The 57,671-nt window shown below is 71.6% G+C and carries 53 protein-coding genes (1 of these 53 running past the window's edge); 37 read left to right on the top strand and 16 right to left on the bottom strand.

The annotated features are described in order from the left end of the window. Both D0D15_RS04390 and cofC read right to left on the bottom strand, forming a co-directional pair. Positions 1-1,957, bottom strand: the 5' portion of a protein-coding gene (locus tag D0D15_RS04390) for an RNA degradosome polyphosphate kinase (RefSeq protein ID WP_094007374.1). The gene continues 230 nt to the left of window position 1, outside the view; only the first 1,957 of its 2,187 coding nucleotides appear in the window; the start codon lies at positions 1,955-1,957; the stop codon falls past the left edge of the window. A gap of 116 nt (positions 1,958-2,073) precedes the next feature. Beyond that, entirely contained in the window at positions 2,074-2,712 is a 639-nt protein-coding gene (cofC, locus tag D0D15_RS04385; RefSeq protein ID WP_094007373.1) for a 2-phospho-L-lactate guanylyltransferase, read from the bottom strand. Positions 2,713-2,781: 69 nt separating this feature from the next. Between cofC and D0D15_RS04380 the strand changes: the two genes are divergently transcribed. The 4 genes from D0D15_RS04380 to D0D15_RS36885 all read left to right on the top strand — a co-directional run bounded on the left by D0D15_RS04380 (position 2,782) and on the right by D0D15_RS36885 (position 5,705). Beyond that, positions 2,782-3,483: a lysophospholipid acyltransferase family protein gene (locus tag D0D15_RS04380; protein ID WP_094007372.1), complete on the top strand. Its 702-nt coding sequence runs from the start codon at positions 2,782-2,784 to the stop codon at positions 3,481-3,483. Between the two features lie 2 nt (positions 3,484-3,485). Beyond that, positions 3,486-4,493, top strand: a complete 1,008-nt coding sequence (locus tag D0D15_RS04375) for an NAD(P)H-dependent glycerol-3-phosphate dehydrogenase (protein ID WP_094007371.1) — start codon at positions 3,486-3,488, stop codon at positions 4,491-4,493. 176 nt (positions 4,494-4,669) lie between these two features. Beyond that, positions 4,670-5,134 (top strand): cysteine dioxygenase, encoded by a 465-nt coding sequence (locus D0D15_RS04370; RefSeq protein ID WP_094007370.1) that lies wholly within the window; start codon positions 4,670-4,672, stop codon positions 5,132-5,134. 88 nt (positions 5,135-5,222) lie between these two features. After that, entirely contained in the window at positions 5,223-5,705 is a 483-nt protein-coding gene (locus D0D15_RS36885; RefSeq protein ID WP_233157406.1) for a hypothetical protein, read from the top strand. Here the strand turns inward: D0D15_RS36885 and D0D15_RS35815 are convergent. Next, positions 5,695-5,859, bottom strand: coding sequence for a hypothetical protein (locus D0D15_RS35815; protein WP_158224465.1), 165 nt, complete (start codon positions 5,857-5,859; stop codon positions 5,695-5,697). The two genes, D0D15_RS36885 and D0D15_RS35815, sit on opposite strands and share 11 nt — an antisense overlap. Before the next feature lie 119 nt (positions 5,860-5,978). Between D0D15_RS35815 and D0D15_RS04355 the strand changes: the two genes are divergently transcribed. After that, positions 5,979-6,710, top strand: a complete 732-nt coding sequence (locus D0D15_RS04355) for a hypothetical protein (protein ID WP_143266227.1) — start codon at positions 5,979-5,981, stop codon at positions 6,708-6,710. 42 nt (positions 6,711-6,752) lie between these two features. Here D0D15_RS04355 and D0D15_RS04350 read toward each other — a convergent pair whose 3' ends face one another. Beyond that, positions 6,753-7,403 carry a pyridoxamine 5'-phosphate oxidase family protein gene (locus D0D15_RS04350; RefSeq protein ID WP_094007368.1) on the bottom strand — a complete coding sequence of 217 codons (651 nt, stop codon included), beginning with the start codon at positions 7,401-7,403 and terminating at the stop codon, positions 6,753-6,755. 71 nt (positions 7,404-7,474) lie between these two features. Between D0D15_RS04350 and pdxR the strand changes: the two genes are divergently transcribed. Both pdxR and D0D15_RS04340 read left to right on the top strand, forming a co-directional pair. Next, on the top strand, positions 7,475-8,845 hold the full coding sequence (gene pdxR, locus D0D15_RS04345; RefSeq protein WP_115944254.1) for a MocR-like pyridoxine biosynthesis transcription factor PdxR: 1,371 nt from the start codon (positions 7,475-7,477) through the stop codon (positions 8,843-8,845). A gap of 36 nt (positions 8,846-8,881) precedes the next feature. After that, positions 8,882-9,967, top strand: a complete 1,086-nt coding sequence (locus D0D15_RS04340; protein ID WP_094007366.1) for a D-alanine--D-alanine ligase family protein — start codon at positions 8,882-8,884, stop codon at positions 9,965-9,967. 18 nt (positions 9,968-9,985) lie between these two features. Here the strand turns inward: D0D15_RS04340 and D0D15_RS04335 are convergent, their stop codons facing one another. Together D0D15_RS04335 and D0D15_RS04330 are read right to left on the bottom strand one after the other, a co-directional pair. Continuing rightward, positions 9,986-10,519 (bottom strand): DUF3515 domain-containing protein, encoded by a 534-nt coding sequence (locus D0D15_RS04335; protein WP_094007365.1) that lies wholly within the window; start codon positions 10,517-10,519, stop codon positions 9,986-9,988. 3 nt (positions 10,520-10,522) lie between these two features. After that, the gene (locus D0D15_RS04330; RefSeq protein WP_017987495.1) at positions 10,523-10,756 is read right to left on the bottom strand and encodes an Lrp/AsnC ligand binding domain-containing protein; all 234 of its coding nucleotides are present in this window, start codon (positions 10,754-10,756) and stop codon (positions 10,523-10,525) included. 109 nt (positions 10,757-10,865) lie between these two features. Here D0D15_RS04330 and D0D15_RS04325 point away from each other — a divergent pair, with 109 nt between their 5' ends. Genes D0D15_RS04325 through D0D15_RS04315 form a run of 3 tightly spaced genes read left to right on the top strand, consistent with a single transcriptional unit; the run spans position 10,866 to position 12,833 of the window. Next, positions 10,866-11,834 carry a thiamine-phosphate kinase gene (locus tag D0D15_RS04325; RefSeq protein WP_115944253.1) on the top strand — a complete coding sequence of 323 codons (969 nt, stop codon included), beginning with the start codon at positions 10,866-10,868 and terminating at the stop codon, positions 11,832-11,834. A gap of 20 nt (positions 11,835-11,854) precedes the next feature. Further along, positions 11,855-12,334, top strand: coding sequence for a GNAT family N-acetyltransferase (locus D0D15_RS04320; RefSeq protein ID WP_094007363.1), 480 nt, complete (start codon positions 11,855-11,857; stop codon positions 12,332-12,334). Beyond that, complete coding sequence (locus tag D0D15_RS04315) at positions 12,312-12,833, top strand: gamma carbonic anhydrase family protein (protein WP_094007362.1); 522 nt, start codon at positions 12,312-12,314, stop codon at positions 12,831-12,833. Before D0D15_RS04320 ends, D0D15_RS04315 begins: the two co-directional genes overlap by 23 nt. A gap of 515 nt (positions 12,834-13,348) precedes the next feature. Here D0D15_RS04315 and D0D15_RS04310 read toward each other — a convergent pair. Together D0D15_RS04310 and rpmB are read right to left on the bottom strand one after the other, a co-directional pair. Further along, positions 13,349-14,026, bottom strand: a complete 678-nt coding sequence (locus D0D15_RS04310; protein WP_094007385.1) for a uracil-DNA glycosylase — start codon at positions 14,024-14,026, stop codon at positions 13,349-13,351. Positions 14,027-14,111: 85 nt separating this feature from the next. Further along, a complete protein-coding gene (gene rpmB, locus D0D15_RS04305) occupies positions 14,112-14,303 on the bottom strand; it encodes a 50S ribosomal protein L28 (protein WP_017987500.1) in 192 nt (63 codons plus the stop codon). A 135-nt stretch (positions 14,304-14,438) separates the two neighbouring features. Here rpmB and D0D15_RS04300 point away from each other — a divergent pair, with 135 nt between their 5' ends. Genes D0D15_RS04300 through D0D15_RS04290 form a run of 3 tightly spaced genes read left to right on the top strand, consistent with a single transcriptional unit; the run spans position 14,439 to position 19,177 of the window. Further along, a complete protein-coding gene (locus tag D0D15_RS04300; protein WP_094007361.1) occupies positions 14,439-16,025 on the top strand; it encodes a DAK2 domain-containing protein in 1,587 nt (528 codons plus the stop codon). Between the two features lie 4 nt (positions 16,026-16,029). Beyond that, positions 16,030-18,183 carry an ATP-dependent DNA helicase RecG gene (recG, locus tag D0D15_RS04295; RefSeq protein WP_094007360.1) on the top strand — a complete coding sequence of 718 codons (2,154 nt, stop codon included), beginning with the start codon at positions 16,030-16,032 and terminating at the stop codon, positions 18,181-18,183. 58 nt (positions 18,184-18,241) lie between these two features. Further along, positions 18,242-19,177, top strand: coding sequence for a S8 family peptidase (locus tag D0D15_RS04290; protein WP_094007359.1), 936 nt, complete (start codon positions 18,242-18,244; stop codon positions 19,175-19,177). Between the two features lie 353 nt (positions 19,178-19,530). On the opposite strand, the gene D0D15_RS36530 is transcribed toward D0D15_RS04290, so the two are convergent. Together D0D15_RS36530 and D0D15_RS04285 are read right to left on the bottom strand one after the other, a co-directional pair. Then, positions 19,531-19,857 (bottom strand): hypothetical protein, encoded by a 327-nt coding sequence (locus tag D0D15_RS36530; RefSeq protein ID WP_198958320.1) that lies wholly within the window; start codon positions 19,855-19,857, stop codon positions 19,531-19,533. Next, the gene (locus tag D0D15_RS04285) at positions 19,839-20,609 is read right to left on the bottom strand and encodes a helix-turn-helix domain-containing protein (protein ID WP_198958319.1); all 771 of its coding nucleotides are present in this window, start codon (positions 20,607-20,609) and stop codon (positions 19,839-19,841) included. Before D0D15_RS04285 ends, D0D15_RS36530 begins: the two co-directional genes overlap by 19 nt. A gap of 204 nt (positions 20,610-20,813) precedes the next feature. Between D0D15_RS04285 and D0D15_RS04280 the strand changes: the two genes are divergently transcribed. From D0D15_RS04280 to D0D15_RS04270, 3 genes are all read left to right on the top strand, one after another. Then, on the top strand, positions 20,814-24,188 hold the full coding sequence (locus D0D15_RS04280) for a pyruvate carboxylase (protein WP_094007358.1): 3,375 nt from the start codon (positions 20,814-20,816) through the stop codon (positions 24,186-24,188). A 205-nt stretch (positions 24,189-24,393) separates the two neighbouring features. Next, on the top strand, positions 24,394-25,197 hold the full coding sequence (locus D0D15_RS04275) for an arginase family protein (protein ID WP_094007357.1): 804 nt from the start codon (positions 24,394-24,396) through the stop codon (positions 25,195-25,197). Between the two features lie 39 nt (positions 25,198-25,236). Next, on the top strand, positions 25,237-26,520 hold the full coding sequence (locus tag D0D15_RS04270) for a class I SAM-dependent methyltransferase (RefSeq protein WP_094007384.1): 1,284 nt from the start codon (positions 25,237-25,239) through the stop codon (positions 26,518-26,520). 429 nt (positions 26,521-26,949) lie between these two features. On the opposite strand, the gene D0D15_RS04265 is transcribed toward D0D15_RS04270, so the two are convergent. From D0D15_RS04265 to D0D15_RS04250, 3 genes are all read right to left on the bottom strand, one after another. Continuing rightward, complete coding sequence (locus tag D0D15_RS04265) at positions 26,950-27,939, bottom strand: LLM class flavin-dependent oxidoreductase (protein WP_094007356.1); 990 nt, start codon at positions 27,937-27,939, stop codon at positions 26,950-26,952. Positions 27,940-28,424: 485 nt separating this feature from the next. After that, entirely contained in the window at positions 28,425-29,360 is a 936-nt protein-coding gene (locus D0D15_RS04255) for a glutamate ABC transporter substrate-binding protein (RefSeq protein WP_094007355.1), read from the bottom strand. A 112-nt stretch (positions 29,361-29,472) separates the two neighbouring features. Further along, positions 29,473-31,602, bottom strand: a complete 2,130-nt coding sequence (locus tag D0D15_RS04250; protein WP_115944252.1) for a HelD family protein — start codon at positions 31,600-31,602, stop codon at positions 29,473-29,475. Between the two features lie 118 nt (positions 31,603-31,720). Between D0D15_RS04250 and rsmD the strand changes: the two genes are divergently transcribed. The 10 genes from rsmD (at position 31,721) to D0D15_RS04195 (ending at position 38,014) form a co-directional block, all read left to right on the top strand. Next, complete coding sequence (gene rsmD / locus D0D15_RS04245) at positions 31,721-32,296, top strand: 16S rRNA (guanine(966)-N(2))-methyltransferase RsmD (RefSeq protein WP_198958318.1); 576 nt, start codon at positions 31,721-31,723, stop codon at positions 32,294-32,296. A 20-nt stretch (positions 32,297-32,316) separates the two neighbouring features. Next, positions 32,317-32,799: a pantetheine-phosphate adenylyltransferase gene (gene coaD / locus D0D15_RS04240; protein ID WP_094007353.1), complete on the top strand. Its 483-nt coding sequence runs from the start codon at positions 32,317-32,319 to the stop codon at positions 32,797-32,799. A gap of 83 nt (positions 32,800-32,882) precedes the next feature. Beyond that, a complete protein-coding gene (locus D0D15_RS04235; RefSeq protein WP_094007352.1) occupies positions 32,883-33,305 on the top strand; it encodes a guanyl-specific ribonuclease in 423 nt (140 codons plus the stop codon). Between the two features lie 214 nt (positions 33,306-33,519). Then, the gene (locus D0D15_RS04225) at positions 33,520-34,242 is read left to right on the top strand and encodes an SPFH domain-containing protein (protein ID WP_094007350.1); all 723 of its coding nucleotides are present in this window, start codon (positions 33,520-33,522) and stop codon (positions 34,240-34,242) included. 55 nt (positions 34,243-34,297) lie between these two features. After that, complete coding sequence (locus D0D15_RS04220; RefSeq protein ID WP_094007349.1) at positions 34,298-34,885, top strand: YceD family protein; 588 nt, start codon at positions 34,298-34,300, stop codon at positions 34,883-34,885. Positions 34,886-34,960: 75 nt separating this feature from the next. Beyond that, a complete protein-coding gene (rpmF, locus tag D0D15_RS04215; RefSeq protein WP_017987516.1) occupies positions 34,961-35,143 on the top strand; it encodes a 50S ribosomal protein L32 in 183 nt (60 codons plus the stop codon). 14 nt (positions 35,144-35,157) lie between these two features. Then, positions 35,158-35,898 carry a ribonuclease III gene (gene rnc, locus D0D15_RS04210; RefSeq protein WP_094007348.1) on the top strand — a complete coding sequence of 247 codons (741 nt, stop codon included), beginning with the start codon at positions 35,158-35,160 and terminating at the stop codon, positions 35,896-35,898. 146 nt (positions 35,899-36,044) lie between these two features. Next, positions 36,045-36,908, top strand: coding sequence for a bifunctional DNA-formamidopyrimidine glycosylase/DNA-(apurinic or apyrimidinic site) lyase (mutM, locus tag D0D15_RS04205; protein WP_094007347.1), 864 nt, complete (start codon positions 36,045-36,047; stop codon positions 36,906-36,908). A gap of 17 nt (positions 36,909-36,925) precedes the next feature. Then, positions 36,926-37,468 (top strand): isopentenyl-diphosphate Delta-isomerase, encoded by a 543-nt coding sequence (gene idi / locus D0D15_RS04200; protein ID WP_094007346.1) that lies wholly within the window; start codon positions 36,926-36,928, stop codon positions 37,466-37,468. A 63-nt stretch (positions 37,469-37,531) separates the two neighbouring features. Then, a complete protein-coding gene (locus tag D0D15_RS04195) occupies positions 37,532-38,014 on the top strand; it encodes a hypothetical protein (RefSeq protein WP_094007345.1) in 483 nt (160 codons plus the stop codon). 44 nt (positions 38,015-38,058) lie between these two features. Here the strand turns inward: D0D15_RS04195 and D0D15_RS04190 are convergent, their stop codons facing one another. Further along, positions 38,059-38,580, bottom strand: a complete 522-nt coding sequence (locus D0D15_RS04190; RefSeq protein ID WP_094007344.1) for a YflT domain-containing protein — start codon at positions 38,578-38,580, stop codon at positions 38,059-38,061. Between the two features lie 309 nt (positions 38,581-38,889). Next, positions 38,890-40,725, bottom strand: a complete 1,836-nt coding sequence (asnB, locus tag D0D15_RS04185) for an asparagine synthase (glutamine-hydrolyzing) (protein ID WP_094007343.1) — start codon at positions 40,723-40,725, stop codon at positions 38,890-38,892. A 347-nt stretch (positions 40,726-41,072) separates the two neighbouring features. Here asnB and kdpF point away from each other — a divergent pair, with 347 nt between their 5' ends. The 7 genes from kdpF (at position 41,073) to D0D15_RS04150 (ending at position 49,471) form a co-directional block, all read left to right on the top strand. Further along, positions 41,073-41,174 (top strand): K(+)-transporting ATPase subunit F, encoded by a 102-nt coding sequence (gene kdpF, locus D0D15_RS04180; protein WP_094007342.1) that lies wholly within the window; start codon positions 41,073-41,075, stop codon positions 41,172-41,174. After that, positions 41,174-42,835, top strand: a complete 1,662-nt coding sequence (gene kdpA / locus D0D15_RS04175; RefSeq protein ID WP_094007341.1) for a potassium-transporting ATPase subunit KdpA — start codon at positions 41,174-41,176, stop codon at positions 42,833-42,835. Before kdpF ends, kdpA begins: the two co-directional genes overlap by 1 nt. After that, positions 42,832-44,886: a potassium-transporting ATPase subunit KdpB gene (gene kdpB / locus D0D15_RS04170; protein WP_115944251.1), complete on the top strand. Its 2,055-nt coding sequence runs from the start codon at positions 42,832-42,834 to the stop codon at positions 44,884-44,886. Before kdpA ends, kdpB begins: the two co-directional genes overlap by 4 nt. Before the next feature lie 2 nt (positions 44,887-44,888). Continuing rightward, the gene (locus D0D15_RS04165) at positions 44,889-45,476 is read left to right on the top strand and encodes a potassium-transporting ATPase subunit C (RefSeq protein ID WP_094007382.1); all 588 of its coding nucleotides are present in this window, start codon (positions 44,889-44,891) and stop codon (positions 45,474-45,476) included. 4 nt (positions 45,477-45,480) lie between these two features. Continuing rightward, positions 45,481-48,027 carry a sensor histidine kinase gene (locus tag D0D15_RS04160; protein ID WP_094007339.1) on the top strand — a complete coding sequence of 849 codons (2,547 nt, stop codon included), beginning with the start codon at positions 45,481-45,483 and terminating at the stop codon, positions 48,025-48,027. Then, positions 48,024-48,716 (top strand): response regulator, encoded by a 693-nt coding sequence (locus tag D0D15_RS04155; RefSeq protein WP_094007338.1) that lies wholly within the window; start codon positions 48,024-48,026, stop codon positions 48,714-48,716. The genes D0D15_RS04160 and D0D15_RS04155 overlap by 4 nt, the downstream gene beginning before the upstream one ends. 107 nt (positions 48,717-48,823) lie before the next feature. Further along, on the top strand, positions 48,824-49,471 hold the full coding sequence (locus tag D0D15_RS04150; RefSeq protein WP_094007381.1) for a hypothetical protein: 648 nt from the start codon (positions 48,824-48,826) through the stop codon (positions 49,469-49,471). On the opposite strand, the gene D0D15_RS37545 is transcribed toward D0D15_RS04150, so the two are convergent. Continuing rightward, positions 49,436-50,065 carry a hypothetical protein gene (locus D0D15_RS37545; RefSeq protein WP_094007337.1) on the bottom strand — a complete coding sequence of 210 codons (630 nt, stop codon included), beginning with the start codon at positions 50,063-50,065 and terminating at the stop codon, positions 49,436-49,438. The genes D0D15_RS04150 and D0D15_RS37545 overlap by 36 nt on opposite strands. A gap of 159 nt (positions 50,066-50,224) precedes the next feature. On the opposite strand from D0D15_RS37545, the gene D0D15_RS04140 reads away from it, so the two are divergent. From D0D15_RS04140 to D0D15_RS04125, 4 genes are all read left to right on the top strand, one after another. Continuing rightward, positions 50,225-50,521: an acylphosphatase gene (locus tag D0D15_RS04140; protein WP_167481454.1), complete on the top strand. Its 297-nt coding sequence runs from the start codon at positions 50,225-50,227 to the stop codon at positions 50,519-50,521. Between the two features lie 121 nt (positions 50,522-50,642). After that, positions 50,643-54,224: a chromosome segregation protein SMC gene (gene smc, locus D0D15_RS04135; RefSeq protein ID WP_115944250.1), complete on the top strand. Its 3,582-nt coding sequence runs from the start codon at positions 50,643-50,645 to the stop codon at positions 54,222-54,224. 583 nt (positions 54,225-54,807) lie between these two features. Continuing rightward, positions 54,808-57,306, top strand: a complete 2,499-nt coding sequence (locus tag D0D15_RS04130; protein ID WP_094007334.1) for a glycoside hydrolase family 172 protein — start codon at positions 54,808-54,810, stop codon at positions 57,304-57,306. Positions 57,307-57,435: 129 nt separating this feature from the next. Next, a partial coding sequence (locus D0D15_RS04125) for a helix-turn-helix domain-containing protein (protein WP_205414049.1) occupies positions 57,436-57,671 on the top strand: 236 nt, incomplete at its 3' end.

The following is a 57,671-nucleotide window of genomic DNA, read 5'->3' as shown; positions in this document are numbered from 1 at the left end:
TGCCGATCCAGTAGGTGCGCCCGCCGAGGAAATGGAAGATGCGGGAATGCTCCAGGAACCGCCCGAGAATGGACCGGACGGAAATGTTCTCGGACAGTCCGGGCACGCCGGGTTTCAGGGCGCAAATACCCCGCACCACGATCTCCACCGGAACCCCTTCCGCGGAGGCCCGGTAGAGCGCGTCGATGATTTGCTCGTCGACCAGCGAGTTGCACTTGATGCGGATACCGGCTTCCGCGCCGGCGTGCTTGTGCTCGATCTCCTCGTCGACGAGCCGCAGGATGCCGCGCCGGATCCCGGCCGGCGAGGTGAGGATGTTGCGGTAGGTGTCCTGCCGCGAGTACCCGGTCAGCACGTTGAACAGGTCGGTGATGTCCGCGCCGATGTCCGGGTCCGCGGTCAGCAGGCCGACGTCCTCGTACAACCGCGCCGTCTTCGGGTTGTAGTTGCCGGTGCCGATGTGGCAGTAGCGGCGGATCGTCGAACCCTCCTGGCGCACCACCATCGCGACCTTGCAGTGGGTCTTGAGCCCGACGAGCCCGTACACCACGTGCACCCCGGCCCGCTCCAGCGCGCGGGCCCAGGTGATGTTGGCCTCCTCGTCGAACCGGGCCTTGATCTCCACCAGCGCCACCACCTGCTTGCCGGCCTCGGCGGCGTCGATGAGCGCGTTCACGATGGGGGAGTCACCGGAGGTGCGGTACAGCGTCTGCTTGATGGCCAGCACCTTGTCGTCCCTGGCGGCCTGCTCGATGAACCGCTGCACGCTCGTGGAGAACGAGTCGTACGGGTGGTGCACGAGCACGTCGCCCTCGCGCAGGGTGGCGAAGACGCTCTTGGGCGTCTCGTGCTCACCGAACGCCGGGTGCGTGGCCGGGACGAAAGGGCGGTCCTTCAGTTCCTTGCGGTCCAAACTGGAAAGCTGCATCAGGCACGTCAGGTCCAGCAGGCCCGGCACCTCGACCACGTCGTGCGGGTCGACCTCCAGCTCCCGCAGCAGCAGGTCGAGCACGTGCTCGCTCATGTCGTTGGCGACCTCGAGCCGCACCGGCGGGCCGAACCGGCGCTGCGCCAGCTCCCGCTCCAGCGCCTGCAGCAGGTCCTCGTCGCGGTCCTCGTCCACGTCCACGTCGGCGTTGCGGGTCACCCGGAAAACGTGGTGCTCGGTGACCTCCATGCCGGTGAACAGCTCACCGAGGTGCGCGGCGATCAGTTCCTCCAGCGGCAGGAACGTCGCGACGCGGCTCTCCCGCTGCTGCTCGACGCGGATCAGGCGCGGCACGTTGTTCGGCACCTTGACCCGGGCGAACCGCTCGGTGCCCAGGTCCGGGTCCCGCACGGTGACGGCCAGGTTCAGCGACAGCCCGGAGATGTAGGGGAACGGGTGCGCCGGGTCGACCGCCAGCGGCGTGAGCACCGGGAAGATCTGCTCGGAGAAGTAGTCCGACAGGCGTGCCTGGTCGTCCGGCTCCAGATCGGCCCAGCACACGATCTGGATGTCGTGCTTGGCCAGCTCCGGGCGGACGTGCTCCTCGAACGCGGCGGTGTGCCGCTCGACCAGGTCCTGGTTGCGCTTGGCGATGTAGGCCAGCTGCTCGCGCGGGGTGAGCCCGTCGGCGCTGCGCACCGGCAGCCCGGTCTCGTCGCGGCGCTTCAGCCCGGCCACCCGGACCATGTAGAACTCGTCCAGATTGGACGCGAAGATGGCGAGGAACTTGGCCCGCTCCAGCAGCGGCTGGGAGGCGTCCTCGGCCAGCGCCAGCACCCGGGCGTTGAAGTCCTGCCACGACAGCTCGCGGTTGAAGTACCGGTCGTCGGGCAGGGACGCCGGCGGCAGGTCCGACGACGGGGTCACCGCCGGGGGCGCGGACGGGATGGCGCGGAATCTCGTGGGCGCGGCGGTCTCGCCGGACGCCGGTGGGGTCGTTGCCGGGGGAAGGGTCTCGTCGCTGCTCACACTGGCATTGTTCCTTACTTCGGGCCTGCCTGCCGATACGCCGAGTGAGAGATTGAGCAGTTCACCTGTGCTCTTGAGGACCACCCGGAGCAGTTCGCCCAGCGGCCGGGTGATGTTCACGCCACCTCCTGTGCGCAGAGCAACGCCCGGGTGCGGGCGCCCACGCCCAGCTCGCACGCCTCGTCCAGATCCGCCGGGGTGTCCACGTCCCGGCGCAGCGACGGCACGTCCAGCTCCAGCGGCACCGCACCGGACCTGGCGTGCGCCGCGGCCGAACCCGGGCCGAACCGCGGATCCAGCGGCGCGCCGGGTGCCGACAGCAGCAGTGTCGTGCCGGTGCCCTCGGCGTCCGCGGTGAACGCCCGCCGCCCGCCCGCCGCGTCGAGCGCGGCGGCCAGGTCCGCGGGACGCAAAGCGGGCAGATCGGCTTGAATCGCTCCGACGACGCCGTCCGGGTCCCGCTCGCGCAGCAGCGCCTCGCCCTGCCGCAGCGCCGCGTTGAGGTCGGCCGGACCGTGCTCGCGGACGATCTCCACACCGGGGCGGCGCAGGCCGGACACCGCGGCCGGATCGGCGGCGACCACCAGCACGCGGCGCACCCCCGCCGCGGTGGCCGCGGCCAGGGTGTCCCAGGCCAGGGCCAGCACGAGCGCCGGGTGGTCGCGCTCGCCGACGGCTCCGCGCAGGCGGGACTTGCCCGCGCGGGGCGGCTTCAGCGGGACGATCAGGCCGGAGATTTCGACGGGTACGGGCACGCCCCCATCTTTCCGCAATCGTGCACCTAGGATCAGCTACCGGCAGCACACACCACAGCAGGAGGAGTCTTGGCCGGTCGTGAGAAGGGCGGGTTCTGGGTCGGAGCCGCCGCGGTGCTGTTCTACCCGGTGAGCTGGATCGGCAGGCGGGTCTACACCGGCGCCGAGCGCATCCCGCGGGAGGGTCCGGCGCTGGTGGTCATGAACCACGTCTCGCACATGGACCCCGCCGTCGACGCGGTGTTCATCCACCGCCAGAAGCGCGTCCCGCGGTTCCTGGCCAAGGACAGCCTCGCCCGGACGCCGATCTTCGGCAAGATCCTGGTGGGCGCGGGCAGCATCCCGGTCTACCGCGGATCGGCGCAGGCCGGGGACAGCCTCCGCGCCGCGCACCAGGCGCTGCGGGAGGGCAAGGTCGTCGTCATCTACCCCGAGGGCACCATCACCAAGGACCCGCAGGGCTGGCCGAAGCGGTCCCACACCGGGGTCGCGCGGCTGGCGCTGGACAACGACGTCCCGGTGATCCCGGTCGCGCGCTGGGGCACCCAGCAGATCCTGGACTTCTACCACAAGAAGGTGCGGCTCATCCCGCGCACGACCGTGACGCACAAGGTCGGCGACCCGGTCGACCTGTCCGCCTACCGCGGCAAGCCGCAGACCGGGCCGCTGCTGCGGGAGGTGACGGAACTGCTCATGGAGCGGGTCACCGAGCTGCTGGCCGAGGTCCGCGGCGAACAGCCACCGGCGCGCAAGCCCGAGGTGGCGGACTGACGATGGTGCAGCGCATCACCGTGCTCGGCGCGGGTTCGTGGGGCACCGCGTTCGCCAAGGTGCTCGCCGACGCGGGCCGGGACGTGACGATGTGGGCCCGGCGAGCCGAGGTGGCCGGGGAGATCCGCGACAAGCACAGCAACAGCGGATACCTCCCGGACATCGAGCTGCCCGCGAACCTGACGGCCACGCACGATCCGGCCGAGGCGCTGGCCGGTACGGAGGCGGTCGTGCTGGCCGTGCCGAGCCAGAGCCTGCGCGCGAACCTCACCGGCTGGCGGGAGCTCCTGCCCTCCGGCGCGATCCTGGTCAGCCTCGCCAAGGGTGTCGAACTCGGCACGCTCAAGCGGATGAGCGAGGTGATCGCCGAGATCAGCGGGGTGTCCGGGAACGAGATCGTGGTGGTGTCCGGCCCGAACCTGGCGCGCGAGATCGCGCAGGGGCAGCCGGCCGCCGCGGTGCTCGCGTGCACCGACCACGACCGGGCGGTCGCGATCCAGCAGGCCAGCTTCAACTCCTACTTCCGGCCCTACACCAACACCGACGTGGTGGGCTGCGAGGTCGGTGGCGCGGCGAAGAACGTCATCGCGCTGAGCTGCGGCATGGCGGTCGGCATGGGCCTGGGCGCCAACACCACGGCCACGCTCATCACGCGCGGGCTGGCGGAGATGGCGCGGCTGGGCACGAAGCTGGGCGCCGACCCGCTGACCTTCGCCGGGCTCGCCGGGGTCGGCGACCTCGTGGCGACGTGTTCGTCCCCGCTGTCGCGCAACCGCACGTTCGGCGAGCGGCTGGGGCGGGGCGAGACGCTGGAGCAGGCGCAGGCCGCGGCCGGCGGCCAGGTCGCCGAGGGTGTGATGTCGTGCACGTCCATCCGGGAGCTGGCGCGCAAACACGGCGTCGACATGCCGATCACGGACGCGATGCACCGCGTGTGCCACGAGGGCGCCGACCCGCGGCAGGTGGGCGCCGAGCTGCTCGGGCGCAGGCAGAAACACGAGTGGTCCTAGTAGGTGGAACGGAGTTGACGCCCGCCCGGCCCGCTGGTTGGGTGGGCGCCATGACGACGCGTGGCCAGATGACCCGGCGGGATCTCCGCCGTGCGGCCGCGCTGTGTCCTTGTTGTTGTCGCTGACCCAGCCCAGCCTGCCGACAACCCCTTTTACTTCCGAGGACACCTGTTTTCATGTTCGCCGTTCCGGACAACACCATTGCCCTGACCGAAAAGCCCGTCCTGCGCCACCCGGTGCGCGTCGCGCTCGAGTTCGCCGCCGACCGCGACCGCTGGCGGCACCTGCTGCGCTACGACCCGGACACGCGGTTCTCCGCGCTCGTCGAAGCGCGTGCGGACGAGGAGATCTGGCTGATGGGCTGGCTGCCCGGCCAGCACACCGACCTGCACGACCACGGGCATTCGACGGGCGCGTTCACCGTCGTCAGCGGTCGGCTCACCGAAACCGTCGAGCGGCGCGGCGTGACCGAGGTGCACCCGTTGTCGGCGGGGCAGTCGCGGGTCTTCGGGCCCGGGTACGTGCACCAGGTGCGCAACGACGGCCCCGACCCGGCGATCAGCGTGCACGTCTACCGCAGCGGCGGCCGGGTCATGCGGCCGTACCACCTGGATCCGGTCGCCGGACCGGTGCGCGACTGACGTTTCGCCCCTTCGGGAAAGCTCGGCGAAGTGTCGCCGACGGTGCGGTCCCCGGACGGGTCGGTGACCGTCACGATCGCGCCGAACGGTGCGCTGCAACGCCTCGAACCCGGGCACCGCGCGTGCGACCTCGGCCCGGCTCACCGCGGCGATCATGCAGGCCGTGCGGGAGGGGCAGCGGCGGGCCGCGCGGACGGTTGCCGATTCGTTCGTGGTGATCGCCGGTGAGGGCGAATCCGCCGACGTGATCCGGAGTTTCCTGCCGCCGGTCGAGGACGAGCCGGAGGACTTCGCCCAGCCCGAGGCGGAAGCGACACCGCCGGTTCCGCGACGGCCGCGCCCGGGGACGGCCGGGGTGGTCGGCGGGTGCGTCGGCGACATCGGCATCTTCGGGATGGTGGGGCAGATCTTCGGCGCCGGTGTGACGTTGTGGTGCGGCAAGGCCGAGGATCAGCTGAACACGTACTCGGGCACGATCACCGAGTTCGCGGACAACGTGCGCGAAGCCGCGAAGGCCCACGACGCGCGCGACTCCGGGACCGCCGCCGGGTTGCTGGGATTCACGGCGTGAGCGAGTACCAGCCCGGGGACGTCGGCCTGCACACGGCCGGGATGGCGCTGGAGACGCTGGGGCTCGTGCTCGACCCGATCGGCAGCCTGCTGACGGCGGGGATCGGGTGGCTGATCGAGCACAGTTCGGTGTGGCGGTGGCCGCTGGACATCATGTGGGGCGATCCCGAGGGCATCGAGGCGGCCGAGAAGGCGGTGCAGGCCGAGCTCGCGACGCTGATGGAGAGCTGGTCCGGCGAGGGGGCCGACCAGTTTCCGCAAGAGCATGGAGGCGGTGACCGACCAGCTCGACCCGATCGGCGGTTACCTGGAGAACGCCGGGAAGTCGATGAAGGTCGCCGGTGGCCTGGTGGGCGCCTTCCGCGGCATCGTGCGCGACCTGATCGCCATGCTGCTGGCGACGATCATCAAGGGCGTGCTGATCGCGGCGGCGCTGGCGCCGGTGTCGTTCGGGGCGTCGATCGTGGTCTTCATCGGCACCACGATCGGCATGGTGGCGACCGCGCTGGGCAAGATCGGCGCGAAGATCGCCGAGCTGACCCGGAAGCTGGTGGACCTCGCCGGAGCCAAGCCCCCGTCGGCGAAGCCCGGTTCGAACGGCCCGGCGCCGGTCAACACGGGAGCGCCGGTTTCGGGCGGCCCGAAGCTGAACGAGCCGGGCCCGCCGCCGCCCGCTACACCGAAGCCCACCGACACCACCCCGGCGCCGGTCCCCAAGACGCACCACTGCTTGTCCGAGCAGATGTCCCAGGCGATCAAGGACGAGCTGTCCGAAATCGAGGGTGTCACGCCCGTGATGCTGGAGAGGTTCGACAAGATCAGCAACTTCTCGGTGGCGCAGCTGGGCACGCTGTTCGGCCCGGCGGGCGCCGAGAAGTTCGAGCAGGCGATCAAGTACCTGACGGACCCGTGGTTCGGCTACCGGGGCCTCGCCGGCAAGACGATCATCGACATGATCAAGGGCATCCCGACGAGCGTAGGCGACATCACCGGCGGCGACGAGTGATCCGCGCTCCCCCGCGGAGCACGGCGTCGGCGAGCCCCCGCGCTACCGGCCACGAGCACGCACGTGCGGCGGAATCGGGGCGCCCTCGGGCGTGTACGCGGCCGGCACTGGCTCGCCGAAGGTGGTCTGGACCGGCACCACCCCGGCCCAGATCTCGTGGCTGTCCATGTCCTCCGGATCGTCGATCGGCTCGCCCGCGCGGATCTTCACCGACGCCTCCGCCAGGTCCAGCGCCAGCACCGAAACCGACGCCAGCTCCTTCGCGTTCACCGCCCGCGCGTGGTCCCACGAGCCCGGCGTCAGGTGCTCGGTCACCACGTGCAGCCCGTGCATCTTCTCCTCGCCCGTCACCAGCCGCGCGGTTCCGTGCACCACCGCGCTGCGGTAGTTCATCGAGTGGTTGTTGAGCGAGCGCGCGTACACCAGACCGTCGACCAGCGTGACCGTCACACACACGTCGATGCCCCGCGCCGCCGCGCGCAGGTTCCCCGAACCGGTCGAGCCGTGGAAGTACAGCGTGTCGCCGTCGCGGCCGTACCCGGTGGGCACCACGACGGGCGAGCCGTTCAGCACCAGCCCGAGGTGGCAGATCAGGCCCTCGTCGAGCACCTCGTACAGGCGCTCGCGATCGGTGGCCGCGCGGTCCTTCTTGCGGGTCAGGGTACTGCGCGGGGTCGGCGAGAGTGTGGTCATGCCGTCAGCATGCGGCGTATAGTGGACTTCCAGTAGATCCACTTTCGGAGCAAAACGAAAGGCCACTTCGCGTGTCCCAGCCCGCCACCGCGCTGCCCGTCGCCCTCGACCGCGAGTCCGGGACCCCGCTGGCCGTGCAGCTCGCCGACGCCCTGCGCGACGCGGCCGCGACCGGGCACCTGCGCGGCGGCGACCGGCTGCCGTCCACCCGCGCCCTGGCCGCGCGGCTGGGCGTGAGCCGCACGGTCACCTCGGCCGCCTACGACCAGCTGCACGCCGAAGGCTGGATCACCGGGCGGCACGGCTCGGGCACCTACGTCACCACTTCACCACCGAGCGACCGGCCGGTCCACCGGGCGGTCCCGGGCGAGGTCGCCGAACCGGACGAGCTGCTCGACCTCACCCCGGGCACGCCGTGGGCGGCGGGCATCGACCGCGCCGCCTGGCGCCGGGCCTTGCGCGCCGCCGCCGACACCCCGCCGCTGACCCGCGCGCACCGCGCCGGCCTGCCGGAGTACCGGGCGGCGATCGCCGAGCACCTGCTGCGCCACCGCGGGCTGGCGGTCGGCACCGACTCCGTGCTGGCCACCGGCGGCACCACCGCCGCGGTGTTCGAGCTGGCCGGGGCCGTGTTCCGGGCCGGGGACACGGTCGCCGTCGAGGAGCCCGGCTACCAGCGCGCGGTGGAGGCGTTCCTGAGCGCCGGGCTGAAGGTCGTCGGGGTGCCGGTGGACGGCGAGGGCCTGCGCACCGACGCGATCCCGCCCGGCGTGCGCGGCGTCTACTGCTCGCCGGCGCACCAGTACCCGATGGGGTCGCGGCTCAACGCGGCCCGCCGGGTGGAGCTCGTCGAGCGGGCCCGCGCCGAGAACATGCTCATCATCGAGGACGACTACGACGGTGAGCTGCGGTTCGACGTCGCCCCGCTGCCGCTGCTGGCCGCGCTCGCGCCGGACGTCGTGGTGCACCTGGGCACGACCAGCAAGATCCTCACGCCCACCCTCGGCGCCGGCTGGATGGTCGCGCCGGGCGCGGTGACGTCGTCGGTGCTGGGGCACCGCGACCGCACCGGAACCCGTCCGTCGCCGGCCGGGCAGCGCGTGCTGATCGAGCTCGCGCGGCACGGTGACCTGGGCCGTCACCTGCGGAAACTGCGCCGTGAGTTGTCCGAGCGGCGGGTGGTGCTGGTGTCCGCCTTGCGGGCGGCCGGGATCCCGGTGCTGGGCGACGACGCGGGCGCGCACCTGGTGGTGCCGTTCACGTCCGCCGAGGCCGAACGGGAGTGCCTCGCGGCGGGACGGATGCGCGGGATCCGTCTCGATGGTTTGGCCCGCCACTTCGCGGGAACGCCCACGGCGTATGGCGTGGCGATCGGTTACGCGGGCTGTTCGCGCGAGGCGTTGGGCGGCGCGCTGGACGAGCTGGTGGGCTTACTGCGCTGACCGGATCAGGGCAAGAGCCCGGTAGGGTGACGGCCCATGAGGAAGACGCGGGTGGCCGTGGTGTTCGGCGGCCGGAGCACCGAGCACACGATCTCGTGCCTGTCGGCGGGCAGCGTGCTGGCTCATCTGGACCGCGACCGCTTCGAGGTCGTGCCCATCGGGATCACCCGCGAGGGCGGCTGGGTGCTCGGCACCGCCGACCCGAAGACCCTCACGATCTCCGACCGGCGGCTGCCCTCGGTCGACGGCGGCCAGTCGCTGGTCCTCGCCGGGGACCCGACGCGGCGCGAGCTGGTCGTGACCGAGCCCGGCGCCGAGGCGCTCGGTGGTGTCGACGTCGTCTTCCCCGTGCTGCACGGCGCCTTCGGTGAGGACGGCACGCTGCAGGGGCTGCTGGAGCTGGCCGGGATCCCGTACGTGGGGCCGGGCGTGCTGGCCAGCGCGGTGGCGATGGACAAGGGCTACGCGAAGAAGCTCCTCGCCGCGGAGGGCCTGCCGGTCGGGCGTTACGTCGAGCTGCGCCGCGGACAGTCCACTCTGGACGAGGCGGACCGGGAACGGCTGGGGCTGCCGGTGTTCGTCAAGCCGTCGCGGGCGGGGTCGTCGATCGGGATCAGCAAGGTGACCGACTGGGCCGACCTGGATGCGGCGATCGCCCTGGCGCGCGAGACCGACCCGAAGGTGCTGGTCGAGGCGGCGGTGCCGGGGCGCGAGGTCGAGTGCGGCGTGCTGGAGTTCCCGGACGGCCGGGTGGAGGCGTCGCTGCCGGCCGAGGTGCGCGTGCTCTCCGACGACGAGTCCGCCTGGTACGACTTCGAGACGAAGTACATCGGCGAGGACGCGGAGCTGGACATCCCCGCCAAGTTGGACGATTCGGTCACCGAGAAGCTGCGCGCGCAGGCGGTGAAGGCGTTCCAGGCGCTCGACTGCCAGGGCCTGGCGCGGGTGGACTTCTTCGTGGGCCCGAACGGCGAACTGACGGTCAACGAGGTCAACACGATGCCCGGCTTCACGGCGACGTCGGCGTACCCGAAGATGTGGCAGGTCACCGGCGTGGATTACCGCACCCTGCTGACGACGCTGATCGACACCGCGCTGGCACGGGGCACCGGGCTGCGCTGAGGCGGCCGGCCGCTGCGCTCAGAAGCGCAGCGGCACCGCGGGCAGCGTGGCCGCCACCGTGTCCGAGATCTGCTGCAGCGGCCCGGTCCCCGCGGAGTCGGGCACCGTCAGCGCCACGTACACCGCCCGGTCGACCACGTACCACGTCGACGAGCCCGGGCCCTCCACCGGCAGCCACTGCACTCCGCTGACCACCCGCAACTGGCTCGTCGGCGTCAGCTCCGGTGGCTTGCCCAACCCGCAGCGCAGCACGATCGACTCCGGGGAGCCCCACGCGATCGTCGCCTCCGGGGCGGGTTCGGCGATCGTCCGGCGGGGTAGCGCGGTGCCCTTCGAGTCCAGCTGCGCCGGCATCGCCGGGATCAGCTGCGCGCACTCGGCCGAACCGGCCTGCGGGGCGTCCACCGGCACCAGCGCCAGCGGGCCCGCCTCGTCACCGGAGCCGCGCACCACCAGCCCGATGACCGCGACCCCGGCCGCCAGCACGACCACCAGCACGGCCGCGACCACCAGCAGTGCCCGCGGCGGTGCCCCGGTCTCGGTGTCCGGCATCGCTTACAGGTGCACCACGGGGCAGGTCAGCGTGCGCGTGATGCCCTCGACACCCTGCACCTTCGCGACCACGAGCTGCCCGAGCTGGTCGACGTTGTCGGCTTCGGCGCGCACGATCACGTCGTAGGGGCCGGTCACATCCTCGGAACTGGTGACGCCGGGGATCCCGGCGATCTCCGCCGCGACCGCGGCGGCCTTGCCGACTTCGGTCTGGATGAGGATGTATGCGTGGACCACGGCGCGCCCCTTCGTCTCCGGCGTCGAACTCAAGGTAGGAACGTGGTGAGAACCTACCGCACGAACCACGAATTTAGGTCATCCGACTATCGAGCGACCGAGGTGACGCATGTCAACCCACCAGGCATCCGACTCCGGCACGGTCGCCGGAATGGGTGAGTTCGGCCTCATCCGCGCCGTGACCGAGAACCGAAGACAACCCGCGCCGACCCTCCTCGGACCCGGCGACGACGCCGCGGTCGTGGCCGCGCCCGACGGGCGGGTAGTCGCCACGACCGACGTCCTCGTCCAGGGCGTGCACTTCCGGCTGGACTGGTCCACTCCGGACCAGGTCGGGCGCAAGGCGGTGGCGGAGAACTTCGCCGACGTCGCCGCGATGGGCGCGGTGCCCACGGCCGTCCTCGTCGGGCTCGCCTGCCCGCCGGACACGCCCGCGAAGGTCGTCCGGGAACTCAGCGACGGCCTGTGGGCGGAAGCGCAGCGCGACGGCGCCGGGGTCGTCGGCGGCGACATGGTGCGCGCCGACCAGCTCGTGGTGAGCATCACCGCGCTCGGTGACCTGCAGGGCCGCGCGCCGGTGACGCGTTCGGGCGCGCGGCCGGGGGACATCGTCGCGGTGTCCGGGCGGCTGGGCTGGGCCGCGGCCGGTCTGGCCACGCTCGGCCGCGGTTTCCGCTCGCCGGTCGCGGTCGTCAACGCCCAGCGCGCGCCCGAACCGGACTACGCCGCCGGCCCCGCGGCCGCGATCGCCGGGGCGACGGCGATGATCGACGTCTCGGACGGCCTGCTCGCCGACCTCGGCCACATCGCGGAGGCGTCCGGCGTGGGCATCGACGTGCTGACCGAGCACCTGGAGGTCGACCAGAAGCTGGTCGACGTGGGCACCGCGCTGGGCGCGGACCCGCTGACCTGGGTGCTGACCGGCGGCGAGGACCACGCGCTGGTCGCCACGTTCCCGTCGTTCGCCGACCTGCCCGAGGGCTGGCGGCGGATCGGCTCGGTCACGCTGGCCGATTCGGGCGTGACGGTCGACGGTGAGCAGTACCACGGCGAAAGTGGCTGGGAGCACTGGCGCTGACCCCGTTACGGTGACCCGTTATGGACCTTCGCGTGGTCGCCTACGACGATCCGGACGCGGTCGAGCTGATCGACGCCGTGCAGCAGGAGTACGTCGTGCGGTACGGCGAAACGGACGCCACCCCGGTCGATCCGGCCGAGTTCGCGCCGCCGCTGGGGTTGTTCGTCGTCGGCTACCTGGACGGGGAGCCGGTCGCCTGCGGTGGCTGGCGTGCCCGCGGTGACGACGAGGTCGAGCTGAAGCGCATGTACGTCGCCGATGCCGCTCGGGGCAAGGGTTTCGCCCGCGCGGTGCTGGCGGAGCTGGAGCGGACGGCGCTCGCGGCCGGGCGACGGCGGCTCGTGCTGGAGACCGGGCTGAAGCAGCCGGAGGCGATCGCGCTGTACCGGTCGGCCGGCTACACCGACGTTCCGGCGTTCGGCCACTACCGGGACGATCCGCTGTCGGTGTACCTGGGCAAGGACTTGGAGGATTCGAGTGGCGATCTACGCGCTGGGTGAGCTGACCCCGTCGATCCACCCGACGGCGTTCGTGCACCCGGACGCCACGGTGATCGGCGACGTGCGGATCGGGCCGGACGCGTCGGTGTGGCCGCAGGCCGTGCTGCGCGGGGACCACGGCTACATCGAGATCGGCGAGCGGTCCAACGTGCAGGACGGGTGCGTGCTGCACTGCACCGCCCAGGACCCGACGATCCTGGGCCCGTCGTCGGCGATCGGGCACGCGGTGCACGTGGAGGGCGCGCGGATCGGCACCGGTTGCCTCATCGCCTCGGGTTCGGTGGTGCTGAACGGCAGCGTGATCGAAGACGGCGCGATGGTCGGCGCCGGGGCGGTGCTGTCGTATTCGGCGCACGTGCCGTCCGGGCACATCGCGCTCGGGGTGCCGGCCAAGGTGCGGGAGAACACGTCGTTCGGGCCGGACAAGATCCAGCGCGTGGTGGACGGCTACGTCGAGCGGGCGCAATGGTTCCGCACCGCCCTGCGACGGCTGGATTAGGGACGGCCGATCAGGAGAGTTGCCGTGCGCGGGCCGGGGCGCCCGGGCCGGCCGCCTGAGCGGCGGCAGCGATTCGGCGCGGCGCCGCTCGGTGCCGGGCCCGGCCGCTTCGGGCGATGGTGCGGCCCGCCGGAACGGGAGCCGTGGCGGCGAGCGGGGCAGCGGCACGCCGCCCCTCGCCTGGGCTAGGGCGGTGTTTCCTGAACGAGGAAGCCACTCGTGATTGCCATGAGGTGGACGGTTGCCTCGTAGCGGCCGGCGAGCTTGTCGTACCGGGTGGCGTGACAGCGGCTTTTGGCCCTGTTCGATGGCCAGATGCAGCTTGGCGGTCCATCCACACCGCGAGCACCAGGCCGTGATCAGCCGGCTCGCGCTGCCCGACTCCGCTGGTGATCAGGCCGCCGCGTCCGCACGCGCTTGCAACGCCGCCAGGATCAGCCTCCACACTCCGGCGCGCTGCCAGCGCCGGAACAGGCCGTTCACGGCCAGGTCGGCTCGCCCCGTGGCCGCTCGACCTAGGGCAGCTTCCAGTCCACCGGCTCGGCGCCCTGCCGCTGCAGCAGCTCGTTCGCGCGGCTGAAGGGCTTCGACCCGAAGAAGCCGTTGCGGGCGGACAGCGGGCTCGGGTGCACCGACTCGATGCACGGCACCCCGCCGAGCAGCGGCTTCAGGCTGCGCGCGTTGCTGCCCCACAGGATCGCCACCATCGGCTTGCCGCGGGCGGCCAGCGCGCGGATCGCCTGCTCGGTGACCTCTTCCCAGCCCTTGCCCTTGTGCGAGTTGGGCGAACCGGGGCGCACGGTCAGCGACCTGTTGAGCAGCAGCACGCCCTGCTCGGTCCACGGCGTGAGGTCACCGTTGGACGGCGCCGGGTAGCCGAGGTCGTCGCAGTACTCCTGGTAGATGTTGATCAGGCTCTTCGGCAGCGGCCGCACCTCCGGCGCCACCGCGAAGCTCAGCCCGATCGGGTGGCCCGGCGTCGGGTACGGGTCCTGGCCGACGATCAGCACCTTGACGTCGTCGAAGGGCTGCTGGAACGCCCGCAGCACGTGCTCGCCCGCCGGGAGGTACCGGCGTCCCGCGGCGATCTCCGCGCGCAGGAACTCACCCATCGCGGCGATCCGGTCGGCGACCGGGTCCAGCGCCTTCGCCCAGCCGGCCTCAACGACTTCGTGCAACGGTTTCGCAGCCACGGCGGCGTACTCTAGCGCCACCCCGGGCACGCGAAAACGGCGGATGCCGCAGGGCACCCGCCGTTTCCGATGAAGTCTGCAGCGATCAGCCGCGAACGACCTTGCCGGCCTTCAGGCACGAGGTGCAGACGTTCAGCCGCTTGCGCTGGGACACGCCGATCTTGGCGTGCACGGTCTGGATGTTCGGGTTCCAGCGGCGGTTGGTACGCCGGTGGGAGTGCGAGACGGACTTGCCGAAGCCCGGTCCCTTGCCACAGACGTCGCACACGGCAGCCACGTCGAACTCCTTTGACGATCAGGGAAGACAAAACACGCCCGGCGCGGGCCGGACACTCGGACCATAGTAAACGACGGTCCTTCGCCCTCCGGCGACCGGGTCGCTACCCTGGCCTGACCAGGGAGGAGGTCGGCGGTGCGGGCTCTGGACGAGCATGCCATCACAGCGTGGGCGGCGGCCTGCGTGCACAGCCTGGAGGTGCTGTGCCCGGCCATCAACGGCATCAACGTCTACCCGGTCGCCGACTCCGACACCGGCTCCAACCTGCTGCACACCATGTCCGGCGCGCACGCCCGCCTGATCGCCGAACCCGCCACGGACAGCGCGGCGACGGCACTGTCCGTGCTCGCCCGGGGCGCCGTCCTCGCCGCGCGCGGCAACTCCGGCGTGATCCTCTCGCAGGTCCTGCGCGGTCTCGCCGAAACCGCCGCCGCCGCGAGCGAGCTGGACGGGCCCACCCTGGCCAAGGCCCTGGCGAACGCGCACCGCACCGCCACCGACGCGGTCGCCCGCCCGGTCCAGGGCACGATGCTCAGCGTCCTGCAGGCCGTGGCCCAGGCGGTCACGCAGCCCGGTGACCTCGCCGACGTCGTCGCGATCGCCGCCAAGGCCGCTTCGGAAGCCCTCGAGCAGACCCCGCACCAGCTGCCGGTCCTCGCCGCGGCCGGGGTCGTGGACGCGGGCGCGCGCGGGCTCGTCGCGGTCTTCGACGCCCTGGCCGGCGTGGTCACCGGCACCGAGACCCAGATCGCGCACTCCTGCGAGGCGCACACCCGCGGCGAACCGGACGCCGAGCCGGCCCCCTACGCGTGGGAGGTCATGTACCTGCTGGACGGCGTCGCCGACGCGGACGTCCCGGTCCTGCGCCGGGCGCTGTCCGAACTGGGGGACAGCGTCACCGTGGCCGGGGACGGCAGCGGGGGACACGCCGTCCACGTGCACTGCGCGGACATCGGTGCCGCGATCGAGGCCGGTCTGCGGGCGGGCACGCCGAGCAACATCCGCGTCGAACCGCTGATCACGCCGACCCCGATCGAACCGCCGTCCGGCCCGGACCGCGCGGTGGTCGCCGTCGTGCACGGCGAGGAACTGGCCGCGCTGCTGCGGGAGGAGGGCGTCGCGGTGCTCGCGGTGCCCGACCACGCCACGCCGAGCGTCGAGGAGATGCTCGGCCTGATCACCGAGCGGGCGGCCGGTCACATCACCGTCCTCGCCGGCGGCGCGAGCCTGACCAGGGCCGCCGACGACGCAGCCGGCCACCCGATGATCGGCGACCGGGACGTGGTGGTCATCCCGTGCGCGTCGCCGGTCCAGGTGCTGTCCGCGCTGGCCGTGCACGACGTGCAGCGCCGCGCGAACGACGACGTCGTGGCCATGGCCGAGGCGGCCGCGGCAACGCGGCGTGGCGAGCTCGTGGTCGCCGCCGAGGAGTCGATAACCTGGGTGGGACGGGCCCACGCCGGTGACCTGATCGGTTTCGTCGACGGCGAGGTCGTGCTCGTCGAACCGGCCGGCGCCGAGCCCGCCGAGGCGGCGCTGGGTGTGCTGAACCGGATGCTGGCCGTCGGCGGCGAGCTGGTCACCGTGCTGACCGGGACCGAGGCGCCGCCGGGCCTGACCGACGAGCTGCGGGAGCGGTTGCGGGCGCAGCGACCGGAGGTGGAGTTCGTGGATTACCCCGGCGGGCAGGCCGACGCCGTGCTGCTGATCGGTGTGGAGTGAACGCGTGACCGGACTGCGTGACAAGCTGCCCCCGCTGCTGGGCGCCAGGACCGCGAAGGCGCTCGCCGAGTCGCTGGACATCCACACCGTCGCCGACCTGCTGCGGCACTACCCGCGCCGCTACGCCGAGCGCGGCGAGCTGACGAACATCGCGGGCCTGGAGATCGGCGAGCACGCGACCGTCATGGCGCGCGTGGAGAAGGTCAACATGCGCCGCATGCGCAACAAGCCGGGGCACATCCTGGAACTGGTCATCACCGACGGCCACCGCAGGCTGTCGTGCGCGTTCTTCGGCCGCCCGCACCAGCACGAGCGGCAGCTGCGGCTGGGCCGCACCGGGTTGTTCGCCGGCAAGGTCACCGCGTTCCGCAACACGCTCCAGCTCGCCAACCCCGAGTACCAGATGCTCGACGGCGACGACGACAGCGCGATGGACGACTTCGTGGGCGCGATCATCCCGGTCTACCCGGCCGCGGCCGGGATGCCGTCGTGGTCCATCGCGCGGTGCGTGCGCCAGGTGCTGGACACGCTGGAGCGCGAAGAAGACCCAATGCCGCGCGAGTTGCTCGACAGCCGCCAGCTCATGGACCTGTTCGACGCGCTGCACAACATCCACCGCCCCAAGGACCGCGACGCGCTGGAGGCCGCGCGGGACCGGCTGAAGTGGGACGAGGCCATGGCGGTGCAGCTGATCTTCGCGCAACGCCGGTACTCCGCGGTGTCCCGGCCGGCGCCCGCGTGCGCGCGCACGACGGACGGCCTGCTGGACGCCTTCGACCAGCGGCTGCCGTTCGAGCTGACCGAGGGCCAGCGCGCGGTGGGCGAGGACATCGCCGCCGACCTCGCCAGCGAGCACCCGATGAACCGGCTGCTGCAGGGCGAGGTCGGCAGCGGCAAGACGGTCGTCGCGCTGCGGGCGATGCTCCAGGTGGTCGACTCCGGCCGCCAGGCCGCGATGCTCGCGCCCACCGAGGTGCTCGCCGCGCAGCACGCCCGGTCGCTGCGCGAGATGCTCGGCGACCTGGGGCAGGCCGGTGAGCTGGGCGCCGCGGAGAACGCGACGAAGGTGACGCTGCTGACCGGGTCGATGTCGGCCAAGGAACGCAAGCAGGCGCTGCTGGACACCGCCAGCGGCGCGGCCGGGATCGTCGTCGGCACGCACGCGCTGATCCAGGACACGGTGTCCTTCGCCGATCTGGGCCTGGTGGTGGTGGACGAGCAGCACCGGTTCGGCGTCGAGCAGCGGGACGCGCTGCGTTCCCGCGCGGCGAACGGCGGCAGCCCGCACGTGCTGGTCATGACCGCGACGCCGATCCCGCGCACGGTCGCGATGACGGTCTACGGCGACCTGGAAACCTCGGCGCTGCGGCACATGCCGGTCGGGCGGTCGCCGATCAAGACGAGCGTGGTGCCGGTCGCGGAGAAGCCGTCGTGGCTGGACCGGGCGTGGCGGCGGCTGGTCGAGGAGGTCCGCAAGGGCCACCAGGCGTACGTGGTGTGCCCGCGGATCGGGGACGAGCCGGCGTCGAACAACAGCGACCGCCGCCCGCCGCTGGCGGTGCTCGACGTCGCCGCCGAGCTGGAGAACGGGCCGCTGTCGGAGCTGCGCCTGGGGATTCTGCACGGCCGGATGCCGCCCGACGACAAGGACGCCGTGATGCGCGCGTTCGCCGCGGGCAAACTGGACGTGCTGGTCGCGACCACGGTGATCGAGGTCGGCGTGAACGTGCCGAACGCGACGATGATGGTGATCATGGACGCCGACCGGTTCGGGGTCAGCCAGCTGCACCAGCTGCGTGGCCGGGTGGGCCGGGGCAGCGTGCCCGGGCTGTGCCTGCTGGTCACCGAGACGCTGGACGGCACCGCGACGCGGGAGCGGCTGGCGGCGGTGGAGTCCACAACGGACGGGTTCGAACTGTCCCGGTTGGACCTGGAGCTGCGGCGCGAGGGCGACATCCTGGGCGCGACCCAGTCCGGCAAGCGCTCCAGCCTCAAGCTGCTTTCGCTGCTGCGCGACGAGGACGTCATCGCGGCCGCGCGGGAGCGGGCGCAGGAGATCGTCAGCGGCGACCCGGCGCTGGACCGGCATCCGGGCCTGGCGCACATGGTGTCCGACCTGGTCGATTCCGAGCGCGCCGAGTACCTAGAGAAGTCCTGACGCACGATCGGGCGACGGCCCGAGTTGTGCGTGATCTCCGGCGGCGCGACGCTGAGGCGTGCTCAAGACTGGATTACGCGCGGTCATCGGTTCGGCACTGCTCGTCCTCGCCGCCGTGGCGCCGGCTTCGGCCGCGCCCGGTGCGCAGCAGAACCCGCCGAGCTGGGCCCTGGACCGGATCGACCAGCGCGGCAAGGCCGGCGACCAGACCTACCACTACGACAGCACCGGCGAGGGCGTCACGGTGTACGTGATCGACACCGGGGTCGACGCGGCGCTGCCGGACCTGGCCGGGCGGGTGGACCCGGGCAAGGACTTCGTCGGCGGCACCGACAACCCGGCCGACGGCAACGGCGACGGCACGCGGATGGCCGGGATCGTGGCCGGCACGGAGTTCGGCGTCGCGAAGGCCGCGCGGATCGTGCCGGTCAAGGTGCTCGACGACAAGGGCAACGGGCGGCTCAACAACATCATCTCGGGCATCGACTGGGTCACCCAGAACGCGAAGCAGCCCGCCGTCGCGGTGATCGGTTTCGGTGGGCCCGCGTCCGACGGCCTGGACAACGCGGTGCGGCGGCTGATCGGCGTGATGCCGGTGGTCGCGGCGGCCGGGTGGTCGGGGGTGGACTCGTCGTTCTCCTCGCCCGCGCGGATCCCGGAGCTGCTGACCGTGGGAGCGGTGGACAAGGCGGACGCCTTCGCGCCGAAGTCGAACTTCGGGCTGGGGGTGGACCTGCTGGCGCCGGGGGTGGACGTGCCGTCGACCGCGCCGGGGGCGACCGCCGCGACGCCGTTCTCGGGCACCTCGATGGCGGCGGCGTTCGTCGCGGGCGCCGCGGCGCTCTACCGGGCCCAGCACCCCGACAAGACGCCCCAGCAGGTGATGGACGCCCTGATCAACAACTCGACGCCGGACGTGCTGACCGGCCTGCCGCAGGGCACACCGAACCGGCTGCTGTACACGCGGTTCGAGAAGGAGAACGCGGCGAGCTGAATTGCAGAAGCCCGTGACGGCGGCTGACGGCGCCGAAGTCGCGCCCGGTGCAGGGCAACCTCATTCCGGTGTCGCGGAGGCACTCGGTGAGGTTGCCCGCACTGACCTCGGTGACCTTCCCGTTGCCGCAAGCACGGGCGAGGAGCCACACCGTTTCCGTGCACAGGCAGACCGTAGGCGCGCCCGACCCTTACCGCGTCGCGATCGTCGGTGACAGCGATGCCGCCTTGTCGCTCCACGACGGCAAAGACGCTGGGCTCCCCGAGGTTGCGAGGTTCTTCGCGAAACAGGACGTCGAGGCGTTCTGCAAGTGCGAAGTGACTCGGACAGGTCGTGTCGAAGGCGAGCATCGATCAGGGCGCCGACTCGGCTTCGTTGCGCAGAGGCAGATCCTCGATCGTGATCTGACCGTGCAGCAGTTCGACGGCTCGGTTCGAGGTGATCTTGTCGAACCTCCAGGCTTGGATCACCGCGTGTGCGAAGGTGGGCGGAACCGTCACCGAGGTCAGACCGGGCTGCGGAGCCCATCCGAGGGCTTCGAGTATCTCGGCGCGTGTCGGTGTGCGCCATCGACGGGCCGCGCTCCCGTCGATGACCTTTGCGTGTTGCGCTTGTCTGAGCGCTGTCGACCAGGACGTCCGATAGCGTGCGGCGAGTTCGATCAGATATTCGCGGGCCACGCTCTCGTCTCGCAGCCGTCGGTGATCACCGCGACCGGCAACAGCAGTTCGGCGGCGAACGCGCCGATGGCTCGCTCTCTTTCCTCGCGCGAAGCCGCGACACCGAGATCCGTCGAATACTCATCGCCCAGAACGAGGTGGCCCAGCTCGTGAGCGGCAGTGGCACGGCGACGACCGGGGTCGGCCGCACTGTTCACGACCGCCACTGCCAGCCCGTCGTCCGTCAGCGAAGCACCGTCCCCAGTCAGCTCAGTGACGAGCAGGAACTGTCCGGCGCGCTCGCATACCGACATCATCGTGTCAATGGGCCTGGTGCCAAGGTCCAGGTGCTCACGTAGCCAGGATGCAGCTTCCCGCGCCGCTGGTAGCCCGTCGACCTTGCCCGGAAAAATCACCACATCCAGGGGCGGTAGCTGTCCGAGGTCCACCAGTTGGCGGACGTCCCGTAGCCACTCGAACAAGGCGGCTTCCAGGCGTGACTCAGCGCGCCCGGAGTTCGTTCCGGTGTCGTCCAAGGGAAGGCTGCTGCGCCGGGAGACCACCGCCGGGCGCGCGTCCAGGAAGTACCCGATCGACACTGAGAGTGCCTCGGCGAGACGCGCCAGCTCAAGGGCGTCCAGACGTCGCGCTCCACGCTCGATTTTCATGACCATCGTGCGGTCCAGGCCGATCTCGGCGGCCAGCTCGGCCTGGGACAGCCCAGCGCCCAAGCGCGCCTCACGCACGCGCTCGCCGATCTCGGTCCATTCCACACAGCCACGGTTAGTGCGATTTTCGCACATGTCAAGCGTGGTTGGTTCTATCGACGCAATCGAGGAAGCTGCATTACCCCGCACCACTGTGCGGCATGCGCACGTTCCGGATGATGTCCATCACCCGGGACTGAACTCCCGATGAGCGGGATCGGCAAGGTAACGTCACAGCACTACCGATCCGTGAACAGGGAAGGACCGGGCATGTTTCGCAAGGTGCTGGTCGCCAACCGCGGGGAAATCGCCATCCGGGCGTTCCGCGCGGGCTACGAGCTGGGCGCGGGCACAGTGGCGGTGTTCCCCCACGAGGACCGCAACTCGCTGCACCGTCTGAAGGCCGACGAGGCCTACGAGATCGGCGAACCGGGACACCCGGTCCGCGCCTACCTCGACGTGGAAGAGATCGTCGGCGCCGCGCGGAAAGCCGGTGCGGACGCGGTGTACCCCGGCTACGGATTCCTGTCCGAGAACCCCGATCTCGCGCGCGCGTGCAAGGAAGCCGGCATCACCTTCGTCGGCCCGAGCGCGGAAATCCTGGAACTGACCGGTAACAAGGCGCGCGCCGTCGCGGCCGCCCGTGAGGCCGGGGTGCCGGTGCTCGGCTCGTCGCAGCCGTCCACGAACGTCGACGAGCTGACCGCCGCGGCCGAGGAGATCGGGTTCCCCGTCTTCGTCAAGGCCGTCGCCGGTGGTGGCGGCCGCGGCATGCGCCGCGTCAACGATCCCGCGCACCTGCGCGAGTCGATCGAGGCCGCGATGCGCGAGGCCGAGTCGGCCTTCGGCGACCCGACCGTGTTCCTGGAAAAGGCCGTCGTCGACCCGCGGCACATCGAGGTCCAGATCCTCGCCGACGGCGCCGGCAACGTCATCCACCTCTTCGAGCGCGACTGCTCGGTCCAGCGGCGGCACCAGAAGGTCATCGAGCTGGCGCCCGCGCCCAACCTTGCCCCTGAGCTGCGCGACCGCATCTGCAACGACGCCGTCGCGTTCGCCCGCAAGATCGGCTACCGCAACGCGGGCACCGTCGAGTTCCTGCTCGACCGGGACGGCAACCACGTCTTCATCGAGATGAACCCGCGCATCCAGGTCGAGCACACGGTGACCGAGGAGGTCACCGACGTCGACCTGGTGCAGTCGCAGCTGCGCATCGCCTCCGGCGAGACGCTCGCCGACCTCGGCCTGTCGCAGGAGAAGGTCTACCTGCGCGGCGCCGCGATGCAGTGCCGCATCACCACCGAGGACCCGGCCAACGGGTTCCGCCCGGACACGGGCATGATCAGCGCCTACCGCTCGCCCGGCGGTTCGGGCATCCGCCTCGACGGCGGCACCGCGTTCGCCGGCACCGAGATCAGCGCGCACTTCGACTCGATGCTGGTGAAGCTCACCTGCCGCGGCCGGGACTTCAAGACCGCGGTGGGCCGCGCCCGCCGCGCGCTGGCCGAGTTCCGCATCCGCGGCGTGTCCACGAACATCCCGTTCCTGCAGGCCGTGCTCGACGACCCGGACTTCGCCGCCGGGCGCGTCACCACCTCGTTCATCGAGGAGCGGCCGCACCTGCTGACCGCGCGGCACTCCGCCGACCGCGGCACCCGGCTGCTGACCTACCTCGCCGACGTCACGGTCAACAAGCCGCACGGCGAGCGGCCGCGCCTGATCGACCCGGCCACGAAGCTGCCGTCGCTGCCCTCGGCCGAGCCGCAGGCGGGGTCGAAGCAAAAGCTGACCGAGCTGGGTCCGGAGGGCTTCGCGCGGTGGCTGCGCGAGTCGCCCACGCTGGGCGTCACGGACACGACCTTCCGCGACGCGCACCAGTCGCTGCTGGCGACCCGCGTGCGCACCAAGGACCTGCTGGCCGTCGCGCCGGTCGTGGCGCACACGCTGCCGCAGCTGCTGTCCCTGGAGTGCTGGGGCGGCGCGACCTACGACGTCGCGCTGCGGTTCCTCGCCGAGGACCCGTGGGAGCGGCTGGCGAAGCTGCGCGAGGCGGTGCCGAACATCTGCCTGCAGATGCTGCTGCGCGGCCGGAACACGGTCGGCTACACGCCGTACCCGACCGAGGTGACCAACGCCTTCGTCGAGGAGGCCACCAACACCGGCATCGACATCTTCCGCATCTTCGACGCCCTCAACGACGTCGAGCAGATGCGCCCGGCCATCGAGGCCGTGCGGGAGACCGGGAAGGCCGTCGCCGAGGTCGCGCTCTGCTACACCTCGGACCTGTCCGACCCCGGCGAGAAGCTCTACACGCTGGACTACTACCTCAAGCTGGCCGAGCAGATCGTCGGCGCCGGGGCGCACGTCCTGGCGATCAAGGACATGGCCGGCCTGCTGCGCGCGCCGGCCGCGGAGAAGCTGGTCTCCGCGCTGCGCAAGGAGTTCGACCTCCCGGTGCACATCCACACCCACGACACCGCGGGTGGCCAGCTGGGCACCTACCTGGCGGCGATCGGCGCCGGGGCGGACGCGGTGGACGGCGCCGTCGCGTCGATGGCGGGCACCACCTCGCAGCCGTCGCTGTCGGCGATCGTCGCGGCCACCGACCACTCGCCGCGGCCGTCCGGGCTGAGCTTGCGGGCGGTCGGCGACCTGGAGCCGTACTGGGAGATCGTGCGCAAGATCTACGCGCCGTTCGAGGCGGGCCTGGCCTCGCCGACCGGCCGCGTGTACGACCACGAGATCCCCGGCGGTCAGCTGTCCAACCTGCGCACGCAGGCCAAGGCGCTCGGGCTGGGCGACCGCTTCGAGGAGATCGAGGCGATGTACGCGGCGGCCGACCGCATCCTGGGCCACCTGGTCAAGGTCACGCCGTCGTCCAAGGTGGTCGGCGACCTGGCGCTGCACCTGGTGGGCGCGGGGGTCGAGCCGGAGAAGTTCGAGGCCGAGCCGAACCGCTACGACATCCCGGACTCGGTGATCGGCTTCCTGCGCGGCGAGCTGGGCGACCCGCCCGGCGGCTGGCCGGAGCCGTTCCGCACCAAGGCGCTCGAGGGCCGCGCCGAACCGAAGCCGGAGACCGAGCTGTCCGCCGAGGACCGCGAGGGCCTGGCGAAGGACCGCCGCGCGACGCTCAACCGGCTGCTGTTCCCCGGGCCGACCAAGGAGTTCGAGGAGCACCGCCGCGCCTACGGCGACACCAGCGTGCTGTCCAGCAAGGACTTCTTCTACGGTCTGCGCCCGGGCGAGGAGTACGCGGTCGACCTGGAGCCGGGCGTGCGGCTGCTGTTCGAGCTGGAGGCCGTCGGTGAGGCCGACGAGCGCGGCATGCGGACGGTGATGGCGACGCTGAACGGGCAGCTGCGGCCGATCCAGGTGCGCGACCGGTCGGTGGCCTCGGACCTGCCGGCGGCGGAGAAGGCCGACAAGTCCAACCCGAAGCACGTCGCCGCGCCGTTCGCCGGTGTGGTCACGCTGTCGGTGGCCGAGGGCGACGAGGTCGCCGCGGGCGCCACGGTCGCGACCATCGAGGCGATGAAGATGGAGGCGGCGATCACCGCGTCCGAATCGGGCAAGGTGGTGCGCCTGGCGATCAACTCGGTCCAGCAGGTCGAGGGCGGTGACCTGCTGATCGTGCTGGAGTAACACCCGAACGCAGAACTCGCGCACGGGAACGCAGGACTCGCGCACCGGAACGCAGGACTCGCGCGGAAGCCGACAGCCCGCGAGTCCCACGCTCACGCCCGCGAGTCCCACACTCGTGCTCGCGAGTTCTGCGCTCGTGAGCGCGAGTTCGGCGGGCGGGGAAATCCGCGTGCGGCGGCCCCCGTGCCGTCGTTAGGGTCGGTGCGTGCTGATCCAAGCGGTACCGCAGTGGCAAGGGGCCCGGACACCCCGGGCGGGCGATCTGCCCGCGGGGTGCCGGGCCCTTTCCGCGTTGGCGGCGGAGGTTCTCGGGGCGCCGGTGCGCGAGGTGCGTCTGGAGGCGGGCGAAACGCCGGTCGTGGACGGGATCGCGAACCGGGAAGCGTTGCTGGACAACCGGAAGCGGCACGCCGAGGCCCTCGCCGACGGACCGGTGCTCACCATCGGCGGTGACTGCGCCGCCGACCTGGTGCCCGTCGCCGCCGCCCGGGCCCGGCACGGCGAACGCTTCGGCGTGGCGTGGTTCGACGCGCACGGCGACCTCAACACCCCGGCCGGCTCGCCGTCCGGCGCCTTCCACGGGATGGTGCTGCGGTCGCTGCTCGGCGACGGCGATCCGGCGTTCGCGGCCGCGCCCGCGGTCGAGCCGGGCCGTGCGGTGCTCGTCGGGGCGCGGGCGCTGGATCCGGCGGAACGGGACGAAATCGAGGCGGGCCGGGTCCGGCTGGTTTCGGGGGAACCGTCACGGATTGTCGCCGAAGTCCGGGATGCCGGTATCGAACGGCTGTACGTGCACGTCGATCTCGATGTCCTGGACCCCTCCGCGTTCGCCGGAATGGACTACCCGGAACCCGATGGGATGACCGTGTCGCAGCTCGTCGACGGGCTGCGTGCGCTCGCGGAGTTCGAGGTCGTGGGCGCGGGCATCACCGAATGCGTTTCCGGCAAACGGGATGATCTGGTGATTCTGGCACCTGTGCTGCACACCATTGGTGAATTACTTCGCTGATACAAGCGATTTCGCCGCGCGCGTGCTTGAATGAAGTTCGTGGGTAGCGCAGGTGGAGTCGCCGGCGCCGTAGGGGAACTCCTGCACACGGCGCTCGGTCAGAACGTCCCGATCCGGATTCGTTGCTGGGACGGCAGTGAAACCGGGCCGCCGGACGCGCCGGTGCTGCACCTCAAACACCGCCGCGCGTTGCGGCGCCTGCTGTGGGCGCCGAACGAGCTGGGCGTGACGCGGGCGCACGTCGCCGGCGAGCTCGACGTCGAGGGGCCGTTCGTGGAAGCCCTGGAGCGGCTGCACGATCTGGTCTACGACGTCGACTTCGACGTGGACCTCACCTGGGCGGTGCGGCGCGACCTGGCCAAGGCGGCGCTGAAGCTGGGCATCGTGGGGTTCCCGCCGAAACCGCCGCCGGAGGAGATCAAGCTCGCCGGGCGCATGCACTCCCGGCGCCGTGACGCGGCCGCCATCTCGCACCACTACGACGTGGGCAACGACTTCTACGCGCTCGTGCTCGGGCCGTCGATGACGTACTCGTGCGCGGTGTGGCCGAAGCCGGAGACCACGCTGGAGGAGGCGCAGACCGCGAAGGTCGACCTGGTGGCGCGCAAGCTCGGGTTGCGCGAGGGGATGCGGGTGCTCGACGTCGGCTGCGGCTGGGGCACCTTCGTCATCCACGCCGCCAAGGAGTACGGCGCGCACGCGGTCGGCGTCACGCTGTCGCAGGCGCAGGCGGACTTCGCGCGCAAGCGGGTCGCCGAGGAGGGGCTGTCGGACCTGGTGGAGATCCGGGTGCAGGACTACCGCGAGGTGTCCGACGGGCCGTTCGACGCGATCTCCAGCATCGGGATGGCCGAGCACGTGGGCGCGTCGATGCTGCCGGTGTACGCGAAGTCGCTGTTCGACCTGCTGCGGCCGGAGGGGCGGTTGCTCAACCACGCCATCTCGCGGCACCCGTCGGTGCCGCCGCGGAACCAGAAGACGTCGTTCATCGACCGGTACGTCTTCCCGGACGGCGAGCTGGAGCCGGTGAGCGTGATGGCCGCGGCGATCGAGGAGGCCGGCTTCGAGGTGCGGGACGTGGAGGCGCTGCGCGAGCACTACGGGCGCACGCTGCGCGCGTGGGTGGCGAACCTGGAGGCGAACTGGGCCGAGGCGGTCCGCCTGGGCGGCGCGGGACGGGCGCGGGTGTGGCGGCTGTACATGGCCGCGTGCGCGCTGAGCTTCGAAAGCGGGGCCATCGGGGTGAACCAGATCCTGGCGGTGAAGCCGACGGCCCGCGGCGGCAGCGGGATGCCGCCGGTGCGGAGCGCCTGGCTGTCCTGAACCGAGCGGCGAGGCCGGGCGGGCGGTTGCGGCCTGCCCGGCGCAGCGCGGGTGGCTTGGGAATTCAGGGTCGCTGCGGAGCTGCGCCTGGAGCCGAAGGCTGCGGCGCGCGCGGGTTCTGCGCGTGCGCCCGGCCGGTTCTCGCGTGGGCCGGCAGCAGGATGCCGCCGGTGCGGTCGGCGGGCTCAGTGTGGGGTGGCGCGGGCTGGTTCTCGTGTGGCCGGCGGCGGGATGCCGCCGGTGCGGAGCGCTTGGCGGTCCTAGCCGCGGGCGCGGCCGGAGGCTGCGGTGCGGCGGGCGGGTTAACGGAGGCCGCCCGGCCCGCCGCGCGGGTCCGGGCTCAACGCGGCGGGCCGTTGGCCATCACGGGCGAGGCCGGACGCTAGCGGGTTGGCGGAGGCCGCCCGACCTGCCGTGCCGGGCTTGGGCTCAGGCGTGGGTGAGGTCGGCCACCAGCTCGTAGGAGCGCAGCCGGTCGGCCTCGCCGTGGACCATCGTCGTGATCATGATCTCATCGGCGCCGGTGTCGCTGACCAGCGTCTCCAGGCCCTTGCGGACCGTCGACGGTGAGCCGTGGATCGTCGTGCCCAGGCGTTCGTCCACGAAGTGCCGGTCGATCTCCGAGTACGGGTACCCGGCGGCCTCCTCGGGCGTCGGCAGCGGGATCGGGTTGCCGCGCCGCAGCTGGAGGAACTGCAGGCCGCTCGGCCCGGCCAGCCACCGCGCCCGGTCGTCGGTCTCCGCGCAGATCACCGCCGCGCCGAGCATCACGTAGGGCTCGGACAGCGCCTCCGACGGCTGGAACGACTCGCGGTACAGCTCCACCGCCGGGATCGTGTTGCGGGCGCTGAAGTGGTGCGCGAACGCGAACGGCAGCCCGAGCGACCCGGCCAGCCGCGCGCTGAACCCGCTCGACCCGAGCAGCCACACCGGCGGCTTGTACCTCGGCACCGCCCGCACCGCGCCCTTGCCGTCGAAGTAGTCCATCAGCTCGGACAGCTGCTGCGGGAAGTCGTCCGCGCCCAGCGCCTGCGCCGAACCACGCAACGCGATCGCCGTGCGCTGGTCGGTGCCCGGTGCCCGGCCGATGCCGAGGTCGATGCGGCCGGGGTGGAACGCCTCCAGCATCCCGAACTGCTCGGCCACCACCAGCGGCGCGTGGTTGGGCAGCATGATGCCGCCGGAGCCGACGCGGATGCTTTCGGTCGCCGCCGCGACGTGGCTCATCAGGACCGCCGTGGCCGAACTCGCGATGCCCGGCATGTTGTGGTGCTCGGCGACCCAGAACCGCCGGTAGCCGAGCCGCTCGGTCTGCCGGGCCAGCTCGACGGTGTTGCGGAGCGCGGTGCGCGCGTCCGCGCCGCTCGGAATGGGGGACAGGTCCAGCACGGACAGCGCGACGTCGGATAGCGGCTTCACGGCAACGTCCAACGCGCACCCGCCCGCACGTCTTCCCGCGCGAACGCAGAACTCGCCTGCGGGAGCGTGGGACTCGCGGCTCCGAATGTGGAACTCCCGCGCCGGAACACAGGACGCGCGGGCCGAGCGCGGGACTCGCGCGGGCGAGAGGTCAGTGCGGCAGGTTCAGGGCGGGGCAGGAGCCGTCCACGGCCGCCCGGCGGAGTTCGTCCCCAGGCACGCCGGGGAACTGGACCTGGGGGCAGTCGTGGGCTGGCGGTAGCACGAGTGCGCCTTCCGCGCCTACGAGCCCCGCCCTGCTTCGCCTCACCGCCAAGACCGCGCCCGTCCACAACTCCTGACGGTGGGCGACTACTAGGAGCCGCACGGCACCCGGCCACCCGAGTGCGGAACTCGCGCGCCGGAGCGCAGAACTCGCGCGCCGGAACGCGGAACTCGCGCGCCGGAGCGTGGGACTCGCGGGGCGGAGCGTGGGACTCGCGTGGCTATGAGCCGGGGACTGAGCCGATCGCTGGTGGGGACGGGGGTGCGCCAGTCACCACCGTGCCCAGCGTCTCCTGCCAGGCGCGCTGCCACAGCCCGGCGGCCTCGATCTTGCGCAGCCAGTCGTTGACGAACCGCTTGAACGTGTCGTCGTCGAGCTTGAGGCCGATGCCGTACGGCTCGCTGGTGAACGGCTGCCCGCTGATCTGCAGCTTCGAGTCCAGTTGCGCCTCGCCCGCCAGCACGGTCAGATCGTGCACGTACGCGTCGCCCTTGCCCTGCTCCAGCGCCTGCACGCACTCCTCGGCCGTGCCGAACGTGGTGATCTTCGCGCCGGGCGCGCGCTGCTGGATCGCCGCCACGCTGGTCGTCCCGGCCACCGCCAGGACGGTCTTGCCGTTGAGGTCGGCGGGGTCGTCGATGCCGGTGGTGCCCTTGAGCGTGGCGATCGCCTGCCCGGACAGCAGGTACGGCCCGGCGAACGCGACCCGCTGCGCCCGTTCCGCCGTGATCGTGTAGATCCGGATCACCGCGTCCACGGTGCCCGTTTTCAACATCGCTTCGCGCGTTTCCGGTGTGGTCGTCACGATGTTGACGTTCGGCCGGCCGATGATGTATTTCGCCAGCATTTTTCCGAGTGTCGCGTCGAATCCGTCGGTGCTCCCGGTGATCGGATTCCGCTGCGACAGCAGGGGCAGGTTCTCGTCGCCGCCGACGATCAGCGTGCCGCGGGCCCGGATCGCCTGGGCGGTCGGGCTGGCCGCCAGCTCCGCCTCACTGGCCACCGGAGCCTCACCGATAACTCCCTGACCAGTGGAAACTTCACCACCAGTGCTCGCGGTCTCGTCGCCGGTACAGGCGACGCCCGTCGTGAGCAGCGCCGCGGCGAGGCCGATCGAGGCCGCCGTACGGCGCGCAGCACGCACCCAACCTGCCATGAGGTGCTCCATCCACAGTCCCGGACATCACGAAGAGACGATCGGTCTCGCCGTGCATGGTAATTGCCCGGGAAATGATGGAGGCTGACGAAGACGTCGCTTTTTTCGTGATTTATTCCGCAGGCAGCCACTCGTCGTCGGAGGCCACGACGGTCAGTTGCTGGGTCGCGCGGGTCAGTGCGACGTAGAGCACGCGGCGCCCGGTGAGCGACTCGGTGATCAGCTCGGTCGGCTCGACCAGCACGACGGCGTCGTACTCCAGGCCCTTGGCGTCCAGGCTGCCGACGACCTTGAGCCGCTCGTCCGCCTGGCCCCGCACCCACGTGCCGACCTCGGCGACCCGGTCCATGGCGCACACCACACCGACCGTGCCCTCGACCGCGTCCAGCAGCTCCTTCGCCGCGGCCTGCACCGCGCTCTCCACGCTGCCGGGCTCGACCAGCCGCACGTCCGGCTCGATCCCGGTGGTCCGCACCGCGTGCGGCAGCTCACCCTCGGCGGCGTGCCCGGCGACCACCCGCGCGGCCAGGTCGAAGATCTCCGCCGAGTTCCGGTAGTTGGTGCGCAGCGTGTACCGGCGGATCGGGGTGCGCGCGCCGAACACCTGCGTCCGGGCCTGCGCCGCCTCCGCCGGATCCGGCCACGAGCTCTGCACCGGGTCGCCGACCACCGTCCAGCTGGCGTACTTGCCCCGCCGCCCGACCATCCGCCACTGCATCGGCGAGAGGTCCTGCGACTCGTCGACCACGATGTGCGAGTACTCGTCGTAGTGCTCCGGCCGGTGCGGTTTGCCGACCGACCCGCGCTCCGGCGGCGCCGCGTCCAGCTCGACCTGCTGCGCGCGGCGGCGGCGCTTGGGCGGCGGCCCGACCAGCACGCGCAGCTCGTCCAGCAGCGCCACGTCGGCGACCGTCCATTCGCGCTCGCGGTCGGCGAACGACGCGGCCAGCAGGTCGACCTCGTCCGGGGTCAGCACACCCCGCGCGGCCTTGGTCAGCCGCTTCGGATCACCCAGCCAGCGCAGGATCTCGCCGGGGTACAGCACCGGCCACCACACCACCAGGAAGCGGTGGAAGTCGATCCGCTCGCCCAGGTCGTGGATCAGCTCGGCGCGCTCGATCGTCCGGCCGTCGGCGCGGCCGTTCTCCTCGGCGCGGTCGGCCAGCGCCTCCAGCAGCGCCTCGGCCGCGCGCACCCGCGAGCGGTTCGGCGGCCCGCCGTGGCCGTGCACCTTGCGGCGGACCTTCTCCAGTTCCTTGCGGGTGAGCTTGAGGACCTCGCCCTTGTAGACGATCCGCATCTCGCCGGGCACGTCCGGCGGGGTGTCGCGCAACGCCTTGAGCAGCACCTTGCGCATCCGCAGCGACCCCTTGATCGCGGCCAGCGGCGCCGGGTCCTGCCGGTCGGTCTCGATGCCGTCGAGCACCGCGCCCAGCGCCCGCAGCTCGACGTTCGTCTCACCCATCGACGGCAGCACGCGGGAGATGTAGTTGGTGAACACCCCGGACGGGCCGACCACCAGGCCGCCGGCCCCGCCGAGCTGGCGGCGGTAGCGGTAGAGCAGGTAGGCCGCGCGGTGCAGCGCGACGGCGGTCTTGCCGGTGCCCGGGCCGCCGGTGATTTCGGTGACACCGCGCCACGGCGCCCGGATGACCTCGTCCTGTTCCTTCTGGATGGTGGCGACGATGTCGCGCATCTTGTCGCCACGCGACCGGCCCAGCGCGGCCATCAGCGCGCCCTCGCCGACCACCTGCATGTCGTCGCCGACCGCGTCCGGGATCAGCACGTCGTCGTCCACGTCGAGCACGGTCTGGCCGGAGCAGCGGATGACGCGGCGGCGCACCACGTCCATCGGTTCCTCGGCGGTGGCCTGGTAGAACGCGGCGGCCGCGGGGGCGCGCCAGTCGGTGACCAGGTTGTCGAACTCGGCGTCGCGGATGCCGAGGCGCCCGACGTAGATCGTCTCCCGGCTGGTGTGGTCGAGGCGGCCGAAGACCAGGCCCTCGTACTCGGCGTCCAGGGTCTGCAGCGTCTGGGTCGCGTGGTGGACCATCATGTCGCGCTCGAACAGCATCGAGGCCTGCTCGAAAACGGCTTCGCGCTGGGCGCCGTGGCCGATCTCGTAGCCCTTGGCACGCATCGCCTCCGCCTGCGCCCGGAGTTCGGCGAGCCGGGTGTAGACGCGGTCCACGTGGTGTTGTTCGATGGCGATCTCGGCCCGTCTGACCCGAGGTTCCGACACGCAGCGCTCCTACAGCTCACTCGCCGGCAACAGGAAGATTGACTCTACGCGTGCCCCGCGCGCTGTTCACCGGGTCCTGGGCAAAACACCGCGTAGAACACAGCGCGATGATGGGGGTGTGACGACGAGGATCGTGGCCGGGGCGGCGAGCGGGCGGCGGCTCAAGGTGCCCGCGCAGGGCACCCGGCCGACCTCCGAGCGCGTGCGGGAGGCGTTGTTCAACGCGTTGGAGGCGGCGGGCGAGCTGACCGACGCGCGGGTGCTGGACCTCTACGCCGGTTCCGGCGCGCTGGGCCTGGAGGCGCTCTCGCGTGGCGCGGCGGACGCGGTGTTCGTCGAGTCCGACCGGCGGGCCGTGCAGGTGCTCAAGGCCAACGTGAGCGCGCTCGGGCTGGGCGGATCGGTGCGCTCCGGCCCGGTGGAGACGGTGCTGGCGCAGCCCGCCGACGAGCCGTTCGACCTCGTGCTGGCCGATCCGCCGTACTCGCTCGGGGCGGACCGGATCGGCGCGGTGCTGACCGCCCTGGCCGCCGGCGGCTGGATCGCCGGGCACGGGCTGGTGATCGTGGAACGCGCGCTGCGCGACGGCGAACCCGCCTGGCCGGCCGGGTTCGAACCGGTGCGCACGTCGCGGTACGGCGACACGGCGTTGTACTGGGCGGAGTACGTCACTTCACCGCGCCACGACGGGTAGAGCTTGATAGCGTCCGCGGCATGCGGCGTGCGGTGTGTCCTGGCTCCTACGACCCGGTGACCAACGGCCACCTCGACATCATCGAGCGGGCGGCGAAGCTGTTCGACGAGGTCGTGGTCGCGGTCATGATCAACAAGTCCAAGAAGGGCATGTTCTCCATCGAGGAGCGCCTGGAGATGCTGCGGGAGATCACCGCGCACCTGCCCAACGTGCGGGTGGACTCCTGGCACGGGCTGCTCGTGGAGTACTGCAAGCAGAACGGCATCGCGGCGATCGCCAAGGGCCTGCGCTCGGTCAGCGACTTCGACTACGAGCTGCAGATGGCGCAGATGAACCGCGAGCTCTCCGGTGTGGAGACGCTGCTGATGTCCAACAACCCCGCCTACGGCTTCGTGTCCAGCTCGCTGGTCAAGGAGGTCGCCACCTACGGCGGCGACGTGAAGAACCTGGTGCCGGGCGTGGTCTTCGAACGGCTGACCGCGAAGCTCGCCGAGCGCGCCTGATCGGGCGACGACTTTCGTCGGGACTTCGGGCGCGTTCACCTGACGGCCTCCTGCGGGTAACGCGATCGGGCTACGGTCCGAAAATGACCAACACCACGATGTCCCGGGTGGCCGGTGTGCTGCTCGCGTTCGTCCTCACGTTGTTCACGGGCCTCGGCCTGGTCGCGCCCGCCTCGGCCGCGCCGGCGTCCCTCGCCCAGGCCGAGTGCGGCGACACCTCCGGCTTCACGGTGGTCGCGCTGAGCGACCTGCCCGCGGAGGCCACCGACACCTACGAGCTGATCCAGCAGGGCGGCCCGTACCCGTACGAGCAGGACGGGACGGTCTTCCAGAACCGGGAAGGGCTGCTGCCGAACTGCGCGAGCGGCTACTACCACGAGTACACCGTGGAGACCCCCGGCAGCGACGACCGCGGCGCGCGGCGGATCGTCACCGGCTCGGCGGGGGAGTACTTCTACACCGGCGACCACTACGCGAGCTTCGACCTGGTGGACGTGAATTCCTGACGGAACTCCTTGACACGCCCGCCCGTCGCCCACCACCACCCTCAACGGAGACGCTTCGCGTCACTGACACGCCCGCCCGTCGCCCACCACCACCCTCAACGGAAACGCTTCGCGTTGCTGACACGCCCGGTAACGCAGCGTTCCCCCCTTTCCCCGGAGAACCGGGCAGACTGGTGGTCAAGCCGGATGGGGAAAGGCCACCTAGGGAGTCGCTGTGTACCGGGTGTTCGAGGCGCTGGACGAACTCGTCACGATCGTGGAAGAGGCACGCGGGGTGCCGATGACATCCAGCTGCGTGGTCCCCCGCGGGGACGTCCTCGAACTGCTCGACGACGTGCGTGACGCGCTGCCCCGCGAGGTCGACGACGCGCAGGACGTGCTCGACCAGCGCGACGAGCTGATCACCAAGGCGCGCGACCAGGCCGAGACCACGGTCAACGACGCCAACGCCGAGGCCGAGCGGGTCACCTCCGAGGCCGCCGCGGAGGCGGAGCGCATGATCGCCGACGCGCAGGCGCGCGCCGAGCAGGTCATGGCCGACGCCCGCGCCGAGGCGGAGCGGATGATCGCCGCGGGCCAGGCCGAGTACCACAACCTGACCGAGCGGGCCCGCGCCGAGGCCGAGCGCATGATGCAGGCCGGCCGCGACGCCTACGAGCGGGCCGTCGAGGACGGCCGCCACGAGCAGTCCCGGCTGGTGTCCCAGACCGAGGTCGTGCAGGCCGCGCACGCCGAATCCGCGCGGATCGTGGACGAGGCCCACGCCGAGGCCGACCGCCAGCGCGCCGACTGCGACGCCTACGTCGACGGCAAGCTCGCCGAGTTCTCCGAGCTGCTGTCCACCACGCTGCGCACGGTCGACTCCGGCCGCAACCACCTGCGCGCGCCGTCGACCCTCGGCCAGCGGCCCACGCCCCTGTACGACTTCCAGCCCTGAACGGGTGAGGGCGTAGAGTGGTGAGGTTGCCTTCCGCCCTCTACTCAACGGACCGATGTCTCAGCACAATGACTCTTCCGACGCCCGCAACCCGTGGGTCGTCGACACGCGCGAGCTCGGCCGCCGCGCCGGCCTGAGCCGCACCGTCCAGCGCACGGCGCCCACCGGCGTCGAGTGGGGCGTGCCCGACGTGATCGTGGTGCCCAAGGGCACCGAGGTCGAGCTCGACCTGCTGCTCGAGTCGGTGGTCGAGGGCGTGCTGGTCAGCGGTTCCGCCGTCGCGCCGACGACGGGCGCCTGCTCGCGCTGCCTCGACCCGATCTCCGACGAGGTCGAGGTCGACCTGACCGAGCTGTTCGCCTACCCGGACTCGACCACGGACGAGACGACCGACGAGGACGAGGTCATGCGCCTGGTCGACGACCGGATCGACCTCGAACCGCTGGTCCGCGACGCCGTCGTGCTGGCCCTGCCGCAGGTCCCGCTGTGCCGCGAGGACTGCCCCGGGCTGTGCCCCGAATGCGGCGGGAAGTGGGCCGATCTCGAGCCCGGACACGGGCATGAGACGATAGACCCTCGGTGGGCCGCGCTGGTCGAGCGTTTCGACGACTCGTCCCCGGGCGGGCCCGGCCGGCAAGCCTGACGGGCATCAGCTCGTAAGCATTGAGTAAGCACGCTCGCGCCCGCGTGAGCGAACCGTGGATGAGGAGATTCAGTCGTGGCCGTCCCGAAGCGGAAGATGTCGCGCTCCAACACGCGCCACCGTCGTGCGCAGTGGAAGGCGACGCCCGTGCAGCTGGTGCCCTGCCAGAACCGGGCCTGCCGGCAGCCGAAGCCGCAGCACGTGGCCTGCCCGACCTGCGGCCAGTACGACGGTCGTCAGGTCGTCGAGCCCGCCTGAGGTCGCTGACCAGGATGGGGGGCAGGTCGAGATCGGGAGGGCCGGCCGCCGACCCGAAACCGTTGCTCGAAGCGCTCGGCGTCGAACTCGACGCCGAGCTGCTCACGTTGGCGCTCACCCACCGCTCGTACGCGTACGAGAACGGTGGGCTGCCGCCCAACGAGCGGCTCGAGTTCCTCGGTGACGCCGTGCTCGGTCTGGTCGTCACCGACCACCTGTACCGCACGCACCCCGAGCTGCCGGAGGGGCAGCTCGCGAAGCTGCGGGCCAGCGTGGTCAACATGCACGCCCTGGCCGGGGTGGCGCGCGGGCTGGGCCCCGGCGGGCTCGGCGCGCACCTGCTGCTGGGCAAGGGCGAGGAGCTGACCGGGGGCCGTGACAAGGCGAGCATCCTCGCCGACGGGCTCGAAGCCGTGATCGGTGCGGCGTACCTGGCGCACGGCATCGACGCGGCGCGCGATCTGGTGCACCGGCTGTTCGACGCGCTGCTGGCGGAGGCGCCGCTGCGCGGGGCCGGGCTGGACTGGAAGACGAGCCTGCAGGAGCTGACCGCCTCGGCCGGGCTGGGTGTGCCCGAGTACAAGGTGGAGGACACCGGTCCGGACCACCGCAAGGAGTTCAGTGCGACGGTGCTGGTCGCCGGTCGCGATCTGGGCAACGGCTCGGGCACCACGAAGAAGGAAGCCGAGCAGAAGGCCGCCGAGACCGCCTGGCGGGCTCTTTCCGAGGAGCTGAAGCCGGAGGGCTCGGAGTAGTTCCGCTGTCCCGGAAGCCGGGTCGCCGCCTCGCCGCGGCGGCCCGGTTTTCGTCGTTCCGGTGGATCCGGGCGTCACTGTCGGTCGTCGTGATGTGACCCGGTCGGACGCCGGGAATTGTCGGTGGTCGTGGTTAGGGTGGTGGAGTGCCGGAGCTTCCCGAAGTAGAAGTGGTGCGCCGCGGGCTGCAGGCCCACGTGGCGGGCCGCGCGATCGCGCGCGTCGAAGTGCTGCACCCGCGGGCGATCCGCCGTCACGAGCTGGGCCCGGACGACTTCACCGGCCGCCTGGCGGGGGCGCGCGTCGAGGCGGCGCGGCGCCGCGGCAAGTACCTGTGGCTGGAGCTGTCCGACAAGGAGGCGATCCTCGCGCACCTGGGCATGAGCGGCCAGATGCTCGTCCAGCCCGAGGGCGCCCCCGACGAGAAGCACCTGCGCGTCCGCATCCGCTTCGACGACGGCGGGCCCGAGTTGCGGTTCGTCGACCAGCGCACGTTCGGCGGACTCGCGCTCGCCGATCTGGTCACCTCGGACGGCACGCTGCTGCCGGCCCCGATCGCGCACATCGCCCGCGATCCGATGGACCCGGCGTTCGACCCGGCCCAGGCGGTCAAGGCGCTGCGCTCGCGCCGCACCGAGATCAAACGCGCCCTGCTCGACCAGACCCTGGTGTCCGGCGTCGGCAACATCTACGCCGACGAGTCGCTGTGGCGCGCCCGCCTGCACTGGGCCCGCCCCACCGAGAAGCTCACCCGCGCCCAGGGCGCGGCCGTGCTCGAAGCGGCCACCGAGGTGATGAACGAGGCCCTCCAGGCCGGGGGCACGTCCTTCGACGCCTTGTACGTCAACGTCAACGGCCAGTCCGGCTACTTCGACCGCTCGCTGAACGTCTACGGCCAGGGTGACCGCCCCTGCCGCCGCTGCGGCACGGCCATCCGCCGCGAGCCGTTCATGAACCGGTCGTCCTACTTCTGCCCGCGCTGCCAGCCCCGGCCGCGCCGCTCCCACTGACACGGAAGGCAGGGCACGTGGCCCAGGAAGAACTCGTGGTGCTGCTCGACGAGCGCTTCGACCCCATCGGCACCGCGCCCAAGCGCACGGTGCACGACGCGCACACCCCGCTGCACCTGGCGTTCTCGTGCTACGTCTTCGACCGCGCCGGTCGCGTGCTGCTGACCCGGCGTGCGATCGGCAAGAAGACGTGGCCGGGCGTGTGGACCAACTCGTTCTGCGGCCACCCCGGCCCGGGCGAGGACATGGCGGAGGCCATCGGACGGCGCGCGAAGCAGGAGCTGGGCCTGGAGGTCACCGGCCTGCGGAAGGTGCTGCCGGACTTCCGCTACACCGCGACCGACGCCGGTGGCGTGGTGGAGAACGAGTTCTGCCCGGTGTGGGTCGCCGAGGCCGCGGCCGACCCGCTGCCCGAGCCGGACGAGGTGTGCGAGTGGCGGTGGTCGGCGTGGACCGACCTCGTGGAGAGCATGAGCCGCACGCCGTTCGTGTTCAGCCCGTGGTCGCAGCTGCAGGTTCCGCGCCTGGCGGAAGCCCTTTCCGCGGGGGCGCGGCGGTAGCCGTGTGACCGCATCAGGACACCGCCTTTGACGGCCACCGCCCGTCCGCGGTTACCTCGGGAGGTGCGGATCGGACGGGCGCGGTGGTGGACGCTGGGCGGTGCTGCGGTCGCGTCGATCGCGGTGGTCGTGCTGCTCCTGGTGTTCGTGTTCGACGACGATCCCGGGGACGCCGCGGACGACATCGCCACGGCGCTCACCGGCGAGGACCGCGCCGCCTACCGGGACCTGACCTGCGCCGGCCTGCCGCCCGTCGACGAGGTCGACCTGCCCGGCCAGGGACGGGTTTCGGCGTTCACCATCGGCGACATCTCCGTCTACGAGGTGCGCCAGAACGCCGAAGACTTCGCCGTCGCCGTGTTCGTGGCCGACAGGACGTCCAGCTTCGTCGTCGGCCAGCTCACCGAGGACGACGGCTGGTGCCTGCTCGACCTGTTCGCCTGTCCCGCCGCGGCGCAGCCGGCCACGAGCGGCTTCCGGACCGACTGGGCGCAGCTGAGGAGGGAAACCGTGTGCGGGTACGTCCTGTCGGACTCCCGCAACTGAGAAAGCCCCGAGCCGGACCGGCTCGGGGCTCTTCCTCAGGTGACTCAGTTGAACACGTGCGCCCGCGCGGTGAGGTTCGCCAGCAGCTCGCGGCCCTTCTCGGCGTTGCGGGGCTGGCTCAGCACGTCGTAGCGGCGTGCGACCAGCTGCGTCTGCGACACGAAGTCCCGGCGGCCGCGGGTGGCGCCGTAGCTGATGGCCGCGAACACCATGCTGAACGCGACACCGGCGACGAGACCGAACAGGATCGGCAGCAACCCGGCGCCCGGGGTGAACATCGTCAGCAACAGGCCGACGAAGACACCGAACCAGGCACCCGACATGGCCGCGCCACCGAGTACCCGCCCCCAGCTGAGCTTGCCGGCGACGCGCTCGACCAGCATCGGCTCGACTCCGACGATCGTGACGTCCGCCACGGGGAAGTCGTTGTCGGCGAGGTGGTCGACCGCCCGCTGGGCCTCTTCGTAGGACTCGTAGGACCCGATCGGCCAGCCGGTGGGCAGGGTCGGGAGCTGCGGGTTCGTCCGGGCGTTGGTGAACGCGGTCTGCGTGAATGCTTGGGTCATCTTTCCTCACCTCTCCTGACCAGTCCAACGCTCACGCATACCCACTTGTGCCCGATGTCCGAACCTCACAGGCATTTTTCAGGTGGCGGCCTGCGGGGCGGTGCGGGTAGCGGCCCCTCCCGCCAGCCCGCCACCGCCCCTGGTGGACGCGCTTCGCGCGACAGTGCCATCAACCACGTCGGCGCTGTCCTCGCGAGAGGCCGCCCGCCCGTCGCCCGCCACCGCCCTCAACGGACGCGCTCCGCGCGGCAGATCCGACTCGAAACCCGCGGCGGTGCAAGCTGCTCATGCGGTGCTTCGAAGCACCGATCAGACTCGCAGCTCCGGCCGGTAGATGTCGAACCAGTGGTGCAGGTCCAGCAGCCGGTCCAGACCGTGGCGCGTCAGCGAGTCCATCGCGGCCGGGTCCTGGCCCACCGCCTCGGTGACCCATTCGCGGGAGGCCAGCTCGAACACCGGGTCGCCGGGTGAGGCGAGCACCTCCTTCGCCTGCTGCTGCAACGCCGCGGCGTACCCGGGGTCCTGCGTGGACGGGTACGGGCTCTTCACCCGGTCCACAACGGACCGCGGCAGCACGTGCTTGGTCGCGTGCCGCAGCAGGCTCTTCTCCCGGCCGTCGAACGTCTTCAGCGACCACGGCGTGTTGTAGACGTACTCGACGAGCCGGTGGTCGCAGAACGGCACCCGCACCTCCAACCCGACCGCCATCGACGCGCGGTCCTTGCGGTCCAGCAGCGCCCGCACCATCCGGGTCAGGTGCAGGTGGCACACCTCGCGCATCCGGCGCTCCTCCGCGGACACCCCGTCCAGGTGCTCGACCCGCGCCAGCGCGGTGCGGTACTGGTCCGCGATGTAGCCGTCCAGGTCCAGCGTCCGGGACACGTCGCCGCGCAGCAGGTTGCCGCCGTCCTGGACGCCGGTGCGGAACGCCAGCCACGGGAAGGTGTCGGCGTTGCGGGCGGTCTCGTCGTGGAACCACCGGTACCCCCCGAACACCTCGTCGGCCGACTCGCCGGACAGCGCCACCGTCGACTCCGCGCGGATCGCCTTGAACAGCAGGTACAGCGAGGTGTCCATGTCGCCCATGCCGGCCGGGATGTCCCGCGCGGTCAGCACCGCCCGCCGCACCGCCGGGTCGGTCAGCGCGGCCGGGTCGAGCACGACGTCCTGGTGCGCCGACCCGACCAGCTTCGCCACGTCCCGGATGAACGGCGAGTCCGGGGTGTCGCGCATCTCGTCGGGCTTGAAGTTCTCCTCCTGGCCCACGAAGTCCACCGAGAACGTGCGCAGCTGCTCGCCCTCTTCCCGCAGCCGCGCGGCCGCCAGACCGGTGATCGCGCTGGAGTCCAGGCCGCCCGACAGCAGCACGCAGCGCGGCACGTCGGCGACCAGCTGCCGGTGCACGATGTCGGTCATCAGCTCGCGCACCCGCGCGACGGTCGTCTCCTGGTCGTCGGTGTGCTCGCGCGCCTCCAGCTTCCAGTAGGTGCGGGTGTGCACGCCGTCCCGGTCCACCCGGACGATCGTGCCCGGCTCCACTTCGGACATGCCGTGCCACAGCGACCAGCCCGGCTGCTTGGTGAAGGAGAACAGCTCCCGCAGCCCGTCCGCGTCCACGATCCGCTCGGCCGCGGGGTTGGCCAGGATCGCCTTCGGCTCGGAGCCGAACAGCACGCCGTCCCGCGTCGGGTAGTAGTAGAACGGCTTGATGCCCATCCGGTCGCGGATCATGACGAGCTTCTCGTCACGCGCGTCCCAGATCGCGAAGGCGTACATGCCGTTGAGGTGGTCGGCGACGGACTCGCCCCACTCCAGGTAGCCGCGCAGCACGACCTCGGTGTCGCTGTCGGTGCGGAAGGCGTGGCCCTTGCCCGCCAGTTCGCGGCGCAGCTCGGTGAAGTTGTAGGCCTCACCGCTGTAGACCATGGCGACCTCGCCGGACGGCGTGGTCACCGACATCGGCTGCCGCCCGCCGGGCAGGTCGATGATCGCCAGCCGCCGGTGGCCGAGGGCGGCGTGCCGGGCGATCCAGGTCCCGGAGTCGTCGGGACCACGGCAGGCCATGGTCCCGGTCATGGCGTCGAGCACTTCGCGCCGCTGGGTGAGGTCGGTCTCGAAGGAGACCCAGCCGGTGATGCCGCACATGCGTACTACCCTCCCGATGCTTAGCAAGTACAACTATGCGTAACACCGTGGTAACACAACTCACCGGTAACTGTCTGCCCGATCTGACCGCTGTGACCGGATGGATTTCACGGAGTGTGGCCGGTCGCACACGCACCTCAAGAACACGTAAACGCCGTCCGATGCCGCGTCAAGGCGCCGTCAGACCGCGCGGGGAACGGGACATCCCGAGCGCAGGCTGTCACCGGAGCGGTCACCGATCGGGTGACCCGTGCTGGAAGGTGTGAAGTGGCGGATCTGCTGTACGCCGTGCTGCTGATCGCGGTATTCGCGGTGCTGGCGCTGACGTTGCGCGGACTGGAGAAGCTGTGAGCGGCGCCGGGGTGGTCGCCAACGTCGCCGGTGGGGTGCTGGCGCTGGGCCTGATCGTCTACCTGTTCATCGCACTCATCAAGCCGGAGAGGTTCTGATGTCGGACCTCGCCTCCGGTCTGGTCACGGCCGGCATCCTCGTCGCCGCGCTGGCCCTGGTGCACAAGCCGCTGGGCGACTACATGGCGCGCGTGTTCACCAGCGAGCGGCACCTGAAGCTGGAGCGCGGCCTGTACCGCGCGTTCCGGGTGGACCCGTCCTCCGAGCAGCGCTGGCCCACCTACGCGCTGGGCGTGCTCGGCTTCTCGCTGGTGTCCATCGTCTTCCTGTACCTGCTGCAGCGCCTGCAGTCGCTGCTGCCGCTGAGCCTCGGCCGCGGCCCGGTCGACCCGGGCGTCGCGTTCAACACCGCGGTCAGCTTCGTGACCAACACGAACTGGCAGTCCTACGTCCCCGAGACGACCATGGGCCACCTCGTCCAGATGGCCGGGCTGACGGTGCAGAACTTCCTGTCCGCGGCCGTGGGCCTGTCCGTCGCGATGGCGCTGGTCCGCGGGTTCACGCGGTCGAGGACCGACCGGCTCGGCAACTTCTGGGTCGACCTGACCCGCGGCACCGTGCGGATCCTGCTGCCGATGGCGGTGCTGTTCGCGATCGTGCTCGTCGCGCTCGGCGTCACGCAGAGCCTGCGGGCGGGGGTCACGGTCACCGGACTGGACGGCACGCGGAGCACGATCTCCCTGGCCCCCACGGCGAGCCAGGAGGTCGTCAAGGAACTGGGCACCAACGGCGGCGGCATCTTCAACGCCAACTCCGCGCACCCGTTCGAGAACCCGAACGCCTGGACCAACCTGATCGAGATCTTCCTGATCCTGGTGATCCCGGTGTCGCTGACCCGGACGTTCGGCAGGCTCGCCGGCAACCCGAAGCAGGGGTACGTCCTGCTGTCGGTGATGGGTCTGCTGTGGACGTTCGTGCTCGCCGTGACCTGGTGGGCCGAGGCGCACCCGAACGGGCCCGCCGCGCTGCTGGCCGGGGCGAACCTGGAGGGCAAGGAACAGCGGTTCGGCATCGGCGCGTCGTCGCTGTTCGCCACCAGCACCACCGGCACCTCGACCGGCGCGGTGAACTCGATGCACGACAGCTACAGCGGTCTCGGCGGTGGGATGACGTTGCTGCACATGCTGTTCAGCGAGGTCTCGCCCGGCGGGGTCGGCACCGGTCTGTACGGCATCCTGGTGATGGCGATCATCGCGATGTTCCTGGCCGGCCTGATGGTCGGGCGCACGCCGGAGTACCTGGGCAAGAAGCTCGGCAGGCGCGAGGTCACCGCGGCCGCGATCGCGATGCTGGCGATGCCCACGGTCGTGCTGCTCGGCGCCGGTGCGGCCCTGCTCATGCCGGGCACCGCGGGCGCGCTGGGCAACAGCGGCGCGCACGGGCTGTCCGAGGTGCTCTACGCCTACACCTCGACCGGCAACAACAACGGCAGCGCCTTCGGCGGCATCACCGTGACCAACGACTGGTTCCAGTCGTCGCTGTCGGTGGCGATGCTCATCGGGCGGTTCGTGCCGATCATCGCGGTCCTGTGCCTGGCCGGTTCGCTGGCCGCGCAGAAGAAGGTGCCGGAGACCGCGGGCACCCTGCCGACGACCGGGCCGCTGTTCGGCTCCGTGCTCGCCGGAACCATCCTTCTCGTCGCGGCGCTGACCTTCGTCCCCGCGCTCGCGCTCGGTCCCATCGCGGAGGCCATGGCATGACTGTCACGCAGGACAAACCCGTCGAAACCCAGGCGGCGCACCCGAACCGCGTCGGCGCGGGGGTGTTCGACGCCCGCCAGCTGCTGACCTCGCTGCCGGACGCGCTGCGCAAGCTCGACCCGCGCCACCAGGTCCGCAACCCGGTCATGTTCGTGGTGTGGGTGGGTTCGGTCCTCACCACGGTCTTCGCGATCACCGGCCCGAGCGTGTTCACGATCCTGATCGCGGTGTGGCTGTGGTTCACGGTCGTGTTCGCGAACCTGGCCGAGGCCGTCGCCGAGGGCCGGGGCAAGGCGCAGGCGGAGTCGTTGCGCCGCACCAAGAAGGAGACCGTCGCCCGGCGGATCACCCCGGACGGCGAGGTGCGCGTGCCGGGTGCCGAGCTGCGGGTGGGTGACCTGGTGGTCGTCGAGGCCGGGGAGACCATCCCGGGCGACGGCGACGTGGTCGAGGGCATCGCGACGGTCGACGAGTCGGCCATCACCGGCGAGTCCGCGCCGGTGATCCGCGAGTCCGGCGGCGACCGCTCGGCCGTCACCGGCGGCACGACCGTGCTCAGCGACCGGATCGTCGTGCGCATCACCACCAAGCCCGGCGAGTCCTTCGTGGACCGCATGATCGCGCTGGTCGAAGGCGCCTCGCGGCAGAAGACGCCGAACGAGGTCGCCCTGACGATCCTGCTGTCCACGCTGACGATCATCTTCCTGCTCGCCGTCGTCGCGCTGCAGCCGATGGCCGCCTACTCCGGCAGCGAGCAGTCGGTGATCGTGCTGACCGCGCTGCTGGTGTGCCTGATCCCGACGACGATCGGGGCGCTGCTGTCGGCGATCGGCATCGCCGGGATGGACCGGCTGGTGCAGCGCAACGTGCTCGCCACGTCCGGCCGCACGGTCGAGGCCGCCGGGGACGTGTCGACGCTGCTGCTGGACAAGACCGGCACCATCACCTTCGGCAACCGGCGCGCGACCGAGCTGATCCCGGTCGGCGGGACGACCCCGGAGCGGCTGGCCGAGGCCGCGCGGCTGTCCAGCCTGGCCGACGGCACGCCGGAGGGCCGCAGCGTCGTCGAGCTGACCGAGGGCACGACGGTTCCCGAGGGCGGTGAGTTCGTCCCGTTCACCGCGCAGACCCGGATGAGCGGCGTCGACCTGCCCGGCCGCCAGGTCCGCAAGGGCGCGGCCGGCGCGGTCCGCGAGTGGGTGCGCGAGCACGGCGGGACCTTCCCGGACGAGACCGAGCGGATCGTGGACGAGATCAGCGAGCAGGGCGGCACCCCGCTGGTGGTCGCCGAGCTGACCGGGGGCAACGCGGTCGTGCGCGGCGTGATCCGGCTGTCCGACGTGGTCAAGCCGGGCATGCGGGAGCGCTTCGCCGAGCTGCGCCGGATGGGCATCAAGACGGTGATGATCACCGGGGACAACCCGCGCACCGCACGGGCCATCGCCGAGGACGCCGGGGTCGACGACTACCTCGCCGAGGCCAAGCCCGAGGACAAGATGGCCCTGATCCACAAGGAGCAGGAGGGTGGCCGGCTGGTCGCGATGACCGGCGACGGCACGAACGACGCCCCGGCGCTGGCCGCCTCGGACGTCGGGGTCGCGATGAACACCGGCACGTCGGCCGCGAAGGAGGCCGGCAACATGGTCGACCTCGACTCCGATCCGACGAAGCTGATCGAGATCGTGGAGATCGGCAAGCAGCTGCTGATCACCCGCGGCGCGCTGACCACGTTCAGCATCGCCAACGACCTCGCGAAGTACTTCGCGATCCTGCCCGCCATGTTCGTGGCGATCTTCCCGCAGCTGGCCGCGCTGAACATCCTGCACCTGGCGACCCCGCGGTCGGCGATCCTGTCCGCGGTGATCTTCAACGCGCTGGTCATCGTGGCGCTGATCCCGCTCGCGCTGCGGGGTGTGCGGTACCAGCCGTCGAGCGCGTCGGCGCTGCTGCGGCGCAACCTGTTGATCTACGGGGTCGGCGGCATCGTGACGCCGTTCCTCGGCATCTGGCTCGTGGACCTGGTGGTCCGCGTCATCCCTGGAATCGGGTAGTGATGATCAGAACTCTGGTGAAGCAGACCGGCGCCGGCCTGCGGGTGCTGCTGGTGTTCACGGTGCTGCTGGGGGTGGTCTACCCGCTCGGCGTGTGGGCGGTGTCCCGGATCCCGGGGCTGCACGACCACGCCGAGGGGTCGCTGGTGACGGTGAACGGGCAGGTCGTGGGCTCGTCGCTGATCGGGATCGACCCGGTCCCCGCCGACCCGGCGCGCGACCCGTACTTCCACACCCGGCCCTCGGCGACCGGCGACCCGTCGGTGTCCGGCGGTTCGAACAAGGGCGGGTTCAACCCCGACCTGGTCGCCGCCGTCGAGGAGCGCAAGGCGGCGGTCGCGCAACGCGAGGGCGTGTCGCCGGACGCGGTGCCGGCCGACGCGGTGACGGCCTCGGCGTCCGGCCTGGACCCGACGATCAGCGTCGCCTACGCCGAGCTGCAGGTGCCGCGGGTGGCGCGCAACACCGGGCTCACCGAGGAGCGCGTGCGGCAGCTGGTGGAGGCGAACACGACCGGTCACGGCATCGGCGTCCCGGGGGTGAACGTGTTGCGGCTCAACCTCGCGATCGGCCGGGCAGGAGCACACTGAACAGGTGGAACCGGAGAAGGAGCCGCCGCGCCGGGGAGAGCTGCGCATCTACCTCGGCGCGGCGCCCGGCGTGGGCAAGACCTACGCCATGCTCGGCGAGGCGCGGCGCCGCCTCGACCGCGGCACCGACGTGGTCGCCGGCCTGGTCGAGACCCACGGCCGGGCCAAGACCGCGGCCCTGCTGGAGGGCATCGAAACCGTGCCGCGGCGGCGGATGACCTACCGCGGGCGCGATTTCGACGAGCTGGACGTGGACGCGGTGCTCGCCCGCGCTCCCGAGGTGGCCATTGTGGACGAGCTGGCGCACACCAACGTGCCCGGCTCGCGCAACGAGAAGCGCTGGCAGGACATCGAGGAGCTGCTCGACGCCGGGATCGACGTGCTGTCCACGGTCAACGTGCAGCACCTGGAGAGCCTGAGCGACGTCGTCGAGCGCATCACCGGTGTGGCGCAGCAGGAGACCGTGCCCGACGACGTCGTGCGCCGGGCCGAGCAGGTGGAGCTGGTCGACATCACGCCCCAGGCGCTGCGGCGGCGGCTCGCGCACGGCAACGTCTACCCGGCCGAGCGGATCGACGCGGCGCTGGGCAACTACTTCCGCACCGGCAACCTCACCGCCCTGCGCGAGCTGGCGCTGCTGTGGGTGGCCGACCAGGTGGACGTGGCGTTGCAGCGCTACCGCGCCGAGCAGCGGATCACCGACACGTGGGAGACGCGGGAGCGGGTGGTCGTCGCGATCACCGGCGGCCCGGAGAGCGAGACGCTGATCCGGCGAGGCAGCCGCATCGCCACCCGGGCCGGGGCTGAGCTGCTGGTGCTGCACGTCCTGCGCGGCGACGGGCTGTCCCCGCTCGGGCACGTCGAAACCGGCCGGTACCGCAAGCTCACCGACCAGCTCGGCGGCACGTTCCACACGGTCGTCGGCGACGACGTGCCGACCGCGCTGCTGGACTTCGCCCGCGGCGTCAACGCGACCCAGCTCGTGCTCGGCACCTCGCGCCGGTCGCGGATCGCGCGGCTGTTCGACGAGGGCATCGGCGCGACGGTGGTGCAGCGGTCCGGGCAGATCGACGTGCACATGGTGACCCACGACGAGGCGGGCGGGCGGCTGCGGTCGTGGCTGGGCCGGCGCAGCCCGCTCGCGCCGTCGCGGCTGCTGATCGGCTGGGTGCTGGCGTTCCTCGCGCCCGCACTGGCCACGCTGACCGGGGTGCTGCTGCGGCACGAGCTGGACTTCTCCACCGACGTGGTGGACTACTTCCTCGCCACGGTGGTGGTCGCGCTGGTCGGCGGGCTCGGTCCGGCGCTGGTGGCGGCGTTGCTGTCGGCCGGGCTGCTGAACTTCTTCTTCACCGAACCGCTCTACACGCTGACCGTGCACGCGCAGAGCAACGTGATCACGCTGATCGCGATGGTCCTGGTCGGGGTGCTGGTCGCGCTGGTCGTGGACCGGGCGGCGCGGCGGGCGACTCAGGCGGCGCAGGCGCGCACGGAGGCGGCGTTGCTGGCTTCCTACGCACGGACGGTCCTGACGAGCGCCGAGCCGTTGCCGCGGTTGCTGGAGAAGGTGCGCGAGAACTTCGGCATGGAATGCGTGGTGCTGCTGGAGAAGCGCGGCGGCAAGTGGCAGGCGGTCGAGCACGCCGGGGTCAACCCGTGCGGCAAGCCGGACGAGGCCGATGTGGACATCCCGGTCACCGCCGACGTGCACCTGACCCTGCGGGGCAGGGCGTTGCCCGCGGCGGACCGGCGGGCGCTGGAGGCGGCGGCCGGGCAGGCGCTGCTGGCGTTGCGGCAGCAGCGGCTGGCGGCGGCGCAGGCCGAAGCCGAGCGCCAGGCCGAGGCGACGCAGCTGCGCACGGCGCTGCTGTCCGCGCTGGGGCACGACCTGCGCACGCCGCTGACCTCGATCAAGGCCGCGATCGGCAGCCTGCGGGCGCAGGACATCGACCTCTCGCCGGAGGACACCGAGGAGCTGCTGGAGGCGGCGGAGGAATCCACCGACCGGCTCGCGCGCCTGGTGAACAACCTGCTCGACTCGTCGCGGCTGGCGGCCGGGGCCGTGCGCACGCACCTGCGGCCGGTCGGCTACGACGAGGTGGTGGCGCACGCGCTGTCGAATGTGGACGGTTCGGAGTCGGTGGCGGTCGAGGTGGACGAGCGGCTGCCCGCGGTGATGGCCGACCCCGGGCTGCTGGAGCGGGTGATCGCGAACGTGCTGGACAACGCGTTGCGGCACGGCGGGGCGCCGGTGGCGGTGCGGGGGTCGGCGTACGCGGAGTGGGTGGAGCTGCGGATCGTGGACCACGGGCGCGGGTTGAAGAAGGGTGCGGCGGAGGCGGCGTTCGCGCCGTTCCAAAGGCTGGGGGACCGGGACGCGACGCCCGGGGTCGGGCTCGGGTTGTCCGTCGCGAAAGGATTCACCGAGGCCATGGGCGGCACGATCCGGGCGGAGGACACGCCCGGTGGCGGGCTCACGGTGGTGGTGGCGCTCAAGGCGTGCCAGGCTCCGGACGTGGTGCCGGTGGTGCTGAAGGAGGTGGCTTCGTGACCGAGCAGACCGGCACGGTCCTGGTGGTCGACGACGAGCCGCAGATCGTGCGCGCCCTGCGGATCAACCTGGCCGCGCGCGGGTACAAGGTGGTGACCGCGCACGACGGGGCGGCGGCGTTGCGGGCGGTGGCCGAGACGAAACCCGACGTCGTGGTGCTGGACCTGGGGTTGCCGGACATCGACGGCACCGACGTGATCACCGGGCTGCGCGGGTGGACCACGGTGCCGATCATCGTGCTGTCCGCCCGCGGTGAGTCGCCCGACAAGGTCAAGGCGCTCGACCTCGGCGCGGACGACTACGTGACGAAGCCGTTCGGGATGGACGAGCTGCTGGCCAGGCTGCGCGCGGCCCTGCGGCGCTCGGCGGTGCCGTCGGCCGAGGGCGATGCGGTGATCGAGACGGAGTCGTTCACGCTGGACCTGCTGGCGAAGAAGGTGCACCGGGACGGGGCCGAGGTGCACCTGACGAAGACCGAGTGGGGGGTGCTGGAGCTGCTGGTGCGCAACCGGGGCCGGCTGGTGGCGCAGAAACAGCTGCTGCGCGAGGTGTGGGGCCCCGGCTACGAGAACGAGTCGCACTACCTGCGGGTGTACCTGGCGCAGCTGCGCCGGAAACTGGAGAAGGAGCCGTCCCGGCCGCGGCACCTGATCACCGAGCCGGGAATGGGTTACCGCTTCGAGGCCTGATCGTTTCGCGGCGACGCCGGGTGTCAACATTCGGCGACTCGCGGCCAGGGACGAAATCCGGGCGGCACCCGATGTCCGGGGCGGCCGGGAGCGGCAGCCTCGGGAGCATGCTCAAGGGATGGCGGCACGCGGCCGTCTGGCTGCACATCATCACGTCCGTCGGCTGGATGGCCGAGGCGCTCACGTTGTTCGCGCTCATGCTGATCGGCTCGGGCGGCGACCCCGGCCGCCGGGCGAGCGCGATGTCCATGGCCCACGCGATCGACCTGCACCTGCTCGCGCCGCTGGCGAACGCGTCGGCGTTCACCGGGTTCCTGCTCGCGGCGGCCACGCCGTGGGGGTTCTTCCGGCACTGGTGGGTGTTCGGCAAGTTCACCATCACCGTGGTGCAGTTCCACGTCGCGATCCTCGTGCTGTCCCCGGCGCTGGCCGACGCGGAACGGGCCGCGCTGGCGGGGGAGCCTCCACCCGGGGCACTCGTCGCGGGCACGGTGCTCATGGCGAGCGCGATCGCGTTCCAGGCCTGGCTTTCCGTGGCGAAACCGTGGAAGCGCACGCCGTGGGCCGGCGCCGCGAAGCCACCGACCGGGCCGCTGTGGGTGTTCGTGGCCGCGGTGTGCGCGCCGGTCGCCGACGCCGGGATCGGCCTGGTGCTGGGCTTTCCGTTGCCGCTGCTGTCGCTGGTCGCGCTGGTGACGCGACTGCTCACCCGGCGGCGGTCAGGTGGTCGGGTTCGAGCTGTCGCTGCCGCTTGACGTCGAGCTGTCGTCGGGGGAGCTGCTCGTCGGCGCGGTGCTGCTGGTCGGCGTGGTCGGATCCGTGGTCGGCGAAGTCGTGTCGGGCGTGCTGGTCGGCGTGCTGCTCGACGACGGTTTCGGCGTCCGCGTCGCGGGGGTGTCGTTGCGCGGGGGAGTGGTCGTGGTGCCCGGGGGCAGCGTGGTGCCGGGCGGGATGACCGTGCCGGGCGGCAGCGGGGTGCCCGGCGGCAGCACGATCGGCGCCTCGTCCGAGCCCTCGGCCGGAAGCAGCGTCACGACCTGCGTCCCGTCCGGGTTGGTCGTCACCACGGCCGTGCGGGTGCCCGCGGGGATCGCCACGCCGTCGACGGTCACCGGTGTCTGGCCGGGAGCCGGGTAGCCGGGGACGAGCTGCGCTCCCGGGGTCGAGTTGGTGCCGCCCGGCACCGCGACCTTCGGTGAGTCGCCCGGCGCGATGATCGAGGCGAGCCCCCCGAACGCGGTGGCGAGCACGACACCGCTGACCGCGAGCAGTACGTAGCCGCTGCGCTGGCTGCGGGTGGCGGAGTCGCGCGGCGGGGACACCTCGGTCCGACGACCCATGTGGGCCATTTGTCGCTCCTTGACTGGCGGGGAAACCGGCTTGAGCACACCCGGGCGAGTGAGCCCGAATGGTGGCGCCTGCCGGGGAGATTAGCACTAAGAGTGAATGTCGATCTGGCCAGGAGCACCGGCGTGATCACCCTCCGCAGTCGGAAAGGTTCCGGCAGGATGGGGGACGTGACGGGTGAAAAGGACGCCGTCCGGCTCACGGCGTGGGTCAGCGGACGGGTGCAGGGAGTGGGTTTCCGCTGGTGGACCCGGTGCCGGGCGCTGGAACTCGGCCTGGTGGGCAGCGCGCGCAACCTCGACGACGGCCGTGTTCGGGTGTTGGCGGAGGGTAGTGAGGGCCACTGTCAGCAGCTACTGGACCTGCTTCGCTCACCATCGTCACCCGGTCGTGTGGATCAAGTGGTCGAGCACTGGTCCCCGGCGCAGGGCGGGCTTACGGGCTTCGTCGAGGAGTGACACCTGGGACGATCGAGACGCCTGAGGCTCGCGGGGACAACACGCCCACGGTCATGACCGGGACGTTCACCCGCCCCGGATAGACTTCCCGGATCACTCAGGCGTTGAAGGGTCCCGCCACGTGCATCTCAAGAGCTTGACGCTGAAGGGCTTCAAGTCCTTCGCCTCGGCTACCACCCTGCGGTTCGAACCGGGCATCACCTGTGTCGTCGGCCCGAACGGGTCGGGGAAGTCGAACGTGCTCGACGCGCTGCGCTGGGTGATGGGCACGCAGGGTGCGAAGGACCTGCGCGGCGGCAAGATGGAGGACGTCATCTTCGCCGGCACCTCCGGCCACGCGCCGCTGGGCCGCGCCGAGGTCACGCTGACCATCGACAACGCCGACGGCGCCTTGCCGATCGAGTACAGCGAGGTCTCGATCACGCGCCGGATGTTCCGCGACGGCGCCAGCGAGTACGAGATCAACGGCAGCTCGTGCCGCCTGCTGGACATCCAGGAGCTGCTGTCGGACTCCGGCATCGGCCGCGAGATGCACGTCATCGTCGGCCAGGGCCAGCTGGCGCAGATCCTGGAGTCGAAGCCGGAGGAGCGCCGCGCCTTCATCGAGGAGGCCGCGGGTGTGCTCAAGCACCGCAAGCGCAAGGAAAAGGCGCTGCGCAAGCTCACCGCGATGCAGGCGAACCTGGACCGCCTCAACGACCTCACCGCGGAGCTGCGCCGCCAGCTCAAGCCGCTGGGCAAGCAGGCCGAGATCGCCCGCAAGGCGCAGTCCGTGCAGGCCGAGCTGCGGGACGCGCGCCTGCGCCTGCTGGCCGACGACCTGGTCACGCAGCGCGCCGCGATCGCGCGTGAGGAGGCGGACGAGAACGCCGCCCGCGCCCGCCGCGCCGAGGTGGAGCAGGCTCTCGAACTCGCCGGCGCCGAGGAGGCCCAGCTGGAGGCGATGGTCGCGGAGGACGCGCCGCGCCTCAACGCCGCGCAGGACACCTGGTTCAAGCTGTCCGCGCTGGGCGAGCGGCTGCGCGGCACCGTGCGGCTGGCCGTGGAGCGGCAGCGGCACCTGTCCGCCGACGTCGACACCGCGACCGGCGGCCGGGATCCGGAGGAGCTGCTGGCCGAGGCCGAGCAGGTCGCCGAGCGCGAGGCCGAGCTGAACGAGGCGGTCATGATCGCCCGCGAGACGCTCGCCGAGGCCGTGCTGCGCCGCGAGGAGCTGGAGCACGAGGTCCAGGCCGCGGAGAAGGCGCACATGGCCGCGGTGCGGGCGATCGCCGACCGGCGCGAGGGCCTGGCGAAGCTCACCGGTCAGGTCGAGGCGCTGCGCAGCAAGAACAGCGCGACCTCCGACGAGATCGACCGCCTCACCGCCGCCATCGACGAGGCCGCCGCGCGTGCCGAGCTGGCCGTCGAGGAGCTGGAGGAGGCCAGGGCCGAGGGCGGGGTCGAGGAGTCCGACGACGCCGGCCTGCAGGCCCGGCACGACCGCGCGGTCCAGGCCAACCAGGCCGCGAAGGCGCGCGTCGAGGAGCTGGTCAAGGCCGAGCGGCAGGCCGAGCGCGAGATCGCGTCGGAGAAGGCGCGGGTGGACGCGCTGTCGATGGGCCTGCGGCGCAAGGACGGCGCCGGTGAGCTGCTCGGCGCGGGAGACCGGCTGCCCGGGCTGCTCGGGTCGGTCGCCGCGCTGCTGTCGGTCGAGGCCGGCTACGAGGTCGCGCTCGCCGCGGCGCTCGGCCCGGTCGCCGACGCGGTCGCGGTGCAGGGCGGCGACGAGGCCATCGCCGCGCTGAAGTTCCTGAAGGACAACGACTCCGGCCGCGCCGGGGTGCTGCTCGGCGGCGCTCCGTACACAGTGGACACTTCGGCCTGGCCGTCGCTGCCGGACGGCGCGCGCTGGGCCCGGGACGTGGTCACCGCGCCGGAGCCGTTGCGGCCCGCGGTGGAGCGCGCGCTCGACCGGATCGCGGTGGTGGACACGCTGGAGGCGGCGCGGCAGCTGGTCGCGGCGCACCCCGAGGTCAGCGCGGTGACGGCCGAGGGTGACGTGTTCGGCTCGCACTGGGCCGTCGGTGGCTCGGGCCGCAGCGAGAGCGTCATCGAGGTGCAGGCCGCGGTCGACGAGGCGCGGGACCGGCTGATGGCCGCGGAGCGCCGGCTGGAGCAGACGGCCGCCGAGCTGGAGGGCGCCCGCGCCGAGCAGCAGGCCCGGCGCGAGGAAGTGGCCCAGGCCAAGGAAGCGCTGTCCGAGGCGAAGGTCCGCAAGGCCCGGTCGTCGGAGCGGCTGAACCGGATGCAGCAGGCCGCGCGGTCGGCCGAGGCCGAGGTGACGCGGTTGCGCGACCAGCGCGCGAAGGTCGAGGCCAGCCGCGAGCAGGCGCTGGCCAGCCTGGCGGAGCTGGAGGAGCGGCTGGCCGCGGTCGCCGAGCAGCCGGTGGACGAGGACCCGGACACCAGCGCCCGCGACGAGGCCGCGGAACGGCTGGCGGCGGTGCGTCAGGAGGAGGTCGAGTCGCGGCTGGCGCTGCGGACCTCCGAGGAGCGGGCACGCAGCATCGCGGGCCGGGCCGATTCGCTGCGGCGTGCCGCCCACGCGGAGCGCGCGGCGCGGGAGCGGGCGGAGAAGGCGCGGGCGGCGCGTGCCCGTGGCGCGGCGATCGCGGCGGCCGTGGTCGACGCGGGTGAGGTGGCGCTGGAGCGGATCGAGCTGTCGGTGCAGCGGGCCGCCGCCGAGCGCGACGAGGCACAGGCGGTGCGCCAGCAGCGTGAGGCGGCGCTGGCGCAGGTGCGCAACCGGGTGCGCGAGCTGACCCACGAGCTGGAGAAGCTGACCGACGCGGTGCACCGGGACGAGGTGTTGCGCGCCGAGCAGCGGCTGCGGCTGGAGCAGCTGGAGACGAAGATCGCCGAGGATTTCGGGATCGGCCTGGAGGACCTGGTCGCCGAGTACGGCCCGGACGTGCCGGTGCCGCCGAGCGCGCAGGAGATGGCCGAGTACGAGGAGGCCAAGGCGAACGGCGAGCAGGTCAGCGCCCCGCCGGCCATCCCGTACGACCGGAGCACGCAGGAGCGGCGGGCCAAGCGCGCCGAGCGGGACCTCGCGACGCTGGGCAAGGTCAACCCGCTGGCGCTGGAGGAGTTCGCCGCGCTGGAGGAGCGGTACAAGTTCCTGTCCACCCAGCTGGAGGACCTGAAGGCGACGCGCAAGGACCTGCTGACGGTCATCAAGGAGGTGGACGACAAGATCCTCGAGGTCTTCACGTCCGCCTACTACGACGTCGCCCGCGAGTTCGAGACGGTGTTCTCGGTGCTCTTCCCCGGCGGTGAGGGCCGGATGGTGCTGACCGAGCCGGACGACATGCTCGCGACCGGGGTGGACGTGGAGGCGCGCCCGCCGGGCAAGAAGGTGAAGCGCCTGTCGCTGCTGTCCGGTGGGGAGAAGTCGCTGGTCGCGGTGGCGATGCTGGTCGCGATCTTCCGCGCGCGCCCGTCGCCGTTCTACGTGATGGACGAGGTCGAGGCCGCGCTGGACGACACCAACATGCGAAGGCTCATCGGCCTGCTGGAGCAGCTGCGGGAGTCCAGCCAGCTGATCATCATCACGCACCAGAAGCCGACGATGGAGATCGCGGACGCACTCTACGGAGTAAGCATGCAGGGCGACGGCATCACGAAGGTGATCAGCCAACGCCTACGCCAGGAGGCGTAGAAGCGGCAGCCCTGCGAACCGCCGCCCGGCAACGCAAGCAGATCGGCACTCGGCTGACCGCGCGGCAGCCCTGCGAACCGCAAGCCGGCAACGCAAGCCGACCGACCACGCCCCAGACCTCCCCCGCCCCCGATCCACAGCCGATCTTTGGTCGCCGACCAGGCGTGTCAAGGTACTCTTTCCCGCCTTGACACGCCTGCTCGGCGACCGAAACACAATTCAGGAGCGGGGGCGGGGGAGGTCCACCCAAGGTGACCGTTCGGCGCCGTAGGCGCCTTTGACCCTGCGCGAAGCGCAGGAAAAGATCAAAAGATGTCCTCGCCGGACGGGCAGGCGACGGGATGACCACCCAGCTCCGGTGGTCTGGTCCCGCTTCCCTCGAAAGTGTCCGTTTCAGACACTCCTGCCCGGTAATAACCCTCAGTGTTCGATCAGTAACCACCCATGTGGCGCTAGACACACCGGCGCCACCACCCGCTAAGTTCAGAAATCGATTACTCGCGCGCCAGCGCGGGGCGGTCCGTCCAGGCTGGGGGTCCTCACTGTGCCCAAAAGTTCCTTTGTCGCGCCCAAAAACCGCTCCGTGCTCGTCGTGCTCGGGATGGTTCTCGCGCTCGTCGTGGGTGTGCCTGCCGGTGCCGCGCCGGCTCCCGGCGCGAGCGACAAGGGACCCGTGGGCTGGGACGTCTACCGATCGATCGACGGCCTCGCCCGCATGCGGCCCGGTGAGCAGGTCAAACAGTTCTCCAGCTTCGACCGCACCGGCAACAACGACGACGGCTTCGTCGGCACCTACTCGTGCCTGCGCCAGGAACCGAACGGCGACTGCCTGCTCGCCGACGCGCGCGGGGCGGGTGAGATCTCCTCGATCTGGTTCACCTACCAGTCGACCTCCGTCGCCGCGATCGGGCGGATCACGATCGAGCTGGACGGGCGGGTCGTGCTGCAGGGGTCGTTGCAGGACATCGTCAACGGCTCGAAGGGCGCGCCGTTCGTGTGGCCGCTGGTGGGCAACTCGGCCGACACCATGGGCGGCGCGGTGATCAAGGTGCCCATGCCGTACACGACCTCGATGCGGATCACCACCGAGAACAACCCGCACTTCTACCACGTCACCTACCGCCAGTTCGCCGACGCGGCGGGCGTGCGCACCTTCAACCCGGGCGACCGGGCCACCGACGTGATCCAGCGCCTGCGCGGCTTCGGCGTGCGCGACCCGAAACCGGCCGCGCCCGGGGCGCGTGCCCAGGCGGCCGCGGTCGACGTCCCGGCCGGATCGGCCGTCGCGATCCCGCTCCAGTCCGGCACGCGGCGGATCACGCAGCTCAACCTCCGGTTGCCGCAGGTCATCGCGGCCCCGGGACTGGCCGACGACGGTCGCGCCTACGGTGCCGGAGGCAGCTCGTTCACCGCGGCCGTCGCGCCGGACAACGACGGTGTGCGGATCACCCGCCGCATCGACGCGGGCATCGGCGAGCAACGCGCGGACCTGCTGGTCGGCGGCCGTTCCGTCGGTCAGCTCTACAGCGGCCCGGCCCGCGCCGGCGGCGGCTGGATGGACCAGGTCGTCGACGTGCCGGCCGACCTGACCCGCAACCGCTCCCAGCTGCAGGTCGCGACCAGGTTCGTCTCCTCCAGCGAGGACGTCAACGAGTTCCGCTACGAGGTGCACAGCTTGGTCGGCGGCCGGTGGGTGCGCACCGACGTGCTCGACCTCGGCCACAACCACCCCAACGAGGAAGCGGTGCACGGGTACCGGGTGGACGGTCAGCGGTGGTCCGGCCTGCGGCGTTTCCGCTACCCGGCGGACCCCGGGCAGGCCACGGCCTCCGAGGCCGTGCTGGAGGGCCTGCGGCTGCGGCTGACCTTCGACGGCCAGACCACGGTCGACGCCCCGGTCGGCGAGTTCTTCGGTTCCGGCCTCGGCAAGTACGCGTCGCGGACGCTGCTGCACTCCATCGACACCACGGACAACGGCGCGTTCACCGCGTGGTGGCCGATGCCGTACGCCCGCAGCGCGGTGGCCGAACTGGTCAACACCTCGGGTGTGCCGGTCACCGGGGGCAGCCTGGAGGTGGTCTCCGCGCCGGATCCGGGCGTGGCGGCCGGGTTGCGGGACGGCACGATCGGCTACTTCCACGCCACCCAGCACCGCGGCGAGACGGTGTCCGGTCAGGACTGGAACTTCCTGACCGCGCGCGGACGCGGCGTGTTCTACGGGGTCACGTCCACCATGCGGGGCAGCATCCCGCCGGGGCAGAACCAGCTGAACTACCTCGAGGGTGACGAGCGGATGTACCCGAACGGCTCGGCCAGCCCGGCGATCCACGGCACCGGGTCCGAGGACTTCTACGAGTCCGGCTGGTACTTCCAGGACGGCCGCGACGGCTACGTCGAGGGCGTGCCGTACGCGATGCCGCAGGCCGGTTTGGTGAGCCGCGAGGACGCGGGCGACGGCTGCCGGTACGTGTGCCTCAACGCCTACCGGCTGATGATCGGCGACGGCGTCCCGTTCGGCAACGGCATCGAGTTCGACATCGAGCACGGCGACCGGTCGTCGATGCCGGCCGACTACAGCTCGACCGCCTACTGGTACGGGCTGGCCACGCCGTCGATGAGCCAGAGCGACGTGGTGGAGGTCGGCGACGACGCGAGCCGGTCCCAGCACGGGTATTCGGCGCCCGGCGAGACGCGCGAGTCGCTGACGTCGACGTTCGAGGGCAAGCGGGACCGCACCCCGGTCACCGGGACCACGACGTCGACCACCCAGCCGGTGACGTTCACGGCGCGGGTGGACCAGTCGAACGGCGGATTGCGGTTGCACCGCGTGTCCGACCAGGCGCAGGCGTTCCAGCACGCGCGGGTGTTCGTGAACGACCGGCTGGTCGGCGAGTGGTACCAGCCGCTGGGCAACACGCATTCGCGGTGGCTGGAGGACAGCTTCGACATCCCGGCGTCGGCGACGGCGGGCCAGAGCGCGGTGCGGGTGCGGCTGGAGCCGGTCGCGGGCGCCCCGGCCTGGTCGGCGTCGCGCTACACGGTCTTCTCGCAGGGCGCGCCACCCCAGCCGGCGCAGGACTAGCGCGGGTCCGGCGGGCGCGGCGCAGGGTTTCGTCGAACCAGGCGAATCCGCGCAGCGAGCAGCGTGGGGACAGGCCGCACGCCGCTAGTGTCCTGAGTCGTTAATTCGAGTTCAGCTGTAGGGTGCGGCATGCCGAATCCGAAGCTGCCTGAGTTGGCCTTGTCCGTTGATGAGGCACAGACGTTGCGGAACTGGGTGCAGCGGCGGAAGACGGCTCAGGCGTTGGCGTTGCGGTCGCGGATCGTGCTGCGGTGCGCCGAGGGCGGCTCGAACAGCGAGATCGCCGCGGAGTTGGGCGTCGGGCGCGCGATGGTCGCGAAATGGCGTTCCCGGTTCGTGGCCCAACGACTGGACGGCCTGGTCGA

The organism is Amycolatopsis thermalba, from assembly GCF_003385215.1.
Taxonomy (GTDB): Bacteria; Actinomycetota; Actinomycetes; order Mycobacteriales; family Pseudonocardiaceae; genus Amycolatopsis_E; species Amycolatopsis_E thermalba.
Note: the sequence above shows the minus strand (reverse complement) of the source record. Positions and strands in the feature narration are given on the sequence as shown.

Bases quoted from the DNA above. Each gene is read 5' to 3' on its own strand.
- D0D15_RS04375 (WP_094007371.1), top strand. From the start codon at position 3,486: ATGGTGCAGCGCATCACCGTGCTCGGCGCGGGTTCGTGGGGCACCGCG.
- D0D15_RS04370 (WP_094007370.1), top strand. From the start codon at position 4,670: ATGTTCGCCGTTCCGGACAACACCATTGCCCTGACCGAAAAGCCCGTC.
- D0D15_RS35815 (WP_158224465.1), bottom strand. From the start codon at position 5,859: ATGATGTCCAGCGGCCACCGCCACACCGAACTGTGCTCGATCAGCCAC.
- D0D15_RS04350 (WP_094007368.1), bottom strand. From the start codon at position 7,403: ATGACCACACTCTCGCCGACCCCGCGCAGTACCCTGACCCGCAAGAAG.
- D0D15_RS04340 (WP_094007366.1), top strand. From the start codon at position 8,882: ATGAGGAAGACGCGGGTGGCCGTGGTGTTCGGCGGCCGGAGCACCGAG.
- D0D15_RS04335 (WP_094007365.1), bottom strand. From the start codon at position 10,519: ATGCCGGACACCGAGACCGGGGCACCGCCGCGGGCACTGCTGGTGGTC.
- D0D15_RS04325 (WP_115944253.1), top strand. From the start codon at position 10,866: ATGTCAACCCACCAGGCATCCGACTCCGGCACGGTCGCCGGAATGGGT.
- D0D15_RS04320 (WP_094007363.1), top strand. From the start codon at position 11,855: ATGGACCTTCGCGTGGTCGCCTACGACGATCCGGACGCGGTCGAGCTG.
- D0D15_RS04280 (WP_094007358.1), top strand. From the start codon at position 20,814: ATGTTTCGCAAGGTGCTGGTCGCCAACCGCGGGGAAATCGCCATCCGG.
- D0D15_RS04255 (WP_094007355.1), bottom strand. From the start codon at position 29,360: ATGGCAGGTTGGGTGCGTGCTGCGCGCCGTACGGCGGCCTCGATCGGC.
- coaD (WP_094007353.1), top strand. From the start codon at position 32,317: ATGCGGCGTGCGGTGTGTCCTGGCTCCTACGACCCGGTGACCAACGGC.
- D0D15_RS04235 (WP_094007352.1), top strand. From the start codon at position 32,883: ATGACCAACACCACGATGTCCCGGGTGGCCGGTGTGCTGCTCGCGTTC.
- D0D15_RS04220 (WP_094007349.1), top strand. From the start codon at position 34,298: ATGTCTCAGCACAATGACTCTTCCGACGCCCGCAACCCGTGGGTCGTC.
- rnc (WP_094007348.1), top strand. From the start codon at position 35,158: ATGGGGGGCAGGTCGAGATCGGGAGGGCCGGCCGCCGACCCGAAACCG.
- D0D15_RS04190 (WP_094007344.1), bottom strand. From the start codon at position 38,580: ATGACCCAAGCATTCACGCAGACCGCGTTCACCAACGCCCGGACGAAC.
- asnB (WP_094007343.1), bottom strand. From the start codon at position 40,725: ATGTGCGGCATCACCGGCTGGGTCTCCTTCGAGACCGACCTCACCCAG.
- kdpA (WP_094007341.1), top strand. From the start codon at position 41,174: ATGTCGGACCTCGCCTCCGGTCTGGTCACGGCCGGCATCCTCGTCGCC.
- kdpB (WP_115944251.1), top strand. From the start codon at position 42,832: ATGACTGTCACGCAGGACAAACCCGTCGAAACCCAGGCGGCGCACCCG.
- D0D15_RS04165 (WP_094007382.1), top strand. From the start codon at position 44,889: ATGATCAGAACTCTGGTGAAGCAGACCGGCGCCGGCCTGCGGGTGCTG.
- D0D15_RS04150 (WP_094007381.1), top strand. From the start codon at position 48,824: ATGCTCAAGGGATGGCGGCACGCGGCCGTCTGGCTGCACATCATCACG.
- D0D15_RS37545 (WP_094007337.1), bottom strand. From the start codon at position 50,065: ATGGCCCACATGGGTCGTCGGACCGAGGTGTCCCCGCCGCGCGACTCC.
- D0D15_RS04140 (WP_167481454.1), top strand. From the start codon at position 50,225: ATGGGGGACGTGACGGGTGAAAAGGACGCCGTCCGGCTCACGGCGTGG.